This is a genomic window from uncultured Fibrobacter sp. (genome assembly GCF_946062555.1).
Lineage (GTDB): Bacteria > Fibrobacterota > Fibrobacteria > Fibrobacterales > Fibrobacteraceae > Fibrobacter.
The window spans coordinates 1-44,147 of the sequence record NZ_CAMGVQ010000030.1; the positions used below are offsets into that span (position 1 = coordinate 1).

Genomic DNA, 44,147 nt, shown 5'->3' on the forward strand with positions numbered 1-44,147 from the left:
AAAAAAGTTCAATTAAGAAACCGGTTTTTCCTGTCGGAAAAAACCGACCACTTTAGGCTTCTCTTTTCTTAATTTTCGGCCAAATTTAAATTCTCATCGAAATGTCGAGAGCCTTTACACTGTGTGTAAGAGCGCCCACCGAGATATAATCGAGACCGAGTGTCGCGATTTCCTTGGCGCGTTCGAGCGTCATGTTGCCGGAACCTTCGACCAGGCACTTGTCGCCGCTTTCCTTGATAATCTTCAAGGCTTCGGCCATCATCTCGTTGCTCATGTTGTCGAGCATGATGACGTCAACGCCCTTGTTCAGGAGTGCACGCAGCTGGTCAAAATTTTCGACTTCCATTTCGACCATCAAGTTCTGCTTGTTATTCTTCTTCACCACTTCGAGCGCTTCGAGAACGCCACCTGCTGCTGCAATGTGGTTGTCCTTCACCAGCACCATGTCGAAGAGGCCCATGCGGTGGTTGGAACCGCCACCCACGCGAACGGCGTACTTCTGCAGCGTGCGGAATCCGGGAACCGTCTTGCGGGTATCGAGCACCTTGGTCTTCCCCGCCTTCAAGGCTTCCTGGAAGGTATGCGCGACAGTCGCCACGCCGGAAAGCTGCTGGATAAAATTCAAAAGCGTGCGTTCGCCCGTCAAGAGTTCGTGCGTCGTTCCGTCCATTTCGGCAATCAGGTCACCCTTCTTCACGACATCGCCGTCTTTCTTGTGGAGCGTCACCTTCACGTTCGCCTTGAGTTCCTGGAACACGAGTTCAATCACCGGAAGGCCTGCGAGCACGCCATCTTCTTTGGCTATCAGGCGGGCATGCTGCTTCTGGTCGGCAGGAATCGTCCATTCGCTGGTCACGTCACCCGTGCGCACGTCTTCGGCAAGAGCCAGGCGGATCATCGTGAGAGCATCTTCGGTAGGAAAAATCGGAGTAGAATTATCACCGTACATAACTTAGTACCTATTGTTAAAATGTGTAGTGTGTAGTGTGTAATGTGGAATTATTCTTTAGTCACTTCACATTTCACACTTCACACCCTACTGTGCTCCTTTTCCGGTCAGCACAACATAAACCGTCCGCACCAAAATCTGGAAGTCGAGAAGCAGGCTCATGTTTTCGAAGTAGTACATGTCATATCGCAACTTGATTTTCACGTCTTCGGTGCTGGTATCGTAATGGTGACACACCTGAGCCCAACCGGTCAGGCCAGGTTTCATTTTCAGGCGGCTAATGTAGAACGGAATCTCTTCACGGAGCTTGGCGATAAACACGGCACGTTCCGGACGCGGTCCCACCATGCTCATGTCGCCCTTAAGCACACACAAAATCTGCGGAAGTTCATCGATACGGGTCTTGCGGAGGAACTTGCCCACTTTGGTTATGCGGGGGTCGTCCTTGGTGGCCCACTGGGCACCGAACTTTTCGGCATCGGTTCGCATCGTGCGGAACTTGTAAACCGTAAAGGGCTTACCGTACAGGCCGATACGTTCCTGCGAATAGAACACCGGACCACGGTCTTCCAGCTTGATGGCAATCGCGGCAAGCACACACACCGGGAAAGAAATCAGTCCCAGGAATGCGCCAAACAGAATATCAATCACACGCTTCACGCGCACCTGCCACAAAGGCATGGTAAACGCAAACAGTTCCTGCAGTTCAAAGCCATAAACCAGGTTCGCCTTGAACCGTCCATGCACCACACTGTAGAGTTCTGGCACCAGGTAAATGTGAACCGGCTGGTCGCACACCCACACCAGCACGCGCATGATTTCTTGCGGCGAAGAACTTTCGTGGGCGATAATAATGCCCGTCACCTTGTACTTCTTAATGAGCGAAGCAAGGTCTGCATATTTTCCAAGCACCGGAACATTGGCAAATTCATGTTCCATCACCTGGAAGCGTTCGTCCACAAAGCCCACCACACGCTGGCCGCGTTCGGGAGTTTTCGCAAGCGCTTCGGCAATCTTTCGGCCCGCCTCGGTCGCACCCAAGACAAGAATGTTGTTCGCACCAAAGCCGAGACTCAAGAGTCGGCGTAGGCAACGATAGATTACCATCCTGAAAAGTATCACCAGGAAAAGCGCAAAGCCACCGTAAATAAAGATCCACGGGAATCGGGAACCATAAAGGTAACCGCTACTGAGTGGCTCGTTCGCCATGACCTTGCCCAAGAATTCCGCACCGAAAAGCACCGCGACAATGACCACGATACCGATCAGCACCGCACGCAACACGCGCAATATCTGGTGCGTTCTCGACATCAACAGCCACGAACGGTAGAGCCCTGCACAAGTAAACAGGAAAAGCCAACCCACATTCAAAATAAGTCCCATGTGGGCATAATCGGCAAACGCCTTGCTCGGGTCAAACTTGTCTACAATCCAACCACTGTGGAACTGCACCCAGAAAGCGAGGGCAAAACAAATCGACAACGCCACGAAGTCCGACAGGACCACGAGGATGCGTTCCAATGTAGCAGCACGAATCATAACGACTCTAAATTATAAAATTGCGACTGCCAAAGGCTATCCGTTACGCAAGGAAACGGATGACCTGACTTTTCTCGACAATTTCGGGCAATGCGTCGATAGCGTCCACCGCCTTCGAGGCCTTGCAGTCCAGAGTCTTTTCGGTAATCACCACGACAGAGACCTTACCCGGATCGTTCACGTTCTTCTGGATGATGGTTTCGATCGAGATGTTGTTCTCGGCAAGAATGCTCGTAATCTTTGCAAGCACGCCACAAGCGTCACGGGAAGTGAAACGCAGGTAGTAGCGGGCCGAAGTTTCCGAAATCGGAACGAGCGTTGCGGAGTTTTCGACGTTGAACCAGCCCATCGGGAGCGCCTTACGGCTACCCTGATCCACAGAGCGGGCCAAGGAAACGAGGTCGGCTACAACGGCAGAAGCGGTCGGGAGGCGGCCAGCGCCGGCACCAGTCTGAACCGTTTCGCCCAAGTTGTCGCACTTCAGGTACACGGCATTGATGACACCGTTCACGTTCGAGAGCAGGTTCTCGTTAGAAACAAAGCACGGATGGACACGGGCGTCCACGCGGTCACCGTCGCGGTGGTAAATGCCGAGGAGCTTCACGCAGCAGCCAAGTTCCTTGGCGAACGCGATATCCTGGGCGGTAATCTTCGAAATACCCGTCACATGAATCTTTTCAAAGTCCACGCGCTTGCCGCTGCAGAGGCTAGCCAGCAAGGCAGTCTTGTGAGCGGAGTCGATACCTTCGATATCGAAAGTCGGGTCCGCCTCGGCAAAGCCCAGCTTCTGGGCATCCTTCAGCACCACGTCAAAGTCGAGGCCTTCGTCGGCCATGCGGCTCAGGATGTAGTTGCAGGTACCGTTAATGATGCAGCTCAGGTGTTCCACCGTAGAACCGAGCAGGCCTTCCTGCAGGCTACGGATAATAGGAATGCCACCGCCAACAGCAGCTTCGAACAGCACATGCAATCCCTTTTCGGCTGCAAGCGGGAAAATTTCGTGGCCGTACTTGGCGAGGAGAGCCTTGTTCGCAGTCACCACGTGCTTACCGGCATTGAGAGCGGCCAAGATCCACTTGCGCGGCATGTTGTAGCCACCGGCGAGTTCCACGAGCACGTCAATATCGTCACTAGCGATCATTTCATCGGCGTTTGTGGAAACCTTGTAACCCTTCGCCTTGTACGGGGCGACTTCTTCTTCGGACTTTGCGCAGATGCAGGCAAGCTGCAGTTCAACGCCAAGCTTTTCCTTGTATTCGGCGATTTTCTGTTCGAGAATCTGAATAACACCGCCACCGACGGTTCCAGTACCAATAAGTCCAATACGCAGCATAAGGCGTCTCCATTTTAAATTTTTTCGCGGGGAAATATAGAAAAGTATACAGGGCAGTTCATTTTTTCTATTTTAAAAATCAATGAATTCCCTATTGAAAAAAACGATTGACGGGACACGCCTCACCCCGGCGGAAGCTCTTGACATCCTGAAAAACGCCCCGTGGACCGAGGTGGTCCAGGCCGGCGACGCGATGCGCCACCGCATCAACCCGGGGAACAAGGTGGGCTACACGGCTTTCCGCATCATCAACTACACGAACGTCTGCGAGATTACCTGCAGCTTTTGCAGTTTCTGCCGTCCCGCCCACAGCCCCGAAGCCTACGTGCTTAATTTGGACGAAATCCGTCAGAAAACGATCGAAGCCAAGGCCAGGGGCGCCGACCAGATTTTCTTGCAGGGAGGCGTGAACCAGGCGCTCCCTCTCAGTTACTATACCGACATCCTGAAAATGCTCACGCAAGAAATGGGCGTGAAAGTCCGCGGATTTTCTCCCGTAGAACTCGTCCGCATCGCCGTCTTCAACAGGATCTCCCTTGACGAGCTGCTCGATATTTTCAAGGCGGCAGGCCTCAGTTCCGTTCCGGGCGCCGGTGCCGAAATTCTCTCCGACCGCATGCGCCAAATACTGAGCCCAAAAAAGCTCCCCGCGCAGGTATGGTGCGACACGCTCGCCGCCTGCCACAAGAAGGGGCTCCCCGGCAGCGCGAATATCGTCTTCGGCAGCGTCGAAACCCCCGAAGAAATCATCGAGCATTTGGATTACGTGCGCAAGACGCAAGATATCGCAAACGGGTTCAAGAGTTTCGTGGTGTGGACATTCCAGCCGCAAACCGACAAGTTCCCCATCCGCCACGTGCGCGGCGACGAATACCTCAAGCTGCTCGCGCTTTCGCGACTGTACCTCGACAACATCCCGCATATCGAAGTATCGCTCCTCGGCATGGGACTTTCCCTAGGTGAACTCGGGCTGCACAGCGGCGCCGACGACATCAACAGCATCGTCATCGAAGAAAACGTGCTGCAAAACCACGGCCTTACAACCATCGAACAGGCCGAAGAATTCATCAAAAACGCCGGCTTCACCCCCTACAGACGAACTCTAAACTTCGACTAAGGCGAGAGCCGCGACCATGGCAGGCAAAGCTTGTCAATGGGCATGGCCGAGCCGCTCCGAAATGCGCTCCATAGGAGCGCCACTTCGACTAAGGCTGTACCTGACGACATTTTTATTCCCAACCCTACTAAATAAAAAACACCGGTCCGCTTGTTCAGCGTAACCGGTATAACCATAGAGAGAAAAAACAGCTTGTGCGGCTTATTAAGCGCGTTTGGCATGCTTCCTGAAGCTCTTGATCAGAAGGGCAGCGAGAATGCAGTACATATACCTTTTATCCTTTATTTTCGACGTTTTATCGTCTTTTTGAAACAGCGCGCCAATTTTAACAAAATTTTACTAACGCGTCAAGGGTAAAAAGAATATATTTATTGATTGTTTGCACGCAACCCCCAAAATAGAACTTTTCACTCGCAAACGGCAACCAACAAAGCGTGACAAGAGCCATAGACATATAAACATTCAAAAATGTAATTTTTATATGCCTCTCCCCCCACAGTTTAAACAAATTAACAGTATTCACCAAGTGAAAACAGCTGTATAGAGCATATAAAAGAAACCCAATCCACTTTTTATATGCCTCCCCAAACCCATTAGAAGCTGACTACCACTTTAATCACCTGAAAAGAAACTGCTGGGGGCATATAAAAAAGCTTATTTATCGTTTTTATATGCAATACACATCAAATGACAACAAAAATTCATCGAAACAAGAAGCGAAAAGGGCGCTATTAAATATTTCGTGCATATAAATCATTCAAAAACAGCGATTTATATGCCCACGTTCTCCCCCACTAATGTTTTAACCACTCATATTAAAATGAGTTCAAACAGTCTCGGCCATTTTCACCGCACTCCACGCATCCCGCCTTTCTCAGTTTGTCTTTTCTGGCGAAATTTGGTAAATTTGGGGTATGAAACGAATTATCTTATTTTGCCTAGCCGCCGCCCTGTGCGCACAAGCACGGCCGTCCCTGCAAGTGGACCGCGAACGCGTGGAATCGGGCAAGAACTTTGGACTCCAGCTTGTATTTCCCCTGAACGAACTCCCCGAAAACCGCAGCGAATTGCAAATCGAGACCGCAAACGGATTTACCCTGGTCGGCATCGACAGTACCGACCAGGTGATTCGCCCCGATATCGAGGACATGTTCAATTCCTTCTTTGGCGGAAGCCGCAACCGGGGCGGTTACAAGGCTCGCGTCTACACCTTTAAGCTGAAAGCCCCGAAAAAAACAGGCCGCATCAGCATCGGCCAGATTTTCATTGACATCGACGGGCAAAAGCACAACCTCACGGGCGACATTCCCATCAACATCCAGCGCGCCTATAGCGACGACGCCCTCGCCGTATCGCTCTCCCCAAGCAAGAAATCGGTCTACGAAGGCGAACAGTTCAACGTGACACTCGGTTTCCACACCTACGAACACTTCGAAGGCGGCCTCCAGGCGACCGACATGAACACCGGTGACGACTTTATCGTACACCGCAGCGACCTTTCGGCCATGAAATTCGAACCCGTCGAAGGAAACCGCCGCGAAATGCAGGCGAGCGCAAAATTCGCCTGGCTAGCATCCACCAAGAGCGGCAACCTGCAAATTCCGCCGTTCAAGTTCAAGTACACCAAGCGCGGCGAGCCGAAGGTCGTCGAAGAGAACAAGCAGATGGGCGGCATGACATTCTCCAGCAGGAGTGTCAAGCAGGAATCTGTAGAAGCCGAAACGCAGACCCCCACTATCAACATTACCGTGAAACCGCTCCCAACCGAAGGCAAACCCGCGAACTTCAGCGGTATGGTGGGCAACTACAGTTTCAGCGCCGATTTCGACCGCACTGAACTCAAGGTCGGCGAAGCCATGACGCTTACCATCAACATCAAGGGCGACGGCCTCCCCGGTTCCATTACCGATCCCAAGCTCCCCGATTTCGGCGAGTTCCGCTCGGTCCCCCCCGAAAACGAACTCAACAAGAAAGTCTCCGGCAACAAGGTGATTACCACCAAGAACATTCGCGTGTTCCTGTACCCCAAAAAGAAGGGTGAATTCACCATTCCCGAAATTACCTACTCCTGGTTCAACCCGAGCAAAAAGAAATACGAAACCGCAAAGGCGGGCCCCTGGAATGTCACCGTCGAAAAGGGTGAGGCCGTCCCCGAGGCCATATTCCAGGCACCGGTCGCCCAAGGCCCCGCCGCCGTGCAGAAACAGGAAATTGAATCGCTCGGTTCTGACATTCGTTTTATCCACCAGGTAAACGAAGCCGCCAACAACACCGCCCCTTACAAGAGCATTCTTTACTGGGTGATTTTTGCAGCCGCAATCCCCTTCTACCTGATTGTGACTTTCGCCGTGCGCAGCCACCGCAAGCACAACAGCGACGCGGCCCTCGTGCGTAAGGGCAAGGCAAACAAGATGCTCAAGGCACGCTTTGCCGACGCGCGCGAAGCCTTAAAGAAGGGCGATGCCAAGGCTCTTTACGCAGCCCTCGAAAACGGCTTAATCAACTACTTAAGCGACAAGACGAATCTGGAATTCAAGGGCATGACCCGCCCGCAAATGAAGGAAGAACTTGCAAAGCTCGGCGTGAAAGACGAAACCATTGCGGCCATCGACAGTTGGCTCGAAAAATGCGCATTCGCGCGGTATGCCCCGGTGAACCCGACCAAGGACGAGCAGCAGAAAATGCTCAACGACGTGGAAAAATTGTGCGAAGGACTAAAGGTATAACATTTAAGATGTCATGCCCAACTTGTTTGGGCATCACCTTTTCAACCTAAAACAAAAACTTTATTTAAATAAGAAAGGTGATTCCCGCATTCGCAGGAATGACAATCAAGGGAAAATACAAAATATGAGTATCTTAAGAAGCATCATTTTATTTTTAACATTTGCGGTAGTAGCGAACGCCGCAGAACATTGCAACGGCATCGAGACCGGCGCCAAGGCCTACAACGAAGGTGACTTCGAACGTGCCATCGACGAATGGCGCACCTGCAGCGACAACGGCACGCAAAACGCGGACCTCTACTACAACCTGGGCAATGCCTACTTCCGCAGCGGCAAGCTCGGTTTCGCCATTTACTATTACAAGTCGGCCCTGCGACTTGACCCAAGCAATGACGACATCCTGCACAACCTCAAGTACGCGCAAGCTATGACCCGCGACAAGGTGGACGAAGACGGCGAAGAAAATCCGCTCCTTGCAGGCCTCTTCAAGGCGCATCACGCGCTTTCCTTAAAGGCGCAGATGTGGACGCTTCTCGGAATTTTCTGGGCGATTGCGTTACTCGCCGTCGCAAGGCGCATCAGCCGCAACGGAAAGGCGAAAAACATACTCATCGGAACGATGTTCGCATTATCCTGCGTTTTCGGCATCATTGCGATGAGCGCCGGCTACAAGGTTTTCGTCACCGAAACGGAAATCACCGGAGTCGTCACGGCGAAGGACGCCGACGTGACTAGCGCTCCCAGCGACAAGTCCCAGACGCTCAACACGCTCTCCGAAGGCACCTCTTTCGAAGTGCTTAGCGAACAGGGAAACTTCGCCGAAATCCGCTTGGGCGAAAAGGTCCGCGGTTTCGTCAAAATGAGCGATGTCGGAATCGTAAAATAGACTTGTCCATTTCTAGAACAAACTAGCGAATCCAGCCGCCACCGAGCACCATGTCTCCGTCGTAAAAGACGGCGCACTGGCCAGGCGTTACGGCAAACTGCGACTGTTCAAAACTGGCGAGTGCGCAGCCGCCTTCAAGGATTTTCACCATGCATCGGGTCGGGCGCTGACGGTAGCGCACCATGCCCTCGCATTCGAAGGTGTCGCCAGCAGCGTATGCGGAGCCCGTTGCCGGGTTGACGCCGTGCCATACGCAATTTTCGATGCGGACTTCGGTAGCGGAGACGGCCGACTTGTCGGCGGTCACCACGATGTCACCCGTCGCAGGATCCACGCTGCGGATGAACGCAGGGACGCCCAGGGCAACGCCAAGTCCCTTGCGTTGTCCCACCGTGTAACGGTGGTAACCTTCGTGACTCCTTAAGATTTTTCCGTCCTCGGTCACGAAGTTTCCTGGGCGGGTCATCGCACCGAAGCGTTCTTCCAGGAATTCAGTGTAATCGATTCCGTAGATGTCGAAGCAGATGTCCTGGCTGTCACTCGCGCTCGCGTTTTCGAAGCCGTACTTCGAAGCCAAAGCCCGCACCTCGGGCTTTTCCATGCCCCCGAGCGGGGTCATGACGCGAGCCAGCGCCTCGTCGGGAACGCCGAACAGAAAATAGCTCTGGTCCTTCGCCAAGTCCTTGCCGCGGAAAAGCCTGCGGATGCCGCCGATCTCCTTCACATTCACATAGTGCCCCGTCGACAGGAAGTCGGCGCCATGCTCCAGGGCAAAGTCCATCATCCAGCCGAATTTCACGAAGCGGTTGCAATAGCAGCATGGATTCGGCGTCCGAGCCTGTGCAAAGTCATCGTGGCAACGCTTCAGCACCCGCTCGGTAAACGCATCGTCGCAAACCGCCACGAAGTGTTCAATCCCCTGACGCTTTGCGACCGCGCGCGCGCGCAAGACGCTTTCGTCCTTTTCGGGATCATAAGGGGTCGCCCCGCTATTTGCAAGCGGAGGCAGAACCCGCAGGGTTACGCCGAACACGTCGTAACCCTGCTCCAAAAGGACAAGTGCAGCCACAGAGGAATCCACTCCCCCGCTCATGCCAACAGCCACGCGCTTTTTAATCATAAATCCTTCGACTCCGTAGCACATCCGCTCAGGATGACACTCCTGTAATTCCGAATTCTGAAATCCGAATTCCGACTTAGTCAAACCTCAGCATCAACGCAATTTCAAACTGCAAAATCTGTCGGAGGTGCGGAGTTTCGTCATCCAGCTTTTCGTGAATCTGACGGTACTCGATATAACTGCTCATCGACGCAATCTTGTTGAACTGGTAGCCCGCACTCGGGCGGATAAACCATTCGTGCGTACGCGACGGCACCGTCCTATCCGTCAAGGTCAGTTTCGGATTATAGACGGTCTTCGGGACATCGGCGTACAGCGGGTCGTCAAAATGCCACTGTCTAAAGACACCGTCCGTTCCGCTCTCCTTGTTCCACATATCGTAGCCGTCTTCAGGATCGTACTGCTTGCGGATGGTCTTCTTGTAGTCGTAACCGGCTGTAAACTTGAGGTCGACCGAGTTCTTGAACTTGAAGAACCACTTGAAGAACTTGACCGCCTTGTCGAGCTTAAGCGGATAAGTAATGGTGAAGTCGTCACCGATATTGAACATAAAGTCGTTATAGAGCGACGTATGGATCCACGGCGTTTCCCAGAAGTAATCAGTGGTATCGCGGCTATTGCCCGCCGAATCGGGCCACGTGGTAATGCCGATAACTTCTTCTTTCGGGCGACGGTCAGTATCTTCGATCTTCATACGCACGCTGTTTTCGATTCGCATGTTATTCTGCAGCAAGAACGTCACGCGAATCAACGGGTTGAAGTTAATACTCTGCGACCAGGAATCTTCGGAACTCTGGAACGGATGCACCGTCGTCGTATAGGTGTAATCGAAACGATGGAAGGTCGACACGCTGCGGAAACCATTCAGGATCGATACGCGCTGCGAGAAATTCGGGACCGTCACGCCGACACCAATCTTCGGCCACACCGTCGTCGTATCCAAGTAAAGCGGATATTCTCTCGCCTGGGAGAAGTCCTCCTTCCACTGCAAGTCACCCTGGACTCCGATATCCCAAATCGGGAGCGTAATTCCCGTTCCCATCTGGAATTGGCGAGAAACGGAGTGACGGAAATTACCCTGGTACACGAGCGTATCCACGTGATGGTTACGGTACTGCGCAAAGCGACGGTAATCGTCGCGGTGATCTAGCCCCATATCGCCTGTGACGATATTGTAGAAACCACGATTCCGATAGCCGTTACCGAGGCCAAGACCATACAGATAGTACTGCAACGGAGTCACGTGCTGTTCCTCGTTGAGCTGAGCCAAGGTAAAGTTCTCACCCACGGTGTTGGTGCTTGCGGTCCAGCTAAAGCGGATTTCACGCCATTTTATCTTGTCGAAGGCGCTCGCAACAAAGTTCCCCTTTCCGAACGCATTTGCGAAATCGAGAATCTTTAACGTCGGCGAGAACTCAAACCGGTTCGTCTGCGAAATCGTCCAGTAATTCTTTTCGATCATCGTCTCGTCCTTGAAATCGAAATCGTCCGGAATGGTCTTCTGCTGGTTGAAATCGGAACTAAAATTGGTCGTAAACGGCAGGAACGGAATCAGGCGCGGGTTAAACCCAATCTTGAACTGCTGCGAACGGGCTCGTTCGTTGCGCAGAATACCGTAGGAGCGGCCATATTCCCTGCGACCCACACTATCCACCTTGTAGAACACCGTGGTATCGTAGCGGATTTCGTAGGAATCAGGGTTCTGCATGTCGATGGCAAGAGTATCGCCACTCTCAGAAATCCTAGCAATCGTATCACGCGGAATGGCTACAATACTGTCGCCCGACACATAGACACGACGGTCGGTATGGTCATAGTCAAAGATATAATCGCTTGCAAAAAGGCCACCGTCACGCGAGGTAAAGAAATTCTTTTTCACGAACGCTTCGCGGTCGCCACCACCGTACATGTCGCGCTTGACATTCAAGGAATAGCTTGTCGTGAGGAACGAGAAAATGTTCCAGCGCATATTCAGCTTGTGGCTCAATTCAGTCGTGTAGGTGACAATCTTGTCTACCTGCGGTTCTACAAAATCCGGATCACGGTTCTGGTTCACGTAGCGAACATAGTTCAAATCAAATAGCGTCACGTCAAATGTCTGCGGCCAGGGTTCGAATTCCGTCTTGGCGAGCGGTTTCAGCCATTCGAACTTGGACAGAGCGTCAAGCGGCCTGAAACGGAACATGCTGAACGTACCCAGCTTATACTCGATAATCGTATGGTAAGAATAGGACGAATCCGCCGAAGTCGTCGCACGGCCTTCCGACTCGTTGTAAGAATAGCTGAAGGCCGGACGATCGAGGAATATCTGCGACATCACCTCGCCCAGCTTGGAATCGCGGGCATGGTAATCCTTGCGGTAGCTGATGCCGAAGGAACGGTCACGCACATAAGACTGGTAGCCCTTAGATTCCGCTTCGTCGCGCAGTTTCTGCTCTTCCTTGTCGCCATCCACTTCCAGCCTTCCCTGGAACATATCGCCTGTCATATCCACGAAGCTACTTCTCTTGAGCATCATGTCGTCAGTCGGTTTCATATAGGGGCGCTTGGTCGAACTATGATAGCCGAGCGAAAGAGGAATGTGGAATCCGGAGCTATCGTTCAGGAACTTGTTCAAGTTCATCGTGAAGTCACCCGCCACATCGATCTGGGAGGCGGCTACCGAAGTTTTCGGCTTGGGCGAACCATTCGAAGTCGAAAGGGTCGCGAAATTACCATCCTGGTAACGAATGGCTCCCGATAGCGAAATAAAGTCGGCAAAATTCACCTGGCCACTTGTACGCGCCGCATAGCCCCATTCGGTATCCATATCCGAAAGGCGGAGGTCATCGAGCCAGAAGGTTCCTTCCAAGTCGCTTTCCGAAGCGTTGGAATCTGCAATAATCACGAAACGCATCCAGTCGATGCTCGTAATCGACGGATTACCCACCAGTCGGAGTTTCTCTTCGCGGTCGCCACCCAAATCCTTTTCGACTGCAGTCAGGTACGGCGGACGGCGGCCTCGCTTCAAGTCCGAGAAGTCGGAAACATTCATCGCGAAGGCGTTGTCGAGCCAGTTACGTTCATCGCAGTCCTGCGGGCGTTCCGAGCCCTTCTTGCAGGTGTAATTCACCGGGCGGAAGCTCCATTCGTAGTAGTCGCTGGAACCTTCGAGCGAGCCTTCACCGAACTGTATAGCAAATCGCACCGGCACCGAAGTTGCATCCGTCTGGTAATGGATTTCCATCTTCAGCGAGCGGTAGCTCGAAAAATCCTTCACGTCCGTTTCAAAAATACGCGTCACGCCCACTTCCTGTCCCGGACTCATATTGTGGTAATCGAGCACCAGCGCCGTTTCCTTCAGCGGAGCGTTCGAATCGGAATCGCGTTCCGTCTTCGTATTCGGCGACTTGTGATACTTGTCCGCATCTTCACGGTTGTTAATCGTCTTTACGGTAATGTAGTTCGTGTCCTTCGCCGTCACATTTTCGGTCACCATCGTTTCGACGCCGTTCACTTCCACAATCTGCGAATGTTCCGTCGAAGAAGTCTGGTACAAGTCGGCCACCGTCGTTTCTTCCCAAGCGTTTCCTACGACGGCAAGATGCACCACCTGCACCTTCGCCTCGGCCACGCCATTATTCAGCTTGCCCAGCCAGAGCCTGCTGAACTGCGACTCCGCAAGAATCGTCTGGTAATCATTTGCCGTCGCCGAGACAATAGTATCGTACTGGTACAGCGGAATGCGCCACTTTCGCCATCCGTTCTTAAGGATATCGAAATGGGCAGCGTTCGTATCAGACAAATCGATGCGGTAACGCACGAAGCTGATATCCTTGTCCAAGGAACCGTTCTTGTTGATATCTTCGGTATCGTAGGTGCGTTCGCCCGAGTTCTTTTCGGTTCCGTTGATAGCCCGGGGAGGATCGCTTTCTTCATCCAGGTCGTCGTTAAAATTATCGTGAGCGATATCGTTCGACGACGCATCCACATTGCCCATCCGCACGCTATATTCAGTGCCCTTACAAGGATTGGTTCGGCAATCCCAAACCGTGTCGATTTCGTCAGATCCACTTACGCCATCAAGGCCCTTGTCATTGAGCGCCGTCGATGTCCCCAAGTCATTTTCGCCGTTGTAATCCCCGTTCGGCGCAGCTCCGTTAATCGAGAGGTCTTCGCTAATAAGACCCAAGTCCAGGTAGAGCGAACCCACGTTTCCGCGCGCCACCACTTCGATATACTTCATATCGCTCATATCCTGGTAGTAACTACTGTTCGGACGCATCACGCCACCCCAGGAATTACCAGCCAAGTTGTCGTTCGCGCGGAGCGTCATCTTGAGTACCGTCAGGTGCTGATTGTCAACATCGGAATTTCCGACTGACGGGTAAATGTTCTTGTAAAGTTCGGTATTGTTGCTGTGCCAGATAAACTCGCCCTTGTGCCGATAATCCTGGCTTTCGATGTAGGTCAAGCTGTTCTGCTCCACACCGCCCGGAGGCGACGCCAGGTACCACGACAGACGGGACAGCGGATAAGTCAACCCCGAAGTAGTCGCCTCGAAATCTTCCACCAACGCAGAGCTTTCTTCACTCGTGTTTGCATTGTGGCGGCTCGCCGCGAATTCCGCCTCGAAACGCCAGCTGGACTGCGCCGTCGTATTGATCCCCGGAATCAGATTCACCAGTTCCGTGAGGGCCGGAATCGTATCCTGCAAACGGAGGTTCATGCCCAACAGCACGCTGGAGTACGGTTCGTTTCCGAGCGTCGGAGTCTTCGCCGTGGTACTCTGGCTCTTGTACAAGGCGGTGACGCCAAACACGGAACCAGCACCCATGCCGTAAAGGTCCAGCGGAAGTTCCGCACGGGCGCCCAGCAAAAGCTTGTTGTCGATTTCGAACAGGGGTTCGCATTCGTAGCTCACCTTGATTTCCTTGTTCGGATCAAGAGCGCGTTCACTCAAAAGTTCAATCTGGCCGAGCTCATAGTTGACTTCGTAGTCCGTTCCGCGAATAAGAGTCGTCGATCCCGCCGTCACCTTTTCTGTACCCGGCGAAATATCCATACAGGAACTTCCGCTCACCGAATAGCTCGAACTCGGGTCTCGCACGCTCAGCACGGAATTGCGACGCTTACCTACCGATTCAAAATAGAAGCGGTTCGTGTAGCGCTGGAGGTTGTAAACAGGAAGCGTATAGAGCTGAGCCATCGCCGCCGAGGAATCAAGGTTACGCATCGGTTCCAAGCAATTCTGCTTGGCCAGTTCATCGGGATTCTTCGCACCGCTGTAAACCGGATCCGACGACTTCTTACAGGGGAGCCACATTTCACCCGTGTATGTTCCCGAAGCGTCCTTCTTGAAAATCGTAGCGTCATTCACCAACGGTGTTCCCGTGGTCGTATCCACCAGGCCAAGTTTCTTGAGGTAATCCCCGGAGATACCCGATTTGTTCATCATGCGCAAAACGAAACTCGAAGAACTCGCATCAGAAATGCCAATCGAATACACATTACGCAGCATGAGCTTGTCGATATCGACCAGTTCCGAAAGGGATGCGTCCCACTGAATAAGGGAAACCGTATCCCCTTCTTTCACCGAGGATTTTCCGCCACGGTCTTCCGTCCAGCTCGCCGCAAGCAAGGTGTTGCGGTTCACGCCGTTCACCTTCACTACGCCCATTTTCGAATCGTAAGTAAAGTCCGTATTCGGAATCTGAACCATGCGCTCCACGAGCTTCACGACCGTTTTTCCGCCAGGCGTCGTGTACCGAACATAAACATTATCAATGACGCCCGTCGCACTGTTCGTGACTCCGCGCTTATAAAGCCTGAGTTCCGAGGCTTTCTGGTTCCAAGTCCTGTTTCCGCCGATGGCCGCATTGACGTAGTCCCTCCTGATCGACTGATTCAGGAAGTAGTAGCGGTAAGCGACAAACTGCTTATCGAGAATCTGGAACTCCGTCGTCGATTCACTGGACTTCAGGCTGAACTCTTCCTGGTCGCCACCGTCCTGCGAGGCAATCGTCGTAAGGCGCCAGTCACCAAGTTTCCAGTCGGCCTTGATACCGAACAGCCCCTGGTGGTTCTCGGAATAACCCGTGAGTTCCGTACCCGTCAAGGCGAGGTTCGTGGTACCGGCTTCTACACGCTGCAGAATGTAGTCCTCGAATTCGTCCTTGTACGATTCTTCGTAAACAACACGCACCTGGTTGCGGGCGCCCAGCCCTTCTTCCACGTTGTTGATTTCAACCGTGATGTACGGGCCGATCTTGCCCTTCACCATGAAGTTCGGCGTATAGTTCAAAGTAGGGCTGGGCCACAGACTCGTCTTGGTGCTACCTTCGGCGTCATCCTTTTCGCCGTAGCCCTTCAAGCGGATATCCATCGTTCCCTGGAGCATCAGCTTCGGCTTGTCCAAGCCAAAGTCGCGCATCCACGCGGGCATTGTCACGGGAATCGTGATGTCGAACACCGAACCCACCTCGGGGGTCTCGTATCCGTCGTTCGCCTTCCCGACCAGGTCGTTCAGCCACAGGCTCTTCTGGCCGATACTGTACATGTCCGACACATAGTCCGCAAGTTCCGGATAATGCGCCGTCCACAAGGTCGTCGTGTCACGCGAAACGGAGTTCACGCGCTTTTCGCTCACGTCCATTTCACGGGTCGAGACATTGATATCGTGACTAAAGACCTGCCCCTTGCTGGTACTCATCAAACGCGGCGAAGAACCGATACCGCCGAACGGCAAAAGTCCATTCAACGGGGTCGCCGAAGGAGGCAACGATATGTATTGGTATGTCGGCTGCCACTCGGTTTCAGCCGGATCCGGCTCCGTGGTTTCAGCGTCACTGGCAGACACTACCGAAACGGAGTCGCTCTGGGACCAGGCGATTCCTACGGCAAGGGCGATAGTCGCCACCGGCCACAAGTGTTTCAAACCATCAAAAAACACAGTCTTCTTTTTATACAGGTTCCCATAAAATACTGAATTTGCACCCGGCAAAACCACCTAGATTACAAGAAAAGCCTGCAATTTTGCGCGAAAATAGAAAATTTTCAGTCTTAACAGGCGCTTATCTAGAGTAAAAGCATTCTTTTGCGGGAGGGGACTCAGCTCGGAGTTGTTAGTGCGCAGTGGGGTAAGAATCTTCCTTTGCTATCGCACTATCTAAATCGACAAGTGGAAATTTCAGGATACCCTCCCAGTTGGCGAGGTACAGGGTGTCACCTACGGCAATCATGTCGTAGGTGACGTCATTTGCGATACATTTCCAGTCATCACACCAATTTCCCTTTATGAGTCGCCATCCTTTTTCCTCGTTTCCGTATGGCGAGCCATAGTCACCCATATACACCGCGGGGAGAGACGGGTTGTCACCGGCAACAAAAAGATGTTCTCCGTCCGAAGCGAGAGTATATCTCCTGGAAGGAGTGTTGTGGAACGTTCTATGCCCCCTATTAGGATCAGCGAAAGGATCGTTTGGGTCAATAGACTCGTCATACGTTTCTATTACACTATCCACAGGATTCCAGCGGTCAAGTGCCTCGTCATATTCAAGGACGTTGGTCGAAAATTTTTCACCTATCACGTAAATTTTTCCTTTATGGACAACAATATCCATGATTTGTTCAGATATTTCTTCCTCCGTTGCCCAGGTTGCCCAAGCAGGGTAAGGAATTTTAGAAAGTTGTGTCCATGATCCATCATAACGCCAAACCCCGCGGGCCCCGCTAATGGCATACAATTTACCATTCAGTTCCACTCCCTTGTGAAATTGGAAGGGATATTCCTTGGACGAATCGTAATCATAAGTAATATCTACCCAGCCCGTATCGGTCTGCATTTTCATGAAAAGCACAATATTGTCGTCCCGCCTGTCCGCATTATCAGCATAGCCGGCAATGCAGACAACAGGCTTTCCCCTATATGTCGTAATTCCATAAATATCAAAGGCACCTTTAGGGTCAAACGGAAGCGTATACAAATCAACCCAGGATTTCTTTTCGAAATCATATTTCAGCACTTTCCCGCTAAGCTGCGTTCCCGCATAAAGACCTGTTGAATCGCCATAGATATATCGAATCCATTCGGAACTAGAAAGCGTATCCCATTGCGTAGAGCCTATTTTCGACGCAAATACCCTCGGGGTCGTCGTAATTTTTCCTGGCGAAGTATATTCGTTGCTTGAATAATAATCATCACGTAATACAATCCAACCATTTACGTGAAAAATTCGCCTCAGACCTCCATACATTTTTGAAGGATCCGGAACTGGCTTAAAGTCATCCCACCGCCAGCCATAAAGTCTTTCGTCTTCACGGTTTTCTGGCCCCGACGAAGTCTTATCTGTACAGGCAAAAAGGAATAGAGCCACAAGCACTGCGAAAAGAGCCCTCATATTAGAACCTCCACACATATTGCATTTCCAAAAGACTCGGCGCATCATAAGATTGACATTCGCTAACAGAAGGTGGTTTTCAATCAATACTAATATGCCTCCGGGTACGATTGTTCCTTGGCTATAGCGCTGTCCAGGTCAGCAAGGGGGAATTTCAGCACACCGCTCCAGTTTGCCAAGTACAGGGTATCCCCAACCACTTCCATGTCGTAGGTTTCCTGTGTCGACAGGCATCTCAGATTCTCGCAAAAATTGCCCTTCACGAACCGCCACCCCTTTTCCTCGTTTCCGTAAGGCATGCCGTAATCTCCCATATACACGGCTGGCCAAGGAGGATCTCCTACTATAAAAAGATGTTCGCCATCGGAAACTAAAGCTAACCGATCACTTGACGTATTGTGAAACGTTCTATGCCCCCTATAAGGGTCTGCAAAAGGATCGTTTGGGTCAATAGACTCGTCATACGTTTCAATTACACTATCTATAGGATTCCACCGATCCAGATTTTCATCATATTCTAAAACATTCGTTGAATATTTTTGACCAATAACATAAATTTTTTTTCTATGAACAACGATATCCATAATTTGTTCTGAAACATTATCCTCAGTTGTCCAAGTCGCCCAAGCAGGGTAAGGAATCTTTGAAAGTTGTTTCCAGCTTCCGTCAAAACGCCATACCCCGCGGGCACCGCTAATGGCATACAACCTACCGTTCAACTCAACACCCTTGTGAAACTGAAAGGGATATTCCTTGGACGAATCGTAATCGTACGTGATATCTACCCAGCCCGTATCCGTCTGCATTTTCATAAACAGCTTTATCGTTTCTGGGCGAATATCGGCCCTGTCATCGTAACCCGCAAAACAGACTACAGGAAAACCTTTATAGACAGCAATTCCATAGACATTGTAGAATCCTGTTGATGCAAATTCCAATTTATAAATTTCATCCCATAACCGTCTACTAAAATCATACTTTAAGACTTTGCCGCTTAATTGCGTTCCCGCATAAAGTCCCGTAGAATCTCCGTAGATATACCGAATCCATTCGGAACTGGAAAGGGTATCCCATTGAGTGGAGCCGATTCTAGACGCATATATCCTAGGAGTCGCAGTAACCTTTCCCGGCGAGGTGTATGCATTGCTTGAATAATAATCATCCATCAATACAATCCATTCCCCTACATTGTAGATTTCTCGCAGACCTCCAAACATTTTCGAGGCATCCGGGACAGGCTTGAAATCGTCCCACCGCCAGCCATAAAGCCTTTCTTCCTTTTTTTCAACCGGTCCCGTAGAGGTATGGTCCGTACAGCCCAAAAGGACGAACGCAACAAGAATCGCAACAATCAATTTCATGCTAGAACCTCCACACATATTGCATTTCCAAAAGACTCGGTGCATCATAGGATTGACATTCGTTAACTGAAGGGATTTTTCCATAAACAACGTTTCCATCCGAATCAATCAAGGCTATACCGCAAACCGTCTTATCGAACACGCTCCAATCTTTCAGATGAACGCCGATGTTTCCTTCGATTACGGAATCCCCGGGATAAAGAACATATTCATTGAAAAACAAGTCCAATTCCCATACATTTTCACCGCTGTTGCGAAGCATTGGCCTTGAATAGGGCGTGTACCAGTCCCCTTCGGGGATATATAGTTCCCTGCCCTCCGGGACACGGAACCACAATTTGGCATGATAGTCCTTCAACGCGACGGAGCCCGTATTTTTCACAGTGACCTGGGGTTTGAACATATTGTTCTCCCAAGGAGCGACATCCGACCAGGAAATGATTCCCTTGGGTGCAGGAATCAAGCCGTTGTCGGAACTTCTGAACGGTTCTGGTTCCTGTCCCCACAGAATCCGACCATTAACATCATAAACGACAATTCTCTTATTCATCCTAGGAACACCGATGTTATAGTCGGCAGACCAATCATCCAAATAATCGAAGTCACTCCAATCTCTTTCATAGTAGAGCCGTATTTGCCAGCCATCTAAACTGGGGAACGCAGACATCGCATTCAATACAGAATCGCTTGCATCAAGAACAAATCGCCACTGGTCACCACCCAAATTTTCCAGAGTCACTGGAATTTTAGGATAATCCACTACTACTTGGGGAAGCCTCGCCGGGTCCGCCGTAAAGTAATACGCCACCTTGAATCCGAGTATATCTCGATCAGAAGTATTCGCCACAAGAATTCTTGGACGCGAAGTATTCACCTCGTTTTCACCACGGGCCTCGCGATGCATAACAAAAATACTTCCTTCCGTTTTCTGCACATCAGGTGGAGAAGGCGGAAGCTGGGAATCCTGGTCTGTTACAGTCCCTTCCCCTGCTATTACTGCAGGCAAGGACTCTCCACCTTCCCCCAAAATGCAAATGGAAACATTGGCCGCCATTTCTGGTATGGAGTATTCCTTTGAAAACGTTTTTCCGGAATAATTTTCGAATAGCGCCAAGATATTCTGTCCATTCCTTTGCAGTCGCGGAACGGTAGCAATATCTGCCGACACAACAACATCCCGCCAGGTACCACCATCAGCTACCATATAGTCCACATAAGAACCCACGCCCGGTTCATACACGGCATCCAAAGTATTTTGCACATAAGACACTCGAATTCCATGCTTACCCTCGTTTAAGAACACGGGTACAATATTAAAATCGCCTGTCAAATCTACACAGCCATCCTTTAGGTAGATTACTTTTGCATCCGGTTTTTCGGCCAACAAGTTGTCACAGCCACAGTCCAACGCACAAGCAATGTCAAGTCCTTGTCTGGTGGAGGCTACTGTTCCAGGAATACCACCCATATGAATAACCGTCTCCCAAGGTGCCAAGGCATCATGGAACAGGTAGGGGCGCGCAGTCCCTAGTTCAGCAATATCTGCATCGGATATGCCCAATTCCTTACTTTCATATTTTTGGCTCTCGGTTTCCACAATCAAATCGCTATTGGTCAGCCACGTTTCTCGGACATTGTCCAATATGGTCAGCAGCGAATCATTTACATCGATGTCGGCGTTCACCGTCCCTTTAGTATAAGCTTCCAACAACTGGTTCACCTTTTTTTGCAGATAGGAATCCAGCGCAGCGCAGGCCATCTTATCTTCATCAGAGTCAAATTCCGGACATTTTATTCTCAGCTTTTCATCAAAACCTTTCAGAAGTTGCACGACCACCATAGAGACATCGCCAGAGTATAGCGGCAAAATGTTCAGCCGTTTTCCGTTCGGAAGTCTTGGATACGACTCTCCATTTTTTCCATCATTCAGTTTTCTCATAAAATCATTTTCTTTATAAAGGTAATCGCCCAAGGTTCTATTCTCGATGGCCATATCGCGATATTCGGCAGCTGCATCTAATTCAATAGACCACGGAATATTGAAAATACCCGGCCCAGGAGGGTCTATATTGAAACTTATCTTATATGGGCCAAGATACGGTCCCGACACATAGACATTATACTCAGCCAAGGCCACTGTAGAAACAATTGGAGCGGCTGTGGCTACGGCAGCCCCAGCGGTTGCAGCCCCCATCCCTCCAACAAAGATTGCAGTTCCCCCCGCAGTTGTCGCAATAGGCCCCACAATAGGATCACCAGCAATAACAGAGAAGGCCATTCCAAGTACTCCCAACGAACCACCTACAGCTCCCGAAGCCTTGCCGAAAAGTACAGGAATTAGCGGATTTAAATAATCAACCCCTATTTTCAAATTCATCAGCGAATGTCTCACCGCATTTCCGGAATAATATGCATTCAAATCATCAATGAGAATTCCCAAACCGGGATGAGAAGGAATATCCTTTGAATCTTTGGAAGCAGTTGCCGCCCCCAGATGCGGCGTATCGACCGTTACGAGTCGCCCAATGTGGTTTGCAGGGTTTTCAGGTCCGGCAGAAGCGTTTTCTGCCCGGAGTCCCCGTAGCATTTCGCGAACGACAAGGCCTCCCTGGCTGTGTGCCACGATGTCAACAATCAATTCCGGATGTTCCCGCCATTGCAAATTCGAATCCTTATAGAAATCATCCAAGACCTCTATCAAACGCCTATACAGCTTGCTAGATTGAGAATCTTCTCCATCAACTCCAGTCCAGTGGGGATTAGCATCCTTCCATTTATCATCAACAATACTGCCTGGAGCCTGGAAGAAGTATATTCCATTGTGATTTATGGAATCTTCCGAATTGTTAATATTTAGGAACCTAGCCAAAATGTCAGGGGCAGAACCCCTATCGTACGCCTTCACCAAGCCCTTTTGGAATCTATCATCTCCCTTATTTATACCATCCTTACCTTTTTCAACAACTGGTTCTACACCCCAGGTTTTGTAGTCATCGTTCAGTCCATGAACAAAAATAACCGGACGGGACAACCTACTTGGACCGGAAACATATTTCCAGTCAGGATACGCAACCTTTCGACCATTCCATGCAGCAATAAGATTGCTTATCGGTACAACATTTTTTTTATCTTCATTAGCCCGATTGCGATAAGCCTTAAATGTATTCGTTGAATAATTATAAGTATCAACGTCAACAAAATACTGAGTTCTTTCATCGTCACTACAATTGAGTTTGCAGTTAGACAATTCAGTTCGCCAAACAAATACTCCCCTATATGTAATATGATTGCTACAGGTTACCGTATAATCTAGCGTATAAACAAGCATCCAATGCCATGTATCAAGAATAGTCCCTTTCTCCACAGCCTTTTCGAGAGATTCTGCCAACGACGTAACATGAAACACTCCTTCCTTGAAATTCGTTCCATCAGCATTTACAATGTCTGTACAAAAACCAAATGGGAGATAGCCGTTCTCGTCGTAATGTATAATGGAGCTTTCTGTTGCTTCAGCTCCTGGAGATGTAATTTCGCCTACGTAAGATCTCTTATTTTCCCCAGGCAATAATTCTGCTACGGCGAAATCCCAGTCAGCAGCCAAAACTTTTACCACTCCCAGGAAAACAATCATATACGCTATATAATTCTTCATTTACGCTCCATATAAATTTAAAACGGCACAACTCAATATAGAAAATTTTAGTTTATCATTTCACACAAATTCTACATTTGTTGATACAAACTAGACTATTTCTCTCATTTAATTGTAATTTAGTCATTCTTAAAAAAAAGTCCCCGGCATTAACCAAGGGACTTTCAAAGATTCCTAGAAATCCTTTGACTTCACTCATGACACTCATCTTCCGTGAGCAACAAAGCCCTCGAGTGTTAACCGAGGGCGGTTGCGAGAGAATCGGCTCCAGAGTAAGGATTCTGGAGAATTTAGCCGATTCGGTCTCTGTGAGCAAAAAGCGACCCGGTGTTAACGGGTCGCGATTGCGAGAGCGAGCGCTCGGGGGACAAACTTTGTCCGATTGGGCGCGAGCGGTCTTTACAGCGGTATGTTCGCGTGTTTCTTCCAATGGCGCTTCTGCTCCTTGGTCTTCAAGGCGTCAAAAGCGGCAATGAGGCGCTTACGAACATCGGCCGGGTGAATCACTTCGTCGACCACGCCCATGGAGGCGGCAACGTAGGGGTTCATCAGCTCTTCTTCGTACTTGGCGATGCACTGGGCGCGAGCAGCAGCCGGATCCGGAGCCGCAGCGATTTCCTTCTTGTTGATGATTTCCACGGCACCTTCGGCACCCATCACGGCCACCTGGGCAATCGGGAGGGCGAACACGTAGTCGGCACCCACGTCCTTGCTGTTCATGGCGATGTAGGCGCCGCCGAAAGCCTTGCGCAGAATGAGCGTCACCTTCGGCACGGTGGCTTCGGCAAAGGCATAAAGCAACTTTGCTCCGTGGCGGATAATGCCCGAGTATTCCTGCTTGGAGCCCGGCATGTAGCCCGGAACGTCGGCGAGGGCGAGGAGCGGAATGTTGAACGCGTCGCAGAAACGCACAAAGCGGCCAGCCTTGTCGGAACCGTCCACGTCCAAGGAACCGGCGAGCACCTTCGGCTGGTTAGCCACGACACCGATCGCTTCGCCGTTCAAGCGGGCAAAGCCGATCACCACATTCTTGCCCCAGTCGCTCTGCACTTCAAAGAAGCTGTCGGCATCGGCAAAGGCGGCAATAACGGACTTCACGTCGTAAGCCTGCTTGTAGTTATCCGGAACGATGTCCTGGATAGAGGCGCTGTTGTCGAAGGAAGCTGCCCCTTCGTTCGATTCGGACTTGGAGAACAGCTTCTTGAAGAAGCCTTCGTCGTTCTTGGCGGCTTCGGCAATCTTGCAGTTGCATTCGGCAGATTCCTTGCGGTTGCTCTGCGGCAAGTAGCCGAGGAGCTTGCGGACACCTTCGAGGCACTTCTTGTCGTCTTCGTACATGAAGTGAGCCACACCGGACTTGGAGGTATGCACCGGAGCGCCACCGAGGTCAGCAGCGGTAATGCTTTCACCAATCACCTGCTTCACCACAGCCGGGCCCGTCAGGAACATCTGGCTCGTGTTCTGCGTCATGAAAATGAAGTCGCTCAGAGCCGGAGAATAGCAGGCGCCACCAGCGCAGGGGCCCATGATCACGGCAATCTGCGGAATCACGCCTGAAGCCCAAACGTTGCGGGCCATAATGGCGCTATAGCCTGCCAAGGAGAACACGCCTTCGTCGATACGGGCTCCACCGCTATCGTTCATGGCGATAAACGGAGCACCAGCTTCGACAGCCATGTCCATCACGCGGCAAATCTTTTCGGCGTGGCACTGGCCCAAGGAGCCGCCACCCACCGTAAAGTCCTGAGAAGAGGCGAACACCAGACGGCCATTCACCTTGCCGTAACCGGTCACGACGCCGTCACCCAGGACGACCTTGCTTTCCTTGAGCACGCGGTTGCTCGACTTGCGAAGCGCACCGACTTCAACAAACGTACCTTCGTCGAACAGCATTTCCATGCGTTCGCGTGCAGTGCACTTTCCAGACTGGTGCTGCTTATCGACACGGGCAGCCCCACCTGCCGCCTGAGCCTGAGCCAGGTAGCCATCCAGCTTAGCGATATACTTTTCGTTCCACATTTTGTAAAGAACTCCTTTACTTGTAAGATTTTCGTAGCCAAAATTAGAAAAAGCCGTTGAGCTAGTCAACGGCTTTTGTTTCTTTTTGTTTAAATAATAAAGATGGAAGAAGTTTGTAGGAATCGATTAGATGAAGGCTTCGATTCCGCCACGGCACTTTTCCCAAGCGGGATTCTTCTTGCACAGAAGATCCATCATCTTGTCATAAGTAGCGGTGTTGCTAAAGCCCTTCCACAGGCGGCGTTCCACCGATTCACCACTATCCTTGTCGATGGTGGTGATGGTATCGTAGTAAGCCGGATTGTCCTTGAATTCGCTAATCAGGATTCCCTTCAGGTCGTCGGTGTAGATACGGGCCGCATACTTGAGGATGGAATCGTTGAAGTTGAGTTCGTTTTCGACGAGCCATTCAAAGTCCTGAATCGGATCACCGTAGATGAGCCAGTGCTTCAGGGCAAGGGCCACCACCAGGTCCTTCACAGCGCTACGGAAGATAAACTTGTCTTCGAGGCGGCCGTTCCAGGTGATACGGGTCAGCGGGTTATCGTCGTTCGCTTCGATAGACACGCCCTTACCCGGGGTAACGCGGCGAATCTTGATCGGCAAACGGCTAAGCAACTGCCATGCCTTGGTGAAAGCGATCGTCTTGCGGACGAAATCCTTTTCCTTGTCCGGTGCCACGCGCACAAATGCGCCGAAGCAACGCTGGTACAGGGTTTCCTTATCGAAAATGCAGTCGCTGGAGCGGCATTCGCTGAGCTTGCCGTCCATCATGAAGAGGGTCTTGGCAAGTTCGGGGCGCATACGCACTTCGAGCTTACGGGTACGTGCCTTGAGGCGCACGCCATCCTTATAAACGTAGGTAAAGCCTTCTTCCTGGTAACGCTGCCAAATGAAGAACTGCAGGTCGTCAGCAGCGCGCAGGTGGTAGCTGAACACCGGGTTCTGGCGGTTGTTGGCCATGGTCACCTGGTTCAGGAAGTTGTCGGCACCGGGGTACGGCACCACGACCTTCACGAGCACCTGCGGGTTCACCGGCTTCTTGCTCTTCTTGGCGTACTGTTCGTAGGTGAACAGGGACTGGGCACCGTTAATAATCTTCGGGCGTTCAATATAGAGCACCTTCTTGCCGTCGCGTTCCTTGAGGCGCAGGTCATCACCCGTCAGGGTCATACCGTTGTGCAGGAACGGGAAATCGTCCACGTTCACGTTCTGGTCGTCGTTGCGTTCCATCGTCTGGAAGGCATCGATCAAAGCCGCGTTCGTGTGAGTGAGGTTGCCGAGGTAAGTACGGATGTTGCTGGAAACGATAGCCATGTTGTGCTTCGTCTTGAGGCGCTTACCCAGGTTCACGTGGTAATCAAAAATCGTACGGATGGGGCAGAAACCGAGGAAAAGTTCGCCATGATCGCTAGTCAAGTGCAACGGATCGGAATCCATCACAATTTCGAGCTTGTCGTCGGCGCTGCGGAAATCGCGAGTCAGGTCATCGTGTTCAGCGATAATTTCAAGCTTGGCCTTCACGTCGTTCTTCCAGATCAGGAGCTTGCGACGCATATCCTTGAGCGTACGCTCCAGTTCGGAGTCGGTGATGTCGCGGCTTGCACGAGTACGGAGCACCGTAATTTCGAGCGTTTCCATGTAGGGACGGCTTGCCGGAGAATCGGAATCGTCTTCGCCATCTTCGTCATCACTAATCTTATTGACAGCCCAGGGGTCAGCCTCTTCGCGCAGCGACATGAAGAACGGGTTAGGAGGATCGCTCGTACGGAACACGGCAATCTGCAACTGCTTGAGGTCGGAATTCAGGTGGGCAACGACCTTTTCGAGCGGAGTATCTTCATCGAGGAAGATGAAGAATTCCATAAAGCCTTGGGAATATTGGAATCCGTGGAAGCAGCCGTTTTCATCAAGGTTTAGATGCCGGAGTGCCTTAATTCGGTCAGTAGGGTCGTTCGGATTGAGACTCAAGAGGCTAGCCACGAATGCTAGACGGCGTTCCTGCGATTTGGTTAATTCCATTTTTTCCTCAGTTCTGTTATTTTACAATAGCAAAAGTCAGGTGCAAATGAGGCACCTTACCATTATTATCGTATTTTGCCCCTTAAAAATAGTTTCAAAAAGAGGGTTTGCGAAAAAAAAAGGACAACTTTTTTCATTTTTTTTCAAAAACGGGCCACTTTATAGTGAACATTTGTGTAAAAAACATACTTTTTTACTTTTTTTCGTCATTCGCCCGTCTTTTTTGACCAAAAATGCTATGATTTACAATATAGGAGATGTTCCCATGAATTTGCTAGATATTATCGCCAAGGCCAAGGCCGAAAAAGCCTCTTCGTTAGACCTTTCCCAGAAAGACCTGAGACTCCTCCCCCAGGAGCTTTTTGAACTGGATAACTTAGAAGAGTTGATCCTCGACCGCAATATGCTTGTGGAACTCCCCGACGACATCGGGAGGCTCAAGAACCTGAAAAAGCTTTCCGTAAGCGAAAATGACCTGATGGAACTCCCCGAGACCATCGGCGAGCTCACCAACCTGGAACACCTGTACCTGGGCTACAACAGCCTGTCCGAACTTCCGGACACCGTCGGAAACCTTACAAAACTTGAAACGGTAAATATCGCCAAGAACCAGCTTCTGGACCTGACTCTCGAAGTTGGAAAATGGGTTAACGTTACCAAGTTGAGCCTCCACGACAACATGCTGTCCGAAGTACCGGCAACCCTCGGCAAGCTGAAAAAGCTCCGCAAGCTCTACCTGGACAACAATGACCTCTCCTCGATCCCGGCGAACCTTTCTCACCTGGAATCCCTGGAAGTCCTGATGGTATCGGGCAACAACCTGGGTGCCATCCCCTCCGAATTCGGCAACCTGAAGAAGCTCAAGGAACTGGTACTCGACGCCAACCAGCTCGCGACCCTCCCCGAAAGCCTCGCCGAGTGCGATAGCCTCGAAACGATTTCCGTCGTCGAAAACCCGCTCGAAGGCGGAATCCCGCGCGTGCTTCTGGACAAGAAGGGACTAAGCATCGACCAGTAATTTTTAGACGAGAGAACGGACCTTCGGTCCTACAGACGAAAGACGAAAGAGGTTTAAGGAGAATACGGAGAATGAATCTACTGAGAAAATTCTCTTTTCCCCTTTTTTGTATTTCACAGAGACTTTCTCTCGTCTTTAGTCTCCTCATAGAGGATAACTCTACTAAGGCGCTAAAGCGCCTAGTACCGTTTATCTCGTCTCTCGTCTTCCTCACTGCCTGCAGCGATTTTTTCGAGCCCGTCGAGAGCACTCCCGAGCCAACAGAATACAGTTATAACTACTGGCTACTCAAGCAAACTTACCTGTTCGAAGACGAACTGCCACAGCTAGACGAAAACGGGGACTCGGTCCAGGAGCTTTACAACAAACTGTCCGACCCATTCACCCGTTATATTCCGCCATCCAAAAGCGAAGCGACCATTACCCACATCAACACGAGTATCGTCCCGGGCGATGTCGGAATGGAATACGAGAAATTTCCCCAAAAAGAATACCCACTCGTCATCTACCGCGTTTATCCCGAAGGACCTGCCGGACGCGCCGGTATCAAGCGCTACGGAAACATCATGAACGCAAACGGAGTCGACATCGTCGGAGAAAACGCATTCGAAGTATACGATTCCATTTTGACCTACAGCAAGGACATTTCTCTCACCGTCGCCTACACCAGCGACACTATTTCGTACAACCTAACTAAAGAAGATGTCTACGCCCCGACGATATTCCTCGACACACTGAACGGGATTCCAATCATTACCATCACCAGTTTCAAGCTAAATACCGCCGACCAGAAAAACGGCTCCTTTGGAGAACTCAAGACCTATCTCGATTCCACCCAAAACACGACCGAACCGCGCCTCATCAACCTGCGGAACAACCCCGGTGGACATGTATCGCATTGCATCGCCATGGCAGACTTGTTTATCAAAGAAGGCATCCTTTCGACTCGAACTTCGCGAGACCTTTCCGTAGAAGGAAAGACGATCTACAGGAAAAATTCCCAAAAGGCCAAGGCGGGCGACTCCGGTGAAAAAGGAAAGTTCGTTCTCCTGGTCAACAAGGGAAGCGCGAGCTGTTCCGAGATATTCGCCGCCGCGCTTCAAGAAGCGGCAAACATCCCCGTCGCGGGCGAGACCACATACGGCAAGGGCATCGGCCAAAGCACCTGGAAAACGATGGACGGCGGGCTCGCCATCATTACCAACTGGGAATTTCTGACCCCCAAGGGGAATTCCTACCACAAAAAGGGCGTCGTCCCCGACTTCCCTTGCGAAAGCGCCACCCTTTCGTGCGGCATAAAAGCCATCCAGAATTATTACGGAACAGCCCCCCTCCTGAAGAGCCGTTCCGGCATTTTCGACAAAGAGCCCTCAGTACTTCGCAGGTATAAGTTCGAAGGCGGTTCCATCGAAAATTCAAATTTCTGATTTGAAAGTCCGACATAACATTTTCTATTTTAAATCCTAGCGAGGATTTTATGAAGCGTTTCTATTTATTGATATCCCTGGCGGCCCTCATTTTTTCGGCATGTACGCAAACCACCAGCAGTGACGACAGCAACAGCCAGCCTTCCAACGAAATTTTCCCTCGGATGGACGAAGTTACCGACAAATACGAGGCGGAGCTCTACTACAACTATGTCTTACTTGACTATTTCTACCTTTACGGCCATTTACGCAACGAACTCGCCGACGATTACAAGGTCTATCTGGGAAAGGAATCCGACAATGACAACTTCTCCAAGGGGTACTGCACATCCGACTATTACGACGTGTGCTATATGTACGGCCAATTAAGAGACCCTTTCACCCAATACTTTGATCCGGAAGTCGCCCCTCAGGTTCTTGCAAGCATTTTTGAAACCCAAACAATTAGAGGAATCGGTGCGGAAGTCGAAGAAATCACGGACAGTACATCCCACTACTTGCGTTTCTCAGATATTTACCCGGGTTCCCCTGCGGAAAAGGCAGGACTCCAAATAGGCGACATCGTTGTCCAGATAGACGGGCTCAGCATTTCGACGACATCTAACTTCGATGCCATGTGTACAGGCAATATCGGAGACGTCATCAAGATTGTCGTAGACCGCAATGACAAAATGGTCGTTGCCGCAGTCATCGTAGACGAATACAACGAGCCCTCTGTCAAGCTCACTTATCAGGATTCCATTCCGGTCATCCAGATTAAGGAATTTGTCGTGACATCGATTAGCGACAGCGGCTCCTACGGAGAATTTCTTACAGCCCTCAAAAAAACTGAAGGAGCAAAATCAACCATTATTGACCTACGCGGAAACCCCGGTGGAGAAACAAGGCAATGCAACGGTATAACCGCAGAACTTCTTTCCAAGGGAGACACAATTACTATTGATATAGAAGCTCATTTAGACTCTGTTTTCGAAGGTAGGAATATACGGTATATTCAGAAAATGGACACTATAACCTACACTGTAACTGCCGATGGTCTCGGGAAAAATCGTTATTATGTGTTCATGGCCGATACCGCCTCGGCAAGCTGCGCCGAGCTTATGCTTTCAGCATTAACAACAAATAGGAGCACTCCTGTTGTAGGCCAACTGACATACGGGAAACAGATCGGCCAGATATTCGATTCAACACTCTACGGCGGACTTGCCCTGATAACAGCCCTGCAAGGTTTCGACAAGAACTGGGAAAGTTTCCACGACCTAGGCATAGTCCCCGACTACGAAATCGACGATCCAGAAGAACAAATGGCAAAAGCGATCGAACTCGCCAAGAATGCCTCTGAAAAACGTACGGCCGGCTACGGGACCAAGCGACTCAATCACTTCTCCAAAACGGGGACACAGGTACAGGAAGGCAAGATTCCCACCCTGAAGGACTTGAAGCCGAGACTCCGCAAAGCCAAATTTTTCTAATTAAAGGTTTCGCATACGCACCATCACGTCGGTGGTGTCGTTAGCCTTGACGGCAGGGGCGGCGAGAGTCGCCTCTATTTGTTTGCGGATTTCGGCGACTTCCTTATGCAGGCGGGCAAGGCGTTCGCCCTCGAGTTTCGGGGCGGCAATCATCGTCTTGGAAGCCGGATTGATCCAGGCGCCCTTTTCGTTCTTGAAACCCAGATGCAGGTGCGGGCCAGTGCTGCGACCCGTAGACCCCACGCGGCCAATGCACTGACGGGCAGCCACCTTGGAGCCCACCTTGACGCCGCGAACAGAAAGGTGCATGTACCAGCTTTCGGAACGGTCCCTGTGGCGAATGGCAATCTTGTTTCCGCTGAACGGATCAAAACCCGAAACCGTCACAATACCTTCGGCAACAGCGTAAACCGGCGTACCCGTGGGGCTACCATAGTCAATACCGGCATGCATTTTGCGTTGGCCCGTAATGGGGTGAATGCGGCTACCGAAAGGACTTGTAACATGCAGGCGATCGAGCGGGTAACGCAAGCCATCGAAAACGAGCGCTTCGCCCTTTTCTGTATAGTGGGCGTTAAAGGAACTCTTCGGATCCGGATCTTCGTAACGGAAGGCTTCGTGATGGCCCACGATGCGACCGTCGAATTCCGCATAAACCACGCGACCGTCAATCCAAATGGAATCCTGGTAAAAAGTCTCCTCGAGGAGAATGCGGAACTTGTCTCCGGCGCGGGCCAAGGGGAACGCCACCTTGCACTGCAGCACACCACTCACGATGCCTACCATGCGACCGGGAATTCCCACCTTGAAAAGGGTGCCGTTCAGGGTGCTGCCTTCGGTGAGGGCTCCCTCGAAAATGGACTGACGGCGCGTTACCGGTTTTTCAATCAGCTTGTAGACATATCCCGAATCCGTATGGGTGAGCATGTGGACCGTCGCCGGGTTCGGAGCATAGCGAAACTTCTGGACACTCCCCGCCGAATCAAGGGCGGCATAGAAAACCTGCCCCACGCGAAGTTTCGAAAGTTCCACGCTATCTTGCAGGGCGAGCACAATCTTTCCGCGTTCGCGTTCGTTGATTTGCATGCGGACAAGCACCTGGAAAAGGCCGTCCCCCGCGCGCACGGTGTCGTTTTGAACAATCCAGTTTCCAGGAAGCGCCTGAACGTGATCGATAGCCGCAGAAAGCGAATCAATCTTTGCGCGAAGCCGGTCGCCTTCCGCCTTTAAGCCTTGAATTTTCTCCTGTTCATTGCAACCAAGCAACGACAATGCAAAAAATGCGGTCAACGCCATCGACAGAATAAATTTCACGAAAACCTCGAAACGATAATGCGCCAAATATAGAATATGAAAACAAAAAGTCCCCGCGGTTTACCGCGGGGACTCTTCGCAAATCACATTGTCAGCCGATTACTGTGCGGCAGCCGGGGCGGCCGGGGCAGCAGCGGGAGCAGCAGCCGGGGCTGCGGCAGCGGGCTTAGCTTCAGCCTTAGCGGCAGCGGGAGCTTCGGCAGCCGGCTTTGCGGCAGGGGCCTTAGTTTCAGCCTTCGGGGCTGCCTTAGCAGCAACCTTCTTTTCAGCCTTCGGGGCTTCAGCGGCCGGAGCATCGGCAGCGTGAGTATCAATCAATTCCATTTCGAACACGAGGAGGCTGTTACCCGGAATCTGCGGGCCACGGCCACGCGGACCGTAAGCGAGGTCGCTCGGGATCCAAGCGGTGACCTTTTCGCCCACCTTCATGAGCTTCAGCATTTCGGTCCAACCCGGAATCACGGCGCCGATCGGGAATTCAAGCGGTTCGCCACGATCGACGGAGCTGTCGAACTTGGTGCCGTCAAGGAGCTTACCGGTGTAATGGACCTTCACGATGTCGCCATCGGCCGGAGTTGCACCCGTACCTTCGGCAATCACCTTGTACTGGAGGCCAGATTCGGTAGTCACGACGCCTTCGGCAGTCTTGTTCTGGGCGAGGAATGCTTCGCCTGCAGCCTTGTTGGCTTCAGCAGCGAGGCTGTCCTTCTTGTTCTTTTCAGCCTGGCGAGCCTGGGAAAGGTCGGTCAGAGTCTGGAAAATCGTGGAATCGTTCATCAGGAAGTGAGCGGAATCTTCGTTATAGCGTTCCTTGAAAGCCTGGATGAAGAGATCGAGGTCCAGGTCGATGGAATCGCGGGTCACCAGCTGGAAACGAGCCTGGTTACCGAAATGGGCACCGAGAGCGTAGCTGTACTTGTCCTTTTCCGTCACCAGAGCAGTCTTGGTCTTCGGACCCTGGCACAATTGGTCACATCCGGTCAAAGCAAAGGCGAGAGCGCCTGCGGCAATAAGCAATTTTTTGTTCATTTGTTCCTCTTTTGGTTAGACAGGGAAAAAAATAACAAAATCTTACGCCAAAAGACCAATTGTAACTCAATTTTACCAAAAGAAATTCGTATATTAACGACCGTTAACATATAAAGGATTTACTATGTGCGGAATTGTTGGCTATATAGGTAAAAATGATGCATTGCAGATTTTGATTGGCGGACTTAAGAAACTTGAATATCGTGGCTACGACAGCTCGGGTGTCGCCTTGATTGAAGACGGAAAAATTGAAACGGTTCGTGCCTCCGGCAAGATAGCTGCCCTCGAAGACAAGCTGAAAAGCAAGCCTCTCCACGGTCATGTCGGTATCGCCCACACCCGTTGGGCCACCCACGGCGCCCCCACAGAACAGAACGCGCACCCGCACCAGAGCTTTGACGGAAACATCTCGATCGTGCACAACGGCATCATCGAAAACTACGCCATTTTAAAGAAAAAGCTTCAATCCGAAGGAATCGAATTCAAGTCCGAAACCGACACCGAAGTCGTCGCTCACTTGATCGCCCGCTACTACAACGGCAACCTCAAGGAAGCCGTCCTCAAGGCCATTTCCAAAATCGAAGGAACATTTGGCCTTGCCGTCATCTGCAAGAGCGAACCCGACACCCTCATCGGCGCCCGCCGCGGATCTCCGCTCATTTTGGGCATCGGACAGGACGAATTCTACTTGGCCTCCGATGTTTCCGCAATTATCATGCACACGCAGAAGGTTGTCTACTTGGACGACAATGACATCGTCGAAATCAAGGAAGACGGCTACAACCTGCTGAACACGCACAGCCAGTCGGTGCAACACGAAGTGCAGGATGTAGAATTTGACGCAGACGCTATTGCAAAGGGCGGATTTGCCCATTTTATGCTCAAGGAAATTTTCGAGCAGCCCGAAGTGCTCCGCAACACCATGCGCGGCCGCCTGCTGTACGCCGAAGGCAACGCCAAGCTCGCAGGTCTCGATACCAACATCAAGGAACTGAGGAACATCAACCGTATCATTATTACCGCCTGCGGCACCAGCTACTACGCCGGTATGGTCGGCGAATACATGATCGAAGACTTGGCCGGCGTCCCGGTCGAAGTCGAATACGCCTCGGAATTCCGTTACCGCAACCCGATTATCAAGCCGGGCACGCTCGTTCTTGCCATTAGCCAGTCCGGCGAAACCGCCGATACGCTCGCCGCCCTTAAAGAAGCCCAGCAGAAGGGCGCTACCGCTCTTGCCATCTGTAACGGTGTGGGTTCGACCATCGCCCGCACGAGCGACGGCGGCGTTTACCTGCACGCAGGCCCCGAAATCGGCGTAGCGAGCACCAAGGCATTCACCAGCCAGGTGACCGTGCTCGCCATGATTGCTCTTTTGCTTGGCCGCCAGCGCAGACTTTCTTTTGAAGCAGGCTCCGACATCGTGAAGGCCATGCAGGAACTCCCGGAACTCGTGGAGCAGACCCTCAAGCTTTCGGACCAGATTGCAGGCATCGCCAACAAGTACGTGAAGGCGAACAACTTCTTGTACCTGGGCCGCCACTTCAACTACCCCGTCGCCATGGAAGGCGCCCTCAAGCTCAAGGAAATCAGCTACATTCACGCCGAAGGCTACCCTGCCGCCGAAATGAAGCATGGGCCCATTGCCTTGATTGACGAAAACATGCCGGTCGTGGTGATTGCCCCGAAGGACGCCCTGTTCGACAAGGTCATCAGTAACGTTCGTGAAATCAAGGCCCGTGGCGGCAAGGTGATTGCCATCTCGACCGAAGACTGTCACCCGCTCGACGAAATTGCAGACCACCTGATCAAGGTCCCGAAAACCACCCCGATGCTCATGCCGATCGTGACATGCGTGCCGCTCCAGCTGCTCGCCTACCACATTGCCGTGCTTCGTGGAAATGACGTGGACCAGCCAAGAAACCTCGCGAAGAGCGTGACCGTGGAATAAAGTCCTATGAAGCCGTCTCTTTCGTTCGTCCTTCAGTTGCCTCCTTCGACGGCGTACGCCAAGCTAGATGCCGTGGCAGAAAACCTGCTTTCGGGAATCCTTATGGGCCTCGATTCGGGCAAGATGAACATTTCGCTGTTCATGGACGGCCCGACACTGGAAACGGTTTGCAACGTTGCAGGCCCGCAGAAAATAAACAAGTTGCGCAATGCAATCGAGGACGGAAGCCTGGAACTGCTGGGCGGCGGATTTTACGACCCGATGTTGCCGCTTTTCCCGACCGAGCTGCAATCCATGCAGCTGGAACAGCACGGCAAGTTCCTGTGGAAACACTTCAAGGTCGAACCGACCGGATACTTCAATTCCTCGATGGTCTGGGAAATGGAAATGACCGGCCTCCTGGAAGAGCACCGATTTGAATACGCCCTGGTACAAGAAGCGTCGTTACAGGACGCCCTCGGCCGCACGACACCCGTTTCGGGATGGTATTCCGTCGAAGACAAGGGGGCGTTCCTCAAGATTGTCCCCATTTCGCAAACGCTTTCTCGAGCCATTGCCGAAGATGACTTTCACTGGCCTGAAATTGCAGAGCCATACTGCCGTGGAGGAAAGACGGCGGTCATCGCCTTGGATATTCCACCGCAGCCGGGCGACATCATTCCTTTCTTCGAAAGGCTGATTGACTTTCTTGAAACGAACGAGCTCGAAACGATGACCGTCGCAAGCGTCGTCAATGAACAGACCTCCGAAGGCCGAATCAGTTTTCTGCTTTCCGCCGGGCAAAAAATAGGGCTTCCTGCAACCGCCAAGACCTGTCGAGAACTTCTCGTAAAAAGGCCCGAGGTCAACCTGCTGCACAAGACGCTCCTTTCGCTTTACCACCGCGCCAAGGACACCCTGAAAGGCCACGAACTCAAAGAAATCTACCAGATGCTGATGCCCGCCATGTCGCCCATCTACTACCGCGATATGCAGGACAGCGAAGGAATGCGAACGCCCATGGTCCGCTGGTGGGGCGCGCGATTCCTGCTCCAGGTGGCAAATCGCCTGACAGAACTCGTGTCCTTTGACGGAATCCGGCTAGACATCGCAGACTTCATGCTTGACGGCCACAAGTATATATGGGCGGAAAACCATTCCTATTCTTTCTTACTGGACTACTTCGGCGGCGGAATTCTTCGAATCCTGAACGCCAAGGATCCCGAAAACAACCTACTGAGTTCCTGGCGCGACGACGGAGAACCTGCAGTCGGTTTCCTTGATTTTGTTCTTCCTAACACGGAGCAGAAGGCCTCCAAGCTCGACCAGTTCCTTTCGGACCGCGAGGGGATTCTCGTAAGCCCGTTTGACTATCAAATCAAGCGACACGATGCCGGGACGGACATCCAGCTTCTCTCGGAACAGCAAGTCAAAATCGGCGATCAGAGCGGCATCCTTGAAGTCGAAAAGAATTTTGCCCTTTCGGCAACGGGTTCCGAATTTGAGCTAGAGTACAAGCTCAAGAACAACGGTACTGCCGAGGCTAGAGGATTTTTCGGGACACTCCTCGAGACCGGCCTGCTCGCCTGCGGAACAACGGACCGCGACATTCTCGTCGATGGCGACGCCCTCAAGTTCAACTTCCGCGACCCCCTGATTTTCCCCGATGCAAGGCGGATCGAAATCAAGGACTCCGTTACGGATTGCCGCATCCGTCTTGATTTCGAGACCAGGACCTCGCTCCTGGTCGCCCCGATTTTCGGGGCATCCGCGCTCGCTGCTCCCGAAGCATTGCAAGGCATCCGCATATTCCCCTTCTGGAAACTTTCGCTTGCAAGCCTCAACGAAACCGAATTCAAGATGACCGTCCACATTTCCAAGAGATAACTCATGAAGTCCGACCTGATAGACATCCAAGTAGAATCTCGTGGAAACGATGTTGAACTCACTCTATCGGGTTCGCTCGGCATAGCCCAACTTTCGGCCGTCAAGGAAAAGCTCGACATGCTTGTCGACGGGCCTGGCTGCTTTTTCTTCTTGAACCTGCAGAACGCACACTTTACCAGCGACCATTACCAGAGCGTCTTCTTGGAGCTCCTAAACCGCGTCAAGTCGCAAAAATCGGCGCTAATCCTGATCTTCGATTCTGCTGAACTCTACGATTACTTTTCCAGGTACCTGAACATTTTCGAAATCTACGAAAACCGTAACGCTTACAAGAAATCGGGAACCAAGAAACAGTTACAGCAAATTGGCCTACATTACGGGCTCCGTTCCGGCATCACCATCAGTTCCGGAGTCGCGGTCGCCTTCCTTTCGCTCATCGTCGGTTGGATTGTTACTTTGTTAATAATCGTCTCGACTCAGGGCCACGACCTCTCTGACAAGCAGGCCCAAATCATCGCGCTCCAGAACCAGAAGGAACGCTATATCAAGGAAATCGACAAACTGGAATCCTCTATCGGGCCTCTCCGCAAGCTGGGCGTCGTACAGGATACGACCATGCTCAGCTCCTTTGGACTCATCCAGGACTGGGTCGGTTATCTAGAATACCTCGAGAACACCCGACGTGAAAAGTAACGTTCGCATTTCGAAGCTTTCCCTTGCGATTATCCTGGTCCTCTGTTTCGGAGCTCTCGGACTATTCGTGTCTTACTGGTTTTCGAGGCAGGCCGAAATTAAGGAACTCGCCAAGCAGGAAACACTGTTGCGCGGCGAGCTCGACCAACTGAGTGTCTGGGGGAAATGGACCGTCGATTATGTCAAAATCAACAAGGCGCTAGCCCATCTTTCCAAAAACCGCCTGACAGAGGAACAGCGGGAAATGCTGACTGAACAAATCTGGCAGATTTCACGATCCTATGCGACCGACCCGCTCCTGATTCTCTCGGTCGTTGCCCAGGAAAGCCACGGCAACCCCAATGCCCGCGGGCGCATGCAATCGGGAGCCTATTCCGGAGCACTGGGGCTAATGCAAATCAAGCTTGAAACCGCCAAGAAAATGAGCGCCCATTTTGGACTGCAAATCGAAACCGAAGAAGACCTCTTCAAGCCAGAAATCAACGTGACCGTTGGCACTGCCTACCTAATTCGACTGATTTCAAAATACGGCAACTGGAAGGACGCCCTTATTGCGTACAACCTTGGACACTCCGCCGTCGACCGTATGCTGGAATCGGGCAAGCCTCTACCGACAAAATATTACGAGCACGTCATTTCCAAATACAGCAAACTGGCTGGAATCGATTTTTTGGGGACGAGCAGTCCATAACAAGCGACCACCGGTATACAACATTCTCCGTATTTTGCTACATTTATGTTATGTTCCGTATTGTGGCATTCCTGTTGATGGCGTCCATGGCGCTTGCCGATGAAGTCCGGTACGACCTGACTCGCTTTGTCAACGAAGGCCTTGACGCCAATCCGCAAATTCAGGAACTCAAGCACGGAGCCGAAGCCAAGAAAAATCAGCTCGGCAAGCTCAAGTCCGAAGCGATTCTCCCGACATTCTACGTCACGATGATGGTAGGCCCCGCTCCCGGCCTAAAAAACGAGCTACAGGACGGAGACACCGTAGAAGTTTACGATTTCTCAAGAATGGGCCCCTTCTGGGGCATCGAAGCCAAGTTTATCCAGCCCCTGAACCTGGGACAGTATCGCGCAGGCAAGATGGCGATCGAAGCGGATATCCAGCAAAAATCATTTGACATCGAAAACAACATCCACAAGAAGGATGTCGAGCTACAGACTTATTACTACAACTACCTTCTCGCCCGCGAAATGATCCGCCTTGCAACGGACGCCCAAAAGAAAGTGGACGAAGCCTACGAAAAGTTGGAAGAAGCACTAGACGATGACGACCCGAACGTATCGCAGATGGACCTTCTGAACCTCAAGGCAAAAATGCATACCGTCAAGGAAGGAGTCACCGAAGCGAACCTAGGCATGAAACGCGTGATGCTAGCGATCCGTTTTTCATTGAACCTGCGTGAAGAGGACTCTTTTGCCACTGAAGATTCCGCCCTGACACCGCGATCGGAAACACTTCCCACCCTCGAAGAAGTCCGAAACCTGACCGTCCAGCACCACCCGGAACTGAGACAACTTTCGGCAGGGCTCCGTGCCCGTCGCCTGCAACTGGACCTCGCCGAAGCGAAACTCGCCCCCGAATTCTTTATCATGGGCCAGGTACAATACGTCAAGAGTTGGGCAGGAAACCGTAGCGTCATGCAGAAGGACGCCTTCGCCGAAGATGCAGTCAACAAACTGGACGGGCTCATCGGGCTTGGCGTGCGCTACAACCTGAATTTCTGGAAAAGCTGGGAAAACTACCGCTCCGCCCGCACCGATCTGCGCGCGCTCCAACTCAAGGAATCCTACGCCACGAACGGCCTCATGAGCCAGGCCGAAGAACAATATTACCAGGTTGTCGCCGCCAAGGAAAAGATGGACGCCCTGAAAGAAAGCCTGCGCGCCTCGGAAGGAATCCTGAAGGGCGCCGCCATGAAATACGATTTGGACAAGTCGCAGACAAGCGGATTGGTTTCTGCCTACACTCAGAATGTAACGATGCAGAAAGATTACTATTTTGCAGTATGCAAGTACAACGTGGAATTTGCGCAGCTGATTGCAAAGATGGGAATGTCGCTGAACGATTTCCACACGATTTACATGAATCAGTGATTAAAGTTTAATGGAGGTAAGCATGTTCAAGAAGATTTTGGTTACGGTTGCCTGTGTTTCGTTAATGGCCTTTGCCGCCGAAGACCCCGTCGCGGCAATCCAGAAAAAGGACTCCGAATTGCAGACCCTTTTGAAGAAATCCAGCAGGAACGCCAAGGAAACCGAACGAGTCAAGAACCTTCTGAACGATTCGTTCGACTTCGCCCTTCTGGCAAAGAAATCCCTTTCGGCAAATGACTGGAAAGCTCAGGACGCCGCCTCGCAGGATAAATTCGTAAACGAATTCCAGCGTATGGTCAGGAACTCCAGCGCCAAGCGACTGGAACTGTACCGCGCAGATTCCACCATTTACGAACCCGCCAAGATGAAAGGGGACAGCGAAGCTCGCGTAGTCGCCCATCTCTGGAACAAGGGGAAGGAATCGGTCCTTGAATACAAGATGAGCCTTGTCGACGGCAAGTGGAAAGCTTGGGACCTCGTCATCGATGACCTTTCGACCGCCCGCAACTACAAGGAACAGTTCAGCCAGATTCTCAAGAACAAGAGCTTTGCCGAACTGATCGACATCATCAGCAAGAAGGCTGACGAAACGGAGAAGTAGCTCCTTGATCTGGCTCCTGGGCGTACTCTGTGCATTGGCGCTAGTCGCCCTATTTTTCCCGTTTGTTTTCTGGATCGATTTCGGTACGGATCTTAACGGGGCAAACGCGCGCGTTCGCCTTTACAAGAAGGTTCTCGGCTCTTTCCTTAAAAATTTCCGCAAGGAAGCGAGCGACCGTTCTCGTGATGACACTCGCAAAGATGTGCCGGAAAAACAATCTGCAACACAAGTAGACACGGACAAGGATTCCGTAGTTGAAGCGTCTACCGCCACGCCAGCTGAACCGGTAGAAAAAAAGGACACTCCCAAGCAGACCGAAGAAAAAACGGAAGGGCCGACAGAAAAAAACGCGCCGAACGAAGCTAAAGCCGAAAAAGAAAATATCAAGAAAGAATCGAACGAAGTTGAATCAAATGAAACTGAGTCTAAAGAAAAGCGGTCCCTTACCGACAAGGAATTCTGGACGCTTCTCCTGACCCCCGAATTCGATTCCCGCGCCTGGTGGTCTGTACGCCGCTGGATGTCCGCCCTGTCCAGGCTCTTCCGCGTCCGTTTCGTAGACTGCTTTGTCGAGGGGTTCCGTATGGAATACCACCATATGGGATACGCCGCCGCTCTGAACGGATTCCTCAAGAGCTATCCCTACATTGGCAACTGGGACTTCCGCATGGACTGGACTCGCGACCATGATCCACGCATCGAAGGACACGTACGGATTTCGGTGAACCTGTGCCGCCTGCTTGGACTTTCGATAGAGACGCTCTTTTACGGAGGCTTTGTCGCCTGGAGTTTCTGGCGTCGACGCTCCCATATACTCAAGACCGGGGAACTCCCCGAACTCGGATTCATCCGCGGCAAGATTGTAAAAATGATGATGGAGGATAACTGATGCCCGCATTGACCCTAGATAGACTGCTTGCCTCCCTCGGTTTCGGCTCTCGCAAGGAATGCCGCGCGCTCGTCCGCATGGGCGTAGTCGAATTGAACGGCGCCGTCCAGGAAGACCCCTTCGTGGAATTCAAGGAACGCCCCGAAACCATCACCGTAAACGGAGAAGAAATTCCGACCATCGAAAACCTCTACATCATGATGGACAAGCCGCTGGATGTAGAATGCAGCCATAACGCCCGCGACCACCAGTCCGTGTTTGAACTGCTCCCCGACCGGTTCTCCGCCATGGGGATCCAGACCGTAGGGCGCCTCGACGCGGATTCCTCGGGCCTACTGCTTTTCTCAAACCAGGGCGACTTTATCCACAAGGTGGAAAGTCCCAAGAAGGGCTACCTGAAGCAGTACAGGGTAACGCTTGCGCGGGAGTTTACCGATAAACAAATGACCGAATTGCTGAACGGCGTAATGCTCAAGGACGAACGGCGTCCGGTGCTTGCACGGGACATCGTGATCGATGGGGATTCGGTACTGATTTCTATTGGCGAAGGGCTGTATCACCAGGTGCGCCGCATGTTCGCCGCAGTTGGCAACCACGTGGAAACCCTGAAGCGCGAAGCCATCGGCCCGGTGGTGCTGGACCAGACGCTCGGCAAGGGCGGGTGGCGCTACCTGACCGAAGAAGAAGTCGCGGCACTGTCGTAAAGTTTTCACCCCAGCAGATTCATTCCCTCTTAAAAGGAGAAGCCCCGACTAAAAGTCGGGGCCTTAAATTCTCGGCAATATTTTAGCAGGCTAGATTCTATTTCGATTCGGTATCGGTCGGGGTTTCCTGCGACTGGACGGCAATCATCACGTCGCTACCTTCGGATTCCAGCTTGGCGTTCACGCCTTCGACTATCGCCTCGAGGGAATTGATCTTGTCCTTGATGTCGTTGCTGAACTTGAACGAAGGGACCATGCGTTCTTCGATCATGACCGTTTCTCCCGTACGAGGATTACGAGCCGGGCGCGCCTTACGCGGTTTGCAGGCGAAAGTACCGAAGCCACGAATTTCGATGGTGTTGCCCTCAATCAGCTTTTCGGCCAAAAGGTCGAGAAACTGCTCGATGACGGTCTTAATGTCGTTGCGCACAAATCCTGTGGACTTGGCGATCTCTTGAATCAATGCTTGTTTAGTTATATTTGCCACGCCCTAAATATAGGTTTATCAATGAGTTAGAGTACCGGTCCCGCTGAAATTAAATAATTTTTTCGGGTTCTTGTTGCGGAATTTTTGTGGATAGATGTGGTTAAAATGTTGAAAAGTTTCAAGCTTCGAAATCTGGAAGTCTTTCCGAATACGATCCTCAGTCCCATGGACGGGGTGACAGACGCCCCTTTTCGCAGACTCTGCCGGGTCCTTTCCGGCAACCGAATGGGACTCCTGGTTTCCGAGTTCGTCCCGACCGACGGTGACGCCGTGTTCTGCCTTGACGGGCACAAGCAGTTGAAGTTTTTCCCTGAAGAACGCCCTTTCGGCATCCAGATTTTCGGACGCTTTCCCGACAGGATGGCCACCGCCGCAAAGAAAATCGCCGAAGCCCTCCATCCGGAATTCATCGAGGTGAATGCAGGCTGCCCCGCCCCCAAGGTCGCGGGCAAGGGCAGCGGATCGGGACTGTTGCGAGACCTACCCCGCCTGCAAGAAATCCTGCACGATGTCCGGACGGCCCTCGATTCCTCAAGCGTAAACATTCCCCTGACCCTCAAGTGCCGTATCGGCTGGGACGACCAGAGCATCAACGTGATGGAAACACTGAAGATCGCCGAAGGCGAAGGCGTCGAAATGCTGACGGTACATGGCCGAACCAGGCTGCAAGGGTATAACGGCCTTGCCAACTGGGACTGGATCGGCAAAGTAGCGGCCGCGGCCAAGATTCCCGTTATCGGGAATGGCGACGTGAACAGCGTCGCAAACGCCCGCGAGCGCCTTGAAACATACGGAGTGTCGGGCGTTTCCATTGGCCGCGGAGCGATGCACAACCCGTGGATTTTCGGACAAATTGCTGACGCCTGGGAAGGTAAACCGTCTCGTCAAATGACCGCCTCCGAGGCCCTCGACGTATTCCCCCTCTACTACAAATTCAAACTGGAGGACGGCGCCACCGAAATGAGCGCACTCGGCAGACTCAAGCAACTCGCCGCCCGCCTATGCAAGGGTTTCGACGACCCAACCTTGGCCGTACGCCAAACGCTACTCACCGCACAGACGGCGGACGAATTCTTCGACCGCCTGCAATCCCTACGCGAAGGCATCGCCCGCGAAATGACATTCTCCCCAGAACAACTTGTCAATCTGAACGGCGCAAAAGAAACCGATCTCCGTTTCGGAGACCAATTCGCAGGTCGATAAATCAAAGTAATAACTTAAAAGAGCCTAGCGGACTTCCGTGAGTAGCGAAGCCCTCGGGTGTTTATCGGGGGCGGTTGCGAGAGAGTTCGCTGGGGACGAATTCACTTATTTGGGAGCGAACGGTATTCCGTGAGCAACAAAGCCCTCGGGTGTTTACCGAGGGCGGTTGCGAGAGTGAGCTCGCTGGGGACGAATTCACTTATTTGAGAGCGAACGGTATTCCGTGAGCAACAAAGCCCTCGGGTGTTTACCGAGGGCGGTTGCGAGAGTGAGCTCGCTGGGGACGAA

28 protein-coding genes are annotated in these 44,147 nt (G+C 51.7%); 15 read left to right on the forward strand and 13 right to left on the reverse strand.

Annotated features, from left to right (window positions below):
* Positions 1–85 precede the first annotated feature (85 nt).
* The 3 genes from nadC to Q0P86_RS09935 all read right to left on the reverse strand — a co-directional run bounded on the left by nadC (position 86) and on the right by Q0P86_RS09935 (position 3,821).
* A complete protein-coding gene (nadC, locus tag Q0P86_RS09925) occupies positions 86–949 on the reverse strand; it encodes a carboxylating nicotinate-nucleotide diphosphorylase (RefSeq protein WP_163437838.1) in 864 nt (287 codons plus the stop codon).
* A gap of 87 nt (positions 950–1,036) precedes the next feature.
* Positions 1,037–2,488 (reverse strand): sugar transferase, encoded by a 1,452-nt coding sequence (locus tag Q0P86_RS09930; RefSeq protein WP_290993385.1) that lies wholly within the window; start codon positions 2,486–2,488, stop codon positions 1,037–1,039.
* Between the two features lie 43 nt (positions 2,489–2,531).
* Complete coding sequence (locus tag Q0P86_RS09935) at positions 2,532–3,821, reverse strand: homoserine dehydrogenase (protein WP_291025135.1); 1,290 nt, start codon at positions 3,819–3,821, stop codon at positions 2,532–2,534.
* 82 nt (positions 3,822–3,903) lie between these two features.
* Here Q0P86_RS09935 and Q0P86_RS09940 point away from each other — a divergent pair, with 82 nt between their 5' ends.
* From Q0P86_RS09940 to Q0P86_RS09950, 3 genes are all read left to right on the forward strand, one after another.
* Positions 3,904–4,938, forward strand: coding sequence for a CofH family radical SAM protein (locus tag Q0P86_RS09940; protein WP_295039156.1), 1,035 nt, complete (start codon positions 3,904–3,906; stop codon positions 4,936–4,938).
* Between the two features lie 914 nt (positions 4,939–5,852).
* A complete protein-coding gene (locus Q0P86_RS09945; protein ID WP_295039158.1) occupies positions 5,853–7,664 on the forward strand; it encodes a BatD family protein in 1,812 nt (603 codons plus the stop codon).
* Between the two features lie 124 nt (positions 7,665–7,788).
* Positions 7,789–8,550: a tetratricopeptide repeat protein gene (locus tag Q0P86_RS09950; RefSeq protein ID WP_290993376.1), complete on the forward strand. Its 762-nt coding sequence runs from the start codon at positions 7,789–7,791 to the stop codon at positions 8,548–8,550.
* A 22-nt stretch (positions 8,551–8,572) separates the two neighbouring features.
* On the opposite strand, the gene mnmA is transcribed toward Q0P86_RS09950, so the two are convergent.
* The 7 genes from mnmA to Q0P86_RS09985 all read right to left on the reverse strand — a co-directional run bounded on the left by mnmA (position 8,573) and on the right by Q0P86_RS09985 (position 27,102).
* Positions 8,573–9,670 carry a tRNA 2-thiouridine(34) synthase MnmA gene (gene mnmA, locus Q0P86_RS09955; RefSeq protein WP_295039161.1) on the reverse strand — a complete coding sequence of 366 codons (1,098 nt, stop codon included), beginning with the start codon at positions 9,668–9,670 and terminating at the stop codon, positions 8,573–8,575.
* A gap of 76 nt (positions 9,671–9,746) precedes the next feature.
* Entirely contained in the window at positions 9,747–16,586 is a 6,840-nt protein-coding gene (gene sprA, locus Q0P86_RS09960; RefSeq protein WP_295039164.1) for a cell surface protein SprA, read from the reverse strand.
* Positions 16,587–16,773: 187 nt separating this feature from the next.
* Entirely contained in the window at positions 16,774–18,048 is a 1,275-nt protein-coding gene (locus tag Q0P86_RS09965; protein WP_295039167.1) for a hypothetical protein, read from the reverse strand.
* Positions 18,049–18,137: 89 nt separating this feature from the next.
* Entirely contained in the window at positions 18,138–19,409 is a 1,272-nt protein-coding gene (locus Q0P86_RS09970; RefSeq protein ID WP_295039169.1) for a hypothetical protein, read from the reverse strand.
* 1 nt (position 19,410) lies between these two features.
* Positions 19,411–23,040 (reverse strand): hypothetical protein, encoded by a 3,630-nt coding sequence (locus Q0P86_RS09975; protein ID WP_295039171.1) that lies wholly within the window; start codon positions 23,038–23,040, stop codon positions 19,411–19,413.
* Positions 23,041–23,460: 420 nt separating this feature from the next.
* The gene (locus tag Q0P86_RS09980) at positions 23,461–25,080 is read right to left on the reverse strand and encodes an acyl-CoA carboxylase subunit beta (protein ID WP_294113295.1); all 1,620 of its coding nucleotides are present in this window, start codon (positions 25,078–25,080) and stop codon (positions 23,461–23,463) included.
* Positions 25,081–25,206: 126 nt separating this feature from the next.
* Complete coding sequence (locus tag Q0P86_RS09985; protein WP_291025119.1) at positions 25,207–27,102, reverse strand: AIPR family protein; 1,896 nt, start codon at positions 27,100–27,102, stop codon at positions 25,207–25,209.
* 265 nt (positions 27,103–27,367) lie between these two features.
* On the opposite strand from Q0P86_RS09985, the gene Q0P86_RS09990 reads away from it, so the two are divergent.
* The 3 genes from Q0P86_RS09990 (at position 27,368) to Q0P86_RS10000 (ending at position 31,019) form a co-directional block, all read left to right on the forward strand.
* Positions 27,368–28,120: a leucine-rich repeat domain-containing protein gene (locus Q0P86_RS09990; RefSeq protein ID WP_294986510.1), complete on the forward strand. Its 753-nt coding sequence runs from the start codon at positions 27,368–27,370 to the stop codon at positions 28,118–28,120.
* A gap of 71 nt (positions 28,121–28,191) precedes the next feature.
* Positions 28,192–29,547 carry a S41 family peptidase gene (locus Q0P86_RS09995; RefSeq protein WP_295039174.1) on the forward strand — a complete coding sequence of 452 codons (1,356 nt, stop codon included), beginning with the start codon at positions 28,192–28,194 and terminating at the stop codon, positions 29,545–29,547.
* A 50-nt stretch (positions 29,548–29,597) separates the two neighbouring features.
* The gene (locus tag Q0P86_RS10000; RefSeq protein WP_295039176.1) at positions 29,598–31,019 is read left to right on the forward strand and encodes a S41 family peptidase; all 1,422 of its coding nucleotides are present in this window, start codon (positions 29,598–29,600) and stop codon (positions 31,017–31,019) included.
* Here Q0P86_RS10000 and Q0P86_RS10005 read toward each other — a convergent pair whose 3' ends face one another.
* Both Q0P86_RS10005 and Q0P86_RS10010 read right to left on the reverse strand, forming a co-directional pair.
* Positions 31,020–32,333, reverse strand: a complete 1,314-nt coding sequence (locus tag Q0P86_RS10005; protein ID WP_295039179.1) for a M23 family metallopeptidase — start codon at positions 32,331–32,333, stop codon at positions 31,020–31,022.
* A gap of 99 nt (positions 32,334–32,432) precedes the next feature.
* A complete protein-coding gene (locus Q0P86_RS10010) occupies positions 32,433–33,362 on the reverse strand; it encodes an FKBP-type peptidyl-prolyl cis-trans isomerase (protein WP_295039180.1) in 930 nt (309 codons plus the stop codon).
* A gap of 124 nt (positions 33,363–33,486) precedes the next feature.
* Here Q0P86_RS10010 and glmS point away from each other — a divergent pair, with 124 nt between their 5' ends.
* Genes glmS through Q0P86_RS10050 form a run of 8 tightly spaced genes read left to right on the forward strand, consistent with a single transcriptional unit; the run spans position 33,487 to position 42,169 of the window.
* Positions 33,487–35,313, forward strand: coding sequence for a glutamine--fructose-6-phosphate transaminase (isomerizing) (glmS, locus tag Q0P86_RS10015; protein WP_290992503.1), 1,827 nt, complete (start codon positions 33,487–33,489; stop codon positions 35,311–35,313).
* 6 nt (positions 35,314–35,319) lie between these two features.
* Positions 35,320–37,179, forward strand: a complete 1,860-nt coding sequence (locus Q0P86_RS10020; RefSeq protein ID WP_295039184.1) for an alpha-amylase/4-alpha-glucanotransferase domain-containing protein — start codon at positions 35,320–35,322, stop codon at positions 37,177–37,179.
* A 3-nt stretch (positions 37,180–37,182) separates the two neighbouring features.
* Positions 37,183–37,872, forward strand: coding sequence for a hypothetical protein (locus tag Q0P86_RS10025; RefSeq protein ID WP_294986247.1), 690 nt, complete (start codon positions 37,183–37,185; stop codon positions 37,870–37,872).
* Complete coding sequence (locus Q0P86_RS10030) at positions 37,862–38,563, forward strand: transglycosylase SLT domain-containing protein (protein ID WP_294986248.1); 702 nt, start codon at positions 37,862–37,864, stop codon at positions 38,561–38,563. Before Q0P86_RS10025 ends, Q0P86_RS10030 begins: the two co-directional genes overlap by 11 nt.
* Before the next feature lie 50 nt (positions 38,564–38,613).
* Positions 38,614–39,975, forward strand: coding sequence for a TolC family protein (locus tag Q0P86_RS10035; protein ID WP_295039186.1), 1,362 nt, complete (start codon positions 38,614–38,616; stop codon positions 39,973–39,975).
* A gap of 22 nt (positions 39,976–39,997) precedes the next feature.
* Positions 39,998–40,576: a phospholipid-binding protein MlaC gene (locus Q0P86_RS10040; RefSeq protein ID WP_290992515.1), complete on the forward strand. Its 579-nt coding sequence runs from the start codon at positions 39,998–40,000 to the stop codon at positions 40,574–40,576.
* Between the two features lie 4 nt (positions 40,577–40,580).
* Entirely contained in the window at positions 40,581–41,465 is an 885-nt protein-coding gene (locus Q0P86_RS10045; RefSeq protein WP_295039188.1) for a hypothetical protein, read from the forward strand.
* Complete coding sequence (locus Q0P86_RS10050; RefSeq protein ID WP_294113313.1) at positions 41,465–42,169, forward strand: pseudouridine synthase; 705 nt, start codon at positions 41,465–41,467, stop codon at positions 42,167–42,169. Before Q0P86_RS10045 ends, Q0P86_RS10050 begins: the two co-directional genes overlap by 1 nt.
* Before the next feature lie 97 nt (positions 42,170–42,266).
* Here Q0P86_RS10050 and Q0P86_RS10055 read toward each other — a convergent pair whose 3' ends face one another.
* On the reverse strand, positions 42,267–42,656 hold the full coding sequence (locus Q0P86_RS10055; RefSeq protein WP_295039191.1) for an HU family DNA-binding protein: 390 nt from the start codon (positions 42,654–42,656) through the stop codon (positions 42,267–42,269).
* Positions 42,657–42,761: 105 nt separating this feature from the next.
* On the opposite strand from Q0P86_RS10055, the gene Q0P86_RS10060 reads away from it, so the two are divergent.
* On the forward strand, positions 42,762–43,859 hold the full coding sequence (locus Q0P86_RS10060; RefSeq protein WP_295039192.1) for a tRNA-dihydrouridine synthase: 1,098 nt from the start codon (positions 42,762–42,764) through the stop codon (positions 43,857–43,859).
* Positions 43,860–44,147: the final 288 nt, after the last annotated feature.

Excerpts from the sequence above, each read along its gene's own strand:
- Q0P86_RS09985 (WP_291025119.1), bottom strand. The coding sequence starts at position 27,102 with ATGGAATTAACCAAATCGCAGGAACGCCGTCTAGCATTCGTGGCTAGC.
- Q0P86_RS10040 (WP_290992515.1), top strand. The coding sequence starts at position 39,998 with ATGTTCAAGAAGATTTTGGTTACGGTTGCCTGTGTTTCGTTAATGGCC.
- Q0P86_RS10010 (WP_295039180.1), bottom strand. The coding sequence starts at position 33,362 with ATGAACAAAAAATTGCTTATTGCCGCAGGCGCTCTCGCCTTTGCTTTG.
- nadC (WP_163437838.1), bottom strand. The coding sequence starts at position 949 with ATGTACGGTGATAATTCTACTCCGATTTTTCCTACCGAAGATGCTCTC.
- Q0P86_RS10035 (WP_295039186.1), top strand. The coding sequence starts at position 38,614 with ATGTTCCGTATTGTGGCATTCCTGTTGATGGCGTCCATGGCGCTTGCC.
- Q0P86_RS09930 (WP_290993385.1), bottom strand. The coding sequence starts at position 2,488 with ATGATTCGTGCTGCTACATTGGAACGCATCCTCGTGGTCCTGTCGGAC.
- Q0P86_RS09990 (WP_294986510.1), top strand. The coding sequence starts at position 27,368 with ATGAATTTGCTAGATATTATCGCCAAGGCCAAGGCCGAAAAAGCCTCT.
- Q0P86_RS09940 (WP_295039156.1), top strand. The coding sequence starts at position 3,904 with ATGAATTCCCTATTGAAAAAAACGATTGACGGGACACGCCTCACCCCG.
- Q0P86_RS09965 (WP_295039167.1), bottom strand. The coding sequence starts at position 18,048 with ATGAGGGCTCTTTTCGCAGTGCTTGTGGCTCTATTCCTTTTTGCCTGT.
- glmS (WP_290992503.1), top strand. The coding sequence starts at position 33,487 with ATGTGCGGAATTGTTGGCTATATAGGTAAAAATGATGCATTGCAGATT.
- Q0P86_RS09975 (WP_295039171.1), bottom strand. The coding sequence starts at position 23,040 with ATGATTGTTTTCCTGGGAGTGGTAAAAGTTTTGGCTGCTGACTGGGAT.
- Q0P86_RS10050 (WP_294113313.1), top strand. The coding sequence starts at position 41,465 with ATGCCCGCATTGACCCTAGATAGACTGCTTGCCTCCCTCGGTTTCGGC.
- Q0P86_RS09950 (WP_290993376.1), top strand. The coding sequence starts at position 7,789 with ATGAGTATCTTAAGAAGCATCATTTTATTTTTAACATTTGCGGTAGTA.
- Q0P86_RS10060 (WP_295039192.1), top strand. The coding sequence starts at position 42,762 with ATGTTGAAAAGTTTCAAGCTTCGAAATCTGGAAGTCTTTCCGAATACG.
- Q0P86_RS09995 (WP_295039174.1), top strand. The coding sequence starts at position 28,192 with ATGAATCTACTGAGAAAATTCTCTTTTCCCCTTTTTTGTATTTCACAG.
- Q0P86_RS09980 (WP_294113295.1), bottom strand. The coding sequence starts at position 25,080 with ATGTGGAACGAAAAGTATATCGCTAAGCTGGATGGCTACCTGGCTCAG.
- Q0P86_RS10020 (WP_295039184.1), top strand. The coding sequence starts at position 35,320 with ATGAAGCCGTCTCTTTCGTTCGTCCTTCAGTTGCCTCCTTCGACGGCG.
- Q0P86_RS09945 (WP_295039158.1), top strand. The coding sequence starts at position 5,853 with ATGAAACGAATTATCTTATTTTGCCTAGCCGCCGCCCTGTGCGCACAA.
- Q0P86_RS10025 (WP_294986247.1), top strand. The coding sequence starts at position 37,183 with ATGAAGTCCGACCTGATAGACATCCAAGTAGAATCTCGTGGAAACGAT.
- Q0P86_RS10000 (WP_295039176.1), top strand. The coding sequence starts at position 29,598 with ATGAAGCGTTTCTATTTATTGATATCCCTGGCGGCCCTCATTTTTTCG.
- Q0P86_RS09935 (WP_291025135.1), bottom strand. The coding sequence starts at position 3,821 with ATGCTGCGTATTGGACTTATTGGTACTGGAACCGTCGGTGGCGGTGTT.
- mnmA (WP_295039161.1), bottom strand. The coding sequence starts at position 9,670 with ATGATTAAAAAGCGCGTGGCTGTTGGCATGAGCGGGGGAGTGGATTCC.
- Q0P86_RS09970 (WP_295039169.1), bottom strand. The coding sequence starts at position 19,409 with ATGAAATTGATTGTTGCGATTCTTGTTGCGTTCGTCCTTTTGGGCTGT.